This window comes from Sphingorhabdus sp. 109 (assembly GCF_902506555.1).
Classification (GTDB): domain Bacteria; phylum Pseudomonadota; class Alphaproteobacteria; order Sphingomonadales; family Sphingomonadaceae; genus Parasphingorhabdus.
Genome location: NZ_LR732707.1, coordinates 2,588,194 through 2,642,044, shown reverse-complemented (window position 1 = coordinate 2,642,044; position 53,851 = coordinate 2,588,194). Strand labels below are relative to the sequence as shown.

Here is a 53,851-nt window from a genome sequence, read left to right as displayed (position 1 = left end):
TGCCGACTTGGTCAGCTCATTATATCGTCGATCCGGGATTTCGTTCGGCAATTGCAGACTATCTCGAACGCGAGCGGCAGGCGGTTGCTGCCGATATCGAATTTCTGGCCGAAATGGGGCCATTCAAGAAAACCGGCTAGCGTCAGGCTGCGCGGCGCGAGCATTCCTGCAGCCAACTGCGCGCTTCCCGCTGCGCTTCGGCAATTTCCCGCGCTGTCATATCAAGCGAGATTTCTGCGCGACAGATCTTGCTTTCGTCATGGCCGGACAATGCCGCCAGGTTGAACCATTTGTGCGCTTCGATCAAATCGACCTCGACGCCATCCGAACCGGTGGAATAGATCACCCCCAGATCAAAATATGCGTTGCTGCTACCATGCGATGCCTCGGCGAGGCGGCTTTCTATCAGAAAGGCCGCGCTTTTCATGCTGTTGCCCATATCGTCAGTCCCTGTTCCTGTTGCCGCATTTCCTGGCGACAGGCCAACTTTCACCGCAATGTCCTAAAGAAATGGTTAACGCGAATCGCAACAATCCGGTTTTACTGCGTCAAAAGCCCGCGAAATCAGCGAGTTTTACCGATTTATTTGGTTAACCGGACGGCGCTGCAAGCCTAGGAAACAGGGATATTGTCGATCAACCGCGTCCTGCCGATATGGGCGGCGGCGAAAAGACGGGCGGGTTTGCTAAAAATATCGAGAATTGTCAGCCGATTGGCATCGCGAAGCTCGAAATAATCTATTTTGTGAAAGCCGGAAGCGCGTATTCTGGCCTTCGCACCCTCCAATATATCGGCGATATTGCCGCCCGCCGCGATCGCATTGGCCGCTTCCCGCATGGCATCGGGCAGGGCCACCGCATTGGCTCTCTGCTCTTCGGTCAGATAGGCGTTGCGCGAGGACAGGGCCAGCCCGTCGGGATCACGGACGGTCGGCACGCCGACAATATCATGGGTGAAATCCAGATCGCGCGCCATCCGGCGGATCACGGCAAGCTGTTGATAGTCTTTCTCTCCGAAATAAGCGGCATCGGGGCGGACCTGGTTGAACAGTTTTGCCACCACAGTGGCGACACCGTCAAAATGGCCCGGACGCGCTGCACCGCATAAACCATCGCTGATACCGCCGACACTGACATGGGTGGCATAACCGTCCGGATAGACCTGATCGGCCGTGGGCGCCCACAGCAGCTTTACCCCCGCAGCCTCCAGCAGAGCCGCATCGGCGGCTTCCTGACGCGGATAGGCGTCCAGATCTTCGCCCTCGCCGAACTGGGTCGGATTGACGAAGATTGACGCGACCACCGTGTCACATTGCTCCATCGCCGTTTCCACCAGCCGCATATGCCCGGCGTGCAGAGCGCCCATGGTCGGGACCAGCCCGATCCTGGTTCCGGTTTTGCGAAACGCCGCCAAAGCGTCCCGCAGCGGGTCAAGCTGTCGAACAATTTGCATGGAAATTTCTTTGCGTTTAGATTTTTCAGTCAGGCTCGTGTAGGCTATGGGACGGTAATTCATCGTTCGCAAGGGCCAACAACAGGGGGTATGGATCAGACCGTGACCAGCAGTGCGTATCATATTGTCTTCGCCAACGAAAAGGGCGGGACCGGGAAGTCGACCACCGCAGTCCATGTCGCCGTTGCCCTGGCCTATCAGGGACATAAGGTCGGGATCATCGATCTCGATCCGCGTCAGCGAACATCCTATCGCTATCTGGAAAATCGGGACGCGACGATGCAGCGCCTGAACATCGATATCCCGCGCCCCTTTTATGAGGTGTTCGAGGAGGACAATCTGGCCCGCCTCGAGCAGATGATCGCACAAATGGCGGAAAATGTCGATTTTCTCCTGTTCGACACGCCGGGTCGCGATGACAAGTTCGCCCGTTTCGTAGCGACAAGAGCCAATACGCTGGTCACCCCGATCAACGACAGCTTTGTCGATTTTGACCTGATCGGACAGGTCGATCCGGAAACCTACAAGGTCCGCAAGCTCAGCTTTTATGCGGAACTGATCTGGGATGCACGCAAGGCGCGGGCCAAGGCGGACGGCACGACAATCGACTGGGTATTGCTGCGCAACCGGACGCAATATGTCGAAGCGCATAATATGAAAAGAATCGTCGCGGCACTCGGCGAATTGTCGCAGAGAGTCGGCTTTCGCATCATTCCCGGCCTCAGCGAGCGGGTGATCTACCGCGAGCTTTTTCCGGCCGGCCTGACCATGCTCGACAAGAAATATCTCGGCCGGCTTGCCACCAGTCATCTGGCCGCGCGCCAGGAATTGCGCGAACTCATCAAGCATCTGGCACTGCCGCAGACCGCGGATCAGATCGCCGCCGACACAGCGGCAACCCGTTCGAAACCCAAGCTGGTGGCCTGACGGATGACGCCGTTGCTGATCTTTGGCGGCGCGATTCTGGCCTGGCTGGTGCTTTCGGGCAAAGCCAAGACGATGACCGCCAACCAATGGCTGGCGCTCGTGGTCGCGTTGCTGGGCGCGAATTTCCTGCGCGGCGGCAGCTGGATCATGGGCGGCGCGATGCTCGCCGGTGCGGCGTTTCTGAGCGGCTGGCGGATCTTGATCCCGGCACGTGATGCGGAAGAGCCGAAGCGCAAGCCGCGCAATTTCGAGCTGGACCGGGCGCGGTCTCTACTGGGCGTCAGCGATGAGGCGGGCTTTGTCGAGATCAAAGCAGCCTGGAAAGAACGGCTGGCCGAACATCATCCCGACAATGGCGGGGACGAGCAGCTGGCCAAGATGATCAACCGGGCGCGCGACATATTATTGGAAGAATTGGAAGCATCTTCGCGCCGGTAGCCCACCCGTCACATTTTGTCACTATCGCTGGATTTTCAGGAAACTGCGCCTTAGAAACAAAGGCCAGTCCAACCAATCAAGGCGATGACCATGACCGCTCCGACATCCCATCAATTCCATCCCACTTCCCTGCGCGAATATGATATTCGCGGCATTATCGGCGAGACGCTGGGAGCGGAGGATGCCTATGCGATAGGCCGGGGTTTCGGAACCCTGATCGCGCGCGATGGCGGGACGGCGGTGGCAACCGGATTTGATGGTCGCGACAGTTCGCCGATGTTGGAAGAGGCTCTTGTCCGCGGCCTCAATGATGCCGGAATCAATGCCATTTCTGTCGGAATGGGCCCCACTCCGATGCTTTATTATGCCGAATCTGTACTGAAAACGGTCCAGGGCGGCATAATGATTACCGGAAGTCACAATCCGGCCAATTATAACGGCTTTAAAATGGTGTTTCAGGGCCGCCCCTTTTTCGGCGCCGACATTCTGGGACTGGGCACGATGGCAGCCAGCGGAGACTGGGACAGCGGAACGGGTACGTTGGAGCGGATCGATATCGAGGACGAATATGTCGAACGCCTGCTGAAGAATTTCACCGGCGGTGCGTTCAAGGTCGGATGGGATTGCGGTAACGGCGCTGCCGGACCGGTGATCGAGAAGCTGACGAAACTGCTCGGCGATCGCGGCGCCGGCGAGCATCATCTGCTCTTCACCGATGTCGACGGGTCCTTCCCCAACCATCATCCCGATCCGACCGAGGAAAAGAATCTCGCCGACCTGAAGGCACTGGTTGCGGAGAAAGGCCTCGACTTTGGCGTGGCCTTTGACGGCGACGGCGACCGCATTGGCGCGATCGACGGCGAGGGTCGGGTGATCTGGGGCGACCAGTTGCTGCAAATCTATGCCGAGGATGTGCTGAAGAGCGAACCCGGCGCGACGATCATTGCGGACGTCAAGGCCTCGCAGGCACTCTATGACCGGATCTCGGAATGCGGTGGCAAGCCATTGATGTGGAAAACCGGCCACAGCCTGATCAAGTCGAAGATGAAGGAAACCGGTTCGCCTCTAGCCGGCGAAATGAGCGGCCATGTTTTTTTCAAGCATGATTATTACGGTTTCGACGACGCGCCTTATGCCGCGATCCGGCTGATTCAGGCGGCAACCAACATCGGCAAGAGCGTGACGCAACTGCGCAGCGATATGGTGGATATGATCAACACGCCGGAAATGCGCTTTCAGGTCGACGAGAGTCGCAAGTTCGCGGTGATCGACGAAATTTTGGAGCGGCTTTCGGCCAGCCGCGCCGATGTCAACGACACCGACGGCGCGCGGGTCAATACCGACGACGGCTGGTGGCTGCTGCGGGCAAGCAATACCCAGGATGTGCTGGTCGCCCGGGCCGAAGCCAAATCACAGGACGGGCTCGACCGGTTGATGGCACAGATTGACGAACAGCTGGCCTTGTCGGGGCTGGAGCGCGGGGAAAGCGTCGGACACTGACTTCCGTTTGCTCCCTCGCGTGATTGTCACCGGCCTGCGGCTATCAGATGAAAGTCGAAAGGCTGCCATTTGTCGCGGGACCAATGGAACTGATCACGGATATGGCCGAACAGACAAGAGCGGCGAAACCGACGGCGATTTCCTGACGAAATGTGAAGCGGGGCATGTTTTGTTCCTTCCGGTGGGCGGGATTTATGCGATCAGGGCAGCGCTACTCTGAACCGCAGGACCAACGCTGGCGGAAACCAGGACAGCAGCGGAGAAAAGAGCGGCAACGGCGGCGACGACGTGGTTCTGGATATTTACGTTCAACATTTTTCATTCCTTTTCTTAAATTCAGGCCTTCGAAACGGGTTGTTAGCGAAGATGCCAACAGCTTTGCACGGGGCGTGCCAGTTTCAAAATATTGAAATATTTCAAGATCTTAGATCAATGAATCCCGAAAGGAAAACTTGATAGATACCGAGTAGTGGGGAATATTCCCAATATTTGGTTTGGCATTGCTGCCCAATCGACCGGAATCAAGCTCACCAACCGCCACAGACGAGACTGTGCCGCAAGAAGGTGGTTCGCGAACTCTCCCCGGCAGCCGTTTCTTATCGAAATGCACTATGGCCAGGCTCGACCCGATCGTTCAGGACAGTCTGAAAAAGGGATGGGGATTAGGGCATAATGGACCCGTATATTTATGTGGCGACTGTCAGCGCCTTGGCTTTGCTCGCTTATTATTTCACTTTGCTGATGGCCGGCCTGGCGCGCGGCCGGTTCAAGATCGTGCCGCCATCGCATAGCGGCCCCCCCGAATATGAGCGCCATGTCCGCGCACATCAGAACACGCTGGAACATCTGGTGCTGTTTCTGCCCGGCCTGTGGCTGTTCGCTTATGTCGTCAGCCCCTATTGGGCGGCGGCTATCGGATTGATCTGGCCGTTCATGCGAGTCGGCTATGCGCTGGGCTATCACAGGGCGCCGGAAAAACGGTTGCTGTGGCTCTACGCCAGCATGCCGCCCATCTATATATTCGTACTTGGCACCTTGATCGGTGGCATCGTTCAGCTTGTGAGAGGGTGAATTTAAACATGACCAAAATATATGATCTGGTAATTCGCGGCGGCACCATCGCCGACGGCAGCGGCGGTGATCTCTTTAACGGCGATATCGCGGTCAGCGACGGCAGGATCGCGGCAATCGGGCAGGTGCCCGGAACCGGTCGCGAAGAAATCGACGCGACGGGCAAAATCGTCACCCCCGGCTTTATCGATGTCCACACCCATTATGACGGCCAGTGCATCTGGGCGGAAGAACTCAGCCCGTCGTCTTCACACGGCGTAACCACGGCGATCATGGGCAATTGCGGCGTCGGTTTCGCGCCGTGCCGCAAGGACGATCACGACATGCTGATCAATGTGATGGAGGGCGTCGAGGATATTCCCGGCGTGGTCATGGCCGACGGCCTGCCGTGGAGCTGGGAGACTTTTCCTGAATATCTCGACGTGGTCGAGAAGGGCAAGCGCGATATCGATATTGCGGCCTATCTGCCGCATTCCCCCTTGCGCGTATATGCCATGGGCGCGCGCGGTGCGTCCCGCGAACCGGCCAATGATGATGATCTGGCGATGATGCGCAAATTGGCGCGGGAAGCGATGGAAGCCGGAGCGATCGGCTTTGCCACCTCGCGGCTGTCGATTCACAAGACCGCCGACGGCGGCTCCATTCCGACATTTGAAGCGGACGTCGCCGAGCTGGAAGCGATCTGCGGCGGCATGAAGGATGCCGGCACGGGAACCTTTCAGGTCGTGCTCGATGCCTTTGTCGGCTGGGACAAGGAATATCAGGTGATCGAGCGGGTGGTGGAAAGCTCCGGCCGGCCGGCGACGTTCACGCTCGCCTCGGGCAATGACGGCCCGCCGCGCTGGCGCAAGGTTCTCGATATGATTGAGGCGACCAACGCGAATGGCGGCAAAGCCACCGCCCAGATCATGCCGCGCCCGATCGGGCTGATCGCCGGGCTGGAGCTGACCGTCCATCCGTTCATTCTCTGCCCGAGCTGGGCGAAGATTGCCGACCTGTCCATAGAGGAGCAGGTTGCGGCGATGCACGATCCGGACTTGCGCGAGGCGCTGCTGAGCGAAGAATTCGAGCCCGGCCATCCGTTCAACGCACTGGCCCGCGACTGGAACTGGCTGTTCCCGCTCGACAATCCGCCGGATTATGCGCCGCCAAAAGAGATGAGCATGGCCGGGCAGGCGGCGGCCAAGGGCTGCACGCCGCAGGAGATCGCCTATGACCGGCTGCTCGATACCGACGGCAAGGGCCTGTTCCTCGCCGCTTTGGGCAATTATGAAAATGGTACGCTGGCCAGCGCCCATGAAATGCTCAGCCACCCGTACTGCATCCCCGGCCTTGGCGACGGTGGTGCCCATTATGGCGCGATTTGTGACGCCAGCTACTCGACCTATTTGCTGACCCAATATGTCCGCAATCCGGGAGCCGAGAGCTTTGAACTGGCGGAAGCCATCCATATGCTGTCGCACAAGGCCGCCAAAGCGGTCGGACTGGACCAGCGCGGCCTGCTCAAGCTTGGCGCAAAGGCGGATATCAATGTGATCGACCTCGACAAGCTGCAATTGCATCTGCCGGAGATCGTCCGCGATCTGCCGGCCGGCGGGCAACGCCTGCACCAGCGCGCCACCGGCTATGATGCGACCATCGTATCCGGCGAGATCATCCGGCGCTTCGACCAGTCGACAGGCGCGCGGCCGGGGCGGCTGATACGGGGCGCGTGACAAAAAGCCCGGCCGGCTGATAATGAGTCGGAATGACAGACGCAATTCCCGAACCCACGCGCTCCGCCTGGGAAGATTTTCCGGAACCACTGGCCGAAAGGCTGGTGCAGCTCCGCCAGTTGGTGCTGGAGGTCGCACGCGAGAATCCGGCTATCGGTCCGCTGGAAGAGACGGTCAAATGGGGAGAGCCGGCATTTCTGACGGCGGCGAGCGGGTCGGGCACCACCGTGCGGATCCATCGGCACAAGAAATCCCCGGACACATATGCGCTCTATGTGCATTGCCAGACCGATCTGGTCGAACGCTACCGGCAGCTATATGATGACGAACTGACCTTTGACGGCAATCGCGCTGTGCTGTTTGACAGCAAAGAAGAACCGCCCGTCGAGGCCGTCAAACATTGTATCGCCATGGCGCTGACCTACCATCTGCAGAAGCGTAGCTAGCTCATCCATGCTCCACATTGTCCACCATCCCGATTATGTCGCGCCACGCCCGGCAAACGGCAGCTTTGTCTTTGACAAATATCGGCTGGTGATGGAGGCGATCCGGAACCATGCGCCGCTGCACCAGGCCCATCAGCCCGTGCTGATGGAGCGAAAGTGGATAGAGGCGGTGCATGACCCGGACTATGTCGAGCAGGTGCTGAGCGCCACTGTTCCACGTGAAATAGAACGGCGGATCGGCTTCCCGGTGTCCGCGGAGATTGCCAGCCGTGTGCAATATACGTCGGGCGGCACCTGGCTGGCCGCGCGGCTGGCCCTCCAACATGGCTATGCAGCGAACAGCGCCGGTGGCAGCCATCATGCGCTGGCCGACACCGGCGCCGGCTATTGCGTGTTCAACGATCTGGCGATCGCCGCCAACCGGCTGCTGGCGGAGGGCGACGCGCGCCGGATATTGATTGTCGATCTTGATGTGCACCAAGGCGACGGCACCGCCGTATTGCTGGCCGGGCGCGAGGATGTGTTCACCCTGTCGATCCATAATGAACGCAATTTCCCGACCAGAAAGGCCCGCTCCAGCCGCGATATTGCGCTGCCCGATGCGGTGGAAGACGAGGCCTATCTGGCGATACTGGATGGCGCGCTCGATGACATTCTCGGGTGCTTTAACCCGGACATGCTGCTCTATCAGGCAGGGGTCGACCCGCATGCCGATGACCGGCTCGGCCGGCTGGCGCTCACCGATTCCGGACTCGAACAGCGCGACCGGATGGTCATCCGCAAGGCCCGTGACCGCGGCATTGCCGTCGCCAGTGCGCTAGGGGGCGGCTATGGCCATGACCATCATGCGGTGGCGCTGCGCCATGCGCGGTCGATGATGACGATGGCGGACGAAGCGGCGCGCCGCGCGACTATTCGCTAACTTTTTCCGGCTCCACCTGACCCTGCTGCATGTCGGAGAAGATGCTCCAGATCGCGATGAACAGAGCGGCTACCAAGGGGCCGATGACAATGCCGTTGATCCCGAACAGCTGCAGACCGCCAAGCGTCGAGATCAACACGACATAGTCGGGCATCCGCGTGTCGCGGCCGACAAGGATCGGGCGGACGAGATTGTCGACCATGCTGATCACGAACACGCCGCAAAGCACCAGAACGACGGCCTGCCAGACATCACCGGTGATGAACAGATAAAGGGCGACCGGGACCCAGACAAAGCCCGTGCCGATGGCCGGAATCAGCGAGAATATCCCCATCAATACCGCCCATAACAAGGCGCCGCGGATGTCGAGTGCCCAGAAGACGAGGCCGCCGAGGCTGCCCTGGATGATCGCGATGATCAGGCTGCCCTTGATCGTCGCGCGGATGACCACGAGGAATTTTTCCATCAGAATGCGCCGCTTTTCCTCTCCGAGCGGCACCATCTGTTCGATCCGGTCGCTCAGCGCGCGGCCGTCGCGCAGCAGGAAGAAGGTTAGATAGAGCATGACGCCAAGGGCGAGCATGAACTGGAAGGCGCCTTGGCCGACGCTGAGCAGCTGGGTTACCAGAAATTCGAGAATGGCGGATATCGACTGTTCGATTTCCGCCCTTATGCTGGCGAAATCGCCATAGCCATAAGCGGCGAGCTGGTTCTGCACCCATTGCGGCAGACTATTTTCAAAGGCCGCAAAAACAGCGCCGAAATCGATTTCCCCTTCTTGGATCCGCAGATAGATGGTGGCCGCTTCCTGCGCCAGCGCCATGCCGAGCAAAATCGTAGGGACGATGACCAGCAGGAGAATCAGAATCAGCGTGATCGCGGCAACCAGATTGGTCCGGTCGGGCAGGTAGCCCAGCAGCCGTTCGTAGACCGGCCGGAACAGGACCGCGACGACCACGCCCCAGACGACAGCGCCGAAAAAAGGCTCGATCAACACCGCGAAGGCCAGCGAGATGATGACCAGCAGCGTGATCATGAAACCCCATTCGACGCGATTGTTCGATATTGTCCGGTTATCCATCTTAGGCGCTCTTGTTGGGTCTGGCGTGGCGACCGCGTTGAAATTTTTCCAACCGGCAGATACGGCAATATTGCAGACCGGGCAAGGATCGGGCGCGATCCCGGCAATATTCTCCGGCAGAAACGGACATCTGTTCAAAGCCCCTGAAAGCTGCAACAGTGGACGTCCGGATTGTGCAGAGGGTGGAGAAACGATGACGTCAATTCCCTTTCAAAAAGGACTGGTCGAGACCGGCAACGGGATTTACGCTTATCTGCAGCCCGATGGCGGCTGGGGCTGGTCCAATGCCGGACTGATCAGCGACGGCGGCGAATCCCTGCTCGTCGATACGCTGTTCGATGCCAGCCTGACCCGCGAAATGCTGGGCGTCATGGCTGATGCCGCCGGGGTTGGCGCCGACGATATCGGCGTGATCGTCAACACCCATGCCAATGGCGACCATACCCACGGCAATGGCTGCTGCGCCCGAGCCGAAGTGATCGCGTCGGAAGCCAGCGCACGCGAAATGGCGGAATTGCCGGCCAGCGCGCTGGCCGCGATCATGGAACAGGCCCGGGCCATGGGACCGGCAGGACAATATCTGGTCGATATTTTCGGCCGTTTCGATTTCTCCGATGTGGCGGAAAAAGCACCGACGCAGACATTCACCGGTCGGCACAGCCTGAAGGTCGGCGACAAGCCGGTCGATCTGATCGAAGTCGGCCCGGCGCATACCGCCGGTGACATATTGGTCCATGTTCCGGACGACAGGACCGTCTTTACCGGCGACATATTGTTCATCGAGGGGACACCGATCATGTGGGCGGGACCGGTATCCAACTGGATCGCCGCCTGCGACACGATCATCGATCTCAAGGCCGAGACCATTGTGCCCGGCCACGGTCCGATCACCGATGTCCATGGCGTGCGGCGGGTGCAGGACTATTTGCGCTATATCGATCAGGAAGCGCGCAAGCGGTTTGACGCCGGCCTGTCGGTCCGCGACGCGGCGCATGATATTCGGCTCGGCGACTTTTCCAGTTGGGGAGACAGCGAGCGGATCGCGGTCAATGTCGCGACGCTCTACCGGGAATATAGCGGCGATATGACCCCGCCGGACGTCGTCCAGCTGTTCGGACTGATGGCGGAGTTGAAACAACAGGAATGAAGCGCCATTCAGATGCAATGGCCCGTGACAACATTCCCTCGATCCTGAGCGACTGGTTCGCCACGCGCGGCTGGCGCGTGCGGCCGCACCAGCTGGCAATGCTCCAGGCGGCCCGGGCGGGACGTCATGCCCTGCTGACGGCGCCGACGGGTGCGGGCAAGACTCTGGCGGGTTTCTTGCCGACACTGGTGGAACTGGTTGAAGGCGAGACAGCGACATCCATTCGCCCCGAGCCCGTCGCAGGATCGATGGCGCACGGCCCGGTGATTCGACAGGCTCAACACGAACGGCACGACCTCCACACGCTCTATATCTCGCCGCTCAAGGCGCTCGCCGTCGATGTGCAGCGCAACCTGCTGACGCCGATCGCGGAAATGGGCCTGCCGATCACGGTCGAGACTCGCAGTGGCGATACGCCGGCCAATCGCAAGGCGCGGCAACGGGTAAAGCCGCCGCAGATTTTGCTGACCACACCGGAATCGCTCAACCTGCTGCTCAGCCAGCCGGAAAGCCTTGCCCTGTTCGCGGGTCTCCGGCGCGTTGTAATCGACGAGGTGCACGCCTTTGCCACCGGCAAGCGCGGTGACCTGCTCGCGCTCTCGCTGGCGCGGCTGCAAAAAATCGCCCCGGAGATGCAGCGGGTCGCCCTGTCCGCGACGGTGGCCGAGCCGGACGATTTCCGCGCCTGGCTCGCGCCTAATGGCGATATCGATACCGTCACCCATGTGCTGGGCGCGGAGGGCGCGCCGGCCGACGTATCGATCATGCTGCCCGAGACACCCGAGGGCGATCTGGTGCGGGTGCCCTGGGCCGGTCATGCCGGGACTTATGCGATACCGCAGGTTATGGAGCAGATACGCAAGAACCGGATGACCCTGATCTTCTGCAACACGCGGTTTCTCGCCGAGTTCACGTTCCAGCAGCTGTGGAACATCAACGACGAGACGCTCGCCATCGGCGTCCATCACGGCAGCCTGTCGAAGGAAGCCCGGCGCAAGGTCGAAAACGCCATGGCGTCAGGGAAGATGCGAGCGCTGGTCTGCACCGCCTCGCTCGACCTCGGGGTCGACTGGGGCGATATTGATTGCGTGATCCAGATGGGCGCACCCAAGGGCTCCTCGCGCCTGCTGCAGCGGATCGGCCGCGCCAACCACCGTCTGGATGTCTCGTCCAAGGCCCTGCTCGTACCGGGCAACCGCTTTGAATATCTCGAGGCGCAGGCGGCGCTTGATGCCGTCAATGAAGGCCGCCGCGACGGCGAGCCGTTTCGCGCCGGCGGTCTCGACGTGCTCGCCCAGCACGTTATGAGCTGCGCCTGCGCCGGTCCGTTTCAGGAGGATGATCTGCTCGACGAGGTGCAAAGCGCATTGCCTTATAGCGCCCTGTCGAAAGAACAGTTCGAGCGGGTGCTGAACTTCACCCGCGACGGCGGCTATGCGCTCAAGGCCTATGACAGATTCAAGCGGCTGCGGCGTGACGCAAAAGGTGTGTGGAGCCTTACCCATCCGAAATTCGCCGCCCAGCACCGGCTGAATGCGGGGATCATCGTCGACGCGGCGATGATGAATGTCCGCTTCAAGAACGGTCGCAATCTCGGCAAGGTCGAGGAAGGCTTTGCCGCCATGCTATCGGTCGGCGACACGTTCTTCTTCGCCGGACTGAGCCTCGAGCTGATCAAGATGGATGCCAGCGATGTTATCGTCCGCGCGGCCAAAAAAGCCGCAATGATCCCCAGCTATGGCGGCGCGCGGCTGCCGCTGACCACCCATTTGTCCGACCGGGTTCGGGGCTTTCTGACCGACCGCGCCGGCTGGGCCCGCTTCCCCGATGATGTGCGCGAATGGCTGGAGATGCAGGACCATCGCTCGGTCATGCCCGAGCCGGGGCAATTGCTGGTCGAGACCTTTCCGCACAAGAAGCTGCATTATATGGTCTGCTACAGTTTCGAGGGCTGGAATGCGCACCAGTCACTCGGCATGCTGCTGACCCGGCGGATGGAGGATCGCGGCCTCAAGCCGGTCGGCTTTGTCGCCAATGATTACGCACTGGCCTGTTATAGCGTCGAACCGGTGACCAATCCCCGTCCCCTTTTCAGCGCCGACATATTGGAAGGGGAATTTTTCGACTGGGTCGAGAATTCGCATCTGCTCAAGCGCGCCTTTCGCGAGGTCGCGGTGATCAGCGGACTGGTCGAGCGTCAGCATCCCGGCAAGCGCAAGACCGGCAAGCAGGTCACCTTCTCGACCGACCTGATTTTCGACGTGCTCCGCAAATATGAGCCGGATCATCTTTTGATGCAGGCGGCCTGGGCAGACGCGAGGGCGCGGATGACCGATGTCGGGAGACTGGGCGACCTGCTCGACCGGGCGGCGGAGTCGATCATCCATGTCGAACTGGAGCGGGTCAGTCCGCTGGCGGTGCCGGTGCTGGTTATGATCGGGCGCGAACATGTTGCGCAGGGGGCAACCGACGACGCGTTGCTGATCGAGGCGGAATCGCTGATCAGCGAGGCGATGACGCTGGACTAGAACGGGCTGGCCACTGGCCGGGATTTGGCGCCTGGCCGTTTTTGTCCTAAAGTGGCGAAATGGCTTGTCCGACGATGCTGTTGCCCGTCTGTGCGTCGCTTCTCGCGGCTCAGCCGCTTGTGCCGCTTCAGGGCGAACCGCAAACCGAAGCCCGCATCGCCGACACGCTGCCGGAGGAATTTCTCCAGTCCGATCCGGAACAGATAGCGATCGCCAGCGACCGGCTCGACCGGATGACGGTTGCGGTGCGCATCGCTGACAGCGGCCCCTATCGGTTCATCATCGATACGGCTTCGCAGCGCACCATATTGTCGAAGGAAATCGCCGGCGCGCTGGCCCTCGATGTGGAAGACCAGGTCCGGATAATCGCTCTGGCCGGAACCACCATCGTCGAGACCGTTTATGTGCCCAGCCTGACTCTGGGAAAACGCAGCTATGACAGTCTGGTTTCGCCGACATTCCGGAAGGCCAATATCGGCGCCGATGGTGTGCTCGGACTCGACAGTCTGCAGGGACAACGGATATTGTTCGACTTTCTCGGCAAGAATATTTCGGTCGAAGATACAACAAAGAAGCTGAAAAGCCGCTCCCTCCGCGAAATCGTGGTCACGGCACGGCGGCGGTCCGGCCAGCTGATTTTTACCAATGCCACGATAGCCGGGGTCAAAACCAGCGTGATCATCGACACGGGCGGCGAGCTTTCGATCGGCAACAAGGCGCTGCAGCGGCGGTTGCGCATCCCATCTTCCGCGCTCGTCAAAACCAGTCTGGTTGATGTCACCGGCCGCTCGATCGAAGCCGATTACGGCATTGCCGAGGAATTGCTGATCGGGCGCGCGCGTTTCGGTATCATCCCGATTGCCTTTGCCGATATTGCCCCGTTCAAGGCGCTGAAACTGGAAAAGAAGCCAGCGCTCTTCCTCGGCATGGACGCGCTGCGCAAATTCGACCGGGTGGCAATCGATTTCGCCAACCGGAAAATCTATTTCCTGATCCCGAAAGATGGCTGAGAATCTTCTTTGTCGAAGCAAAATATAGATTATGCTATAACCGCCCCAACCGGGTCATCAGGCACTAAGCTGTCACTGCCCGGCACACACAGATTGGAGAGACGATGCCAGCCCTATTTACCAGCATGACCCCCGCGATTCTGGCTTCGGCGCTGACGATGGCCTATCCCCTTCCGCTCGGTCAGTCGGTGAAGCCGGGCAGCCTGGGCAGTCCGGAAGGCGAAATTGTCGATATCGAACAGGATCGGGCCGAGCGGATGACCGTTCCGGTCAGTATCGAAGGCAAGGGACCTTTTTCCTTCGTCATCGATACCGGTGCCGAACGAAGTGTGATCTCCCGCAAAATTGCCGACAGCCTTGCGCTCGAGGGGGAAAAACCGGCCGAGCTGATGAGTATTGCCGGCACGACAACGGTTGATATGGTCTATGTGCCACGTTTGACCATGGGTCGTAAAAACTATGACGGCCTGATTTCTCCCGTTCTGGCGGCCCAGCATATTGGGGCCGATGGCATATTGGGGCTGGACGGCTTGCAGGACCAGCGGATTTTGTTCGATTTTGTCGCCGATCAGATCATTGTCGAAGACGCGGATGAAGCCCGCGGCCGCGCAAGATCCCGGGAAATCGTGGTGACCGCCAAGCGCCGTTCCGGCCAGCTGATTTTCACCGATGCCAAGATCGCCGGAATCGAGGTCAACGTGATCGTCGATACCGGAGCGCAGATGTCGATCGGCAATCTGGCCTTGCGGCAACGGTTGCAGCGACGCGCCAAGGAACTCGACGATGCTGACCTACTGATATCGGTCACCGGCGCCACGCTGGGTGCGGAATTTGGCATGGTTCGCGATTTTCGCATCGGCCGCGCCCGCTTCCCGCGCCTGTCCGTGGCCTTCGCGGATTCGCCACCGTTCGAACGCTTGGGCCTCGCTGACAAGCCGGCCGTGCTGATCGGAATGGATGTGCTACGCAAATTTGACCAGGTCGCAATCGACTTTCCCAGACGGAAAATCCACTTTCTGACACCCAGAAATACGAGAGAATTTGTCGATCAGCCGCTGAACAGCAAGATCCACTTCTGACCGACAGGCTCTCCGGGACACGAACGACAGTGTCCCGTGGCGGCGAATTCGGGGTTAGAGAAATGATCGAAAAATAATTTGGATTAAACCGCCGCTGCGGTTCGTTCCCCTTGCACAGGCAAGCGCCCGCCCGGCTTGCCACGTCTTCAAGGAGCGAACCCGATATGCGTATTTTTCTCACCCTGCCGATTTTTCTTGCCGCCGCCAGCCCTGCTCCGGCGCAGACTTCCGATCTTCCGGCCGCCAGCGCTCAGGAGAATCGAAGCGCCGGAGACGACGCCCGATTCTATCTGCTCGCTGATGTGGATTATATCGAGGGCGATGCCGGGCAAGGACTGGATTACAAGACCACATTCGCCACCACCGGTATCGCAATGACCACAGGCCGGTTCAGCGCGTCCGCGTCGCTACCCTATATCTCCTCCACAGCTCCGCAGGAGGTTATCGTCAATCAGGGCGGGCTGTTCGGCACGCCGCTACTGGCGTCAGACGGCTCGCAGACAGGGCAGGTAAAGCGGGAAGGCATCGGCGACCTGTCCCTCAATGCGGCCTATCAACTGCCCGTCTCAGGCGTGAACGCCACGGTCGGCGCTTCGGTCAAACTGCCCACCGCATCGCGGGAGAAAGGGCTTGGCACCGGCAAGGTCGACTATGGAGTGTCCGGCCAGCTCTCCAGAAAAATGGGCGCGGTCGTGCCATTTGTCGGTGCTGGCTATACGATTGTCGGCGAGCCGGATGATTTCGAAACCCGCAACCGGCTATCGGGCACGGCGGGGAGTCATGTGCTGCTCGGCAAGAGCAGCGCCCTGACCGCTTCCTATTCCTATGAGCAGTCCGCCTCCACCAGCATCGGCGACAGCCAGAGCCTCAACATGGGATTCGGAACCAGTTTGAGCCGCTCGGTCCGGATCGGTGTCGACGGCGCCGTCGGCCTGTCAGACGCCGCGCCGGATACAAGGGTCGGCCTCAAGTTGCGCGTCGGAATCTGATCGGGGCGCATTGCGTTTCCGGATTTTTGTGCGAGCCTCGCAAGCCGCTTTAAACCGTCACATCCAAAGCAAAAACCGGTTCCTCGTCCCCGCTCTTCCACTGCGGATATTTTTGCATCGTGGTGGCAAATAAGGGCGAAGCGAGATGGTTCCCGAGCCATTTCTGCAGGGCGGGCAGGGGCAGCGCGTCGAACCAGCTGCGGTCATTATTGGCGAACTGGCGGACGAACGGGAAGATCGCGTGGTCGGCCAGCGTGGGCTTTGCGCCCATCAGCTGCCCTGACGGTTGAATCAGACCATCGAGTTTTTCAAGAAAGATCAGACCGCCCGCGCGATGCTCGAGCGGGTCGACATTTTCGTAGCGGGTGGGATATTTGTAGCGGTCGAGATGGTGTTTGAACGGGCCGTCGGCTTCCGCAATCAGCTCGGTTCCGGCAGCGGTGCCCTGCAACCAGTCTTGCGGGTCGTTGCGGTCCAGCGCCCAGCGCATGATCGCCAGGCTTTCGTCGATGACCTGTCCGTCGGGCAGCACCAGCACCGGCACCGTCGCCTTGGGCGAGGCGGCGATCATTTCTTCCGGTTTGTCACGCAGCACCACTTCGCGCAGGCGGACCGGGGTTTCGCTGACCAGCAGCGCCATGCGCGCGCGCATCGCATAGGGGCAGCGCCGAAAGCTGTAGAGGACCGGCAATTCGGTCATTCGGTCCCGAGATGCTGCCGGCCCTCGGCCGCGGCTTTTTCGACCTGGCGCTGGCGTTCGCGATAGCGGGCGCGTTGTTCGTCGGTCCGCTGGTCGATGCAATGGGGGCAGGCTTCACCGGGAATATAGTCGGGCGAAGCGCGGTCGGCGGCGTTCAGCGGCATCCGGCAGGCATAGCACTGGCCATAATCGGTTTCGCGCAGGCCGTGGCCGACAGCGACACGCTGGTCGAACAGGAAACAGTCGCCCTGCCACATGCTTTCGGTTTCGGGCACATGTTCGAGATATTTCAATATGCCGCCCTTGAGATGCTGGACATCGTCAAAGCCCTGCGCCTTGACATAGGCCGTCGCCTTTTCGCAGCGGATGCCGCCGGTGCAGAACATCGCGATCCTCGGTGCCTTGTCCGGATCCTGCCGCAGCTTTTCCGAAAAATCGTCGAACCAGGCCGGGAAGTCGCGGAAGCTTTCCGTGTTCGGGTTGATCGCCCCGTCAAAGCTGCCAATCGCCACCTCATAGGCGTTGCGCGTGTCAATCACGATCGTGTCGGGGTCGGCGATCAGGTCGTTCCAGTCAGCCGGGTCGACATAGGCGCCTTTCTCGGTCGCGGCATCGACGCCCTCGACACCCATCGAGACGATTTCCTTCTTGAGCCGGACCTTCATCCGCAGGAAGGGCATCGCACTGGCCTCGGAATATTTGACCTCGAGATCGGCAAAGCGGGGCAGCTGGCGCAGGCCCTCTATTACCGCGTCAATCGCGTCGGGCGCACCGGCAATCGTGCCGTTGATGCCCTCATGCGCCAACAGGATCGTGCCCTTGAGGCCATGCTGCTCGCACAGGGCCAGCACTTGCAGACGCAGAGCTGAAGGATCGTCGACCACGGCAAAATGATAGAGTGCGGCGACTTTTACGGGCGTTTGAGATTCGGTCATGAGGGCGCATATAGTGCGGTCGAGCCAGAAATTCCAACCCGGTGGCTTGCATCGCGCCCATGTTCATCGCATAGCGGCTCCATGGTTCCCCTTCTGTTCGCCCAACACCGCTTTGATATCGTGGCGCCGGCCGCGCTATACTGGCCAGCCCGGAACGCGCTGCTGGTGGCAGACCTCCATCTGGAAAAGGCGAGTTTCTTTGCGCGGCAGGGCCAGATGCTGCCGCCCTATGACAGCCAGGCGACGCTGGTCGAACTGGCCGCTCTGGTGAGCAAAACCGGCGCGACGCGGGTCTTCTGCCTGGGTGACAATTATCATGATGGCGAGGGCGAGGCGCGGCTGGAACCGGAGGCGGCGCGGCAGCTCTCGGCGATGACCGCCGCGCTCGACTGGATCTGGATCACCGGCAATCATGACCGCGATGTTTCCGGGCTATGGGGTGGCACAGTGGTCGACGAATGGACCGGCGAGGGTCTGGCCTTGCGCCACGAAGCCACGCCGGAAAGCGCGCTGCCCGAAATATCCGGTCATTATCATCCGAAAATCCGGATCGCCACGCGCGGCCGCCATCTGACGCGGCGCTGTTTTGTCAGGGGGCGCCAGCATCTGATCATGCCCGCGTTCGGGGCGCTGACCGGCGGCATGGCGGCGCAGGATCCGGTGATCGAGGCCTGCGTCGGCGGACCGGCGGAAGCGATTATCGGCCTGAAGGACAAGCCGGTCTGCTTCCCGCTACCGTTCCGCGACAGGACAATAGAGACAGTCGATGGCAGCCAGCTTGCATTGCCTCTGGCCACCACGGGTCGCTGACTGCTAACGGCGCATTCATGGATCGATTCAAACCCTATCGCGATCAACTGGACGCTCTCGACATGGGGGGTCGCAAACGGCGGCTTCTGATTCCCGCCGGCAAGGATTTTTCCTCCAATGATTATCTCGGCCTGTCGCGCAGCCCCTATCTGAAGGAAGTGGCGCAGGCCGCGATCGCCAGTGGCATGGCGCACGGATCGGGCGGATCACGATTGCTCGGCGGCAACCATCCCGAACATGAAGCGCTCGAAGCCTTTGCTGCCAGCCATTATGGCGCGGAGGCCAGCCTGTTCTTCGGCTCCGGCTTCGCCGCCAACAGCGCTTTATTCGCTACCTTGCCGCAGACCGGCGACCTGGTGCTCTATGACGCGCTGGTCCATGCCAGCGTCCATGACGGGATGAAGCTGGGCCGCGCCGCGTTTCAGCCCTTTGCCCATGGTGACTGCAATGCGCTCGAACAGGCTATCCGGAGCTGGCGCCAATCCGGTGGCACGGGAACCGTGTGGATCGCGGTGGAGAGCCTCTACAGCATGGATGGCGACCGGGCACCGCTCAGTGATCTCGCACAGATCGCCAATACCCATGATGCGATGCTCGTGATCGACGAAGCCCATGCGGTGGGCGTTTTCGGTGAAGGCGGCAGCGGTCTGGCCGGCCCCATAGGCCGGCAGGAGAATGCGATCCTGTTGCGCACCTGCGGCAAGGCGCTCGGCGGCGAAGGCGGGATTTTGACCATGCCGAAAATCCTGCGCGAATTTTTCATCAACCGCGCCCGGCCCTTCATCTTTTCCACCGCGCCCAGCCCTCTAACCGCGCATCTGGCGCAGCAGGCGATCGTCCATGTTGCAGACAATCCTGCGCTGCAGACCGCTCTGGCGGACCATATCGCGCTCGCCCGGAGCTGCTTTGCCGGCCTGTCGCTCGGCGAGCATCAGGACAGCCAGATATTTCCGGTCATTCTCGGCGACGACCGGCTCGCTGTCAGCGTCGCCACCCGGTTGCAGGACCAGGGATATGACGTCCGCGCCATTCGCCCGCCGACGGTTCCGGCCGGAAGCGCCCGCCTGCGCATCTCGCTGACCCTCAACGTGACGCAGGAAGACATTAGAAATCTCGCAGCCGCTTTGCACGAGGCGCTGGCACAAGCAGAGGCGGCATGAGCCGGAAATATGTGATCACCGGTACCGATACCGATATCGGCAAGAGCATTTTTGCCGCGGCGCTGACCGCGGCGATGGGCGCGCATTACTGGAAACCGGTGCAGGCGGGACTTGAAGACGGCACCGACAGCGAGACGGTCGCCAAGATCGGCGGCGTTGATCCCGCCCTGATATTACCCGAACGCTACCGGCTGAAAATTCCGGCATCGCCCCATTATTCAGCGGCGCAGGAAGGCATCACTATTGGTCTGGGCGATCTGGACATCCCGCCGGTCGACGGGCCGCTGGTGATCGAGGGAGCGGGCGGCGCGCTGGTACCGGTCAATCCGGAACTGCTGTTCGCCGATGTCTTTGCCCATTGGGGCCAGCCGGTGATCATCGTCGCATCGACCCGTCTCGGCACCATCAATCACAGCCTGCTGACGATCGAGGCCCTGCGTGCCCGCAACGTGCCGATCCATGGCATTGCCTTTATCGGCGATGAAATTGTCGACAGCGAGCAGACCATCTGCCGGATTGGCGCCGTGTCGCATCTCGGCCGCCTGCCCATGCTTGATTCGCTCACGCCAGACGTGTTGCGAGACGCGTTCAACACCCATTTCAATCTGGCGGCCTTCGGATCATGAGCATCAATATCTGGCATCCCTTCACCCAGCACGGGCTCCGCGAACCGATTCCGGAAATCGCGCGGGCGGAAGGCGCCTGCCTGTACAAAAGCGACGGCACCCGGATCATTGACGCGATATCGAGCTGGTGGGTGCAGACCCACGGCCATTGCCATCCGACCATCGTCAGTGCGATCCAGAAGCAGAGCGCCCGGCTCGACCAGATGATCTTTGCCGGATGGACGCATGGTCCGGCGCGGGAACTGGCCGAAGGTCTCGCCGATTTCCTGCCGGAATCACTAGAGCATATTTTCTTCTCGGACAGCGGTTCGACCGCGGTCGAGGTGGCGCTCAAAATGGCGCTCGGCTACTGGCACAATCGTGGCGAAGCGCGCCAGAAAATCCTGGTCATGGAGCATAGCTATCATGGCGATACGATTGGTGCGATGTCGGTCGGCGCGCGCGGCGTGTTCAACCAAGCCTATGCGCCTTTGCTGTTTGATGTCGGCACGATAGCGTTCCCGGAAGCCGGAGCCGAACAGCAGACACTCGACCAACTGGAAGCCTTGTGCACGGACAGCGACAATGCGCCGGCGGCGCTGATCGTCGAACCGCTGGTCCTCGGCGCAGGCGGCATGAAGATGTACGGCCCGGCAATATTGGCGCAGATGGCGGCGATCTGCCGCGAGCATGATGTGCTGTTCATTGCCGACGAAGTGATGACCGGCTGGGGCCGCACCGGCACGGTTTTTGCCTGCGAACAGGCGGGCGTCGAGCCGGATATCTTGTGCATGGCCAAGGGCCTGACCGGAGGTGTCATCCCGCTCGCGGTTACCGCTGCCAGAGATCCCATTTTCCAGGCGCATTATTCCGAAGACCGCGCGCAGATGTTCTTCCATTCGAGCAGCTTCACCGCCAATCCGATTGCCTGCGCGGCGGCCAATGCCAATCTGGCGATATGGCGTGACGAGCCGGTGCAGGAACGGATCGACGGCATTATCGCCTCGCATCGCGCCTTTGCAGAGCGGCTGGCGCAGAAATCCAACGTCAGCGGCCTGCGCCAGTGCGGCACGATATTGGCGTTCGAGATCGACGATGGGGCGGGTGATTATATGTCCAGCCTTGGGCCGCAGCTGCTCGGCTATTTCCGGGATCGCAACATTTTACTTCGGCCATTGGGCAATACGGTTTACATCATGCCTCCTTATTCTATCGGCCGCGAGGAACTGGATTCCGTCTATGGCGTTATTGAACAAGCGATTGGCCATTTCGGCAGCACCTGATCCCCGGGTCCCGGAAAGTTTTTTGCATATGGGCGAAAAACCCGCCAAGGATAGTTCATGGAAATAATAGATTCACTGATGGTCAAGATTGCGCTGATCGGCCTGCTCGGTATCGGCGCACAGTGGATTGCCTGGCGGACCGGCCGTCCCGCCATCGCGCTGATGCTGATTGTCGGTATTATCGCCGGGCCGGTGCTCGGCATTATCGACCCCGAACGAGATTTCGGCGCGCTGCAGGAACCGATCATCAAACTGGCGGTTGCCGTCATCCTGTTTGAGGGCGGTCTCAGCCTGAACTTCCGCGAATTGCGCCAGGCGGGCGGCGCAGTGACCGCAATGGTGCTCGTCGCCGGTCCGATAGCTTGGGCGCTGGGCACCGGAGCCGCACATTATGGTGCCGGCCTGTCCTGGGAAATTTCCGCCTTGCTCGGTGGGATCATGATAGTCACCGGCCCCACCGTAATCGGCCCGATGCTCCGGACCTTGCGGGTACCGTCCCGGGTTCGCAATATCCTGAAATGGGAAGGCATTGTGAACGATCCGATCGGCGCGCTGCTGGCTGTCGGTATCTATGCCTATATCACCTATGAGGGCGCCAATGCCAATATCGCGGTCATCAGCATGGATGTGCTGGCCGCCAGTTTCATCGCCGCGCTGATTGGCGCAGGTCTCGGCTTTGCGTTGACATGGCTGTTTCCAAGAGGGTTGGTTCCCGAATATCTGAAAGCGCCCTTTCTGCTGGTCACGGTCATCGCCGGTTTTGTCATCGCCGATCTGATCAAGCACGAAACCGGTCTGATCACCGTCACGGTCATGGGCATCGTAATGGGCAACCGGCAAATCTACTCGAGCCAGGCGCTCTACCGGTTCAAGGAAGATCTGGCGGTGCTGCTGATCTCCGGCGTCTTCATCATTCTCTCGGCAACGCTGGACTGGGAAACGGTGCAGCAGTTCCGGCCGCAATTTGTCATCTTCCTGATATTGCTGCTGTTTATCGTTCGCCCGGTCTCGGTGCTGGTCGCGCTGCTGTTCAGTTCGGTGCCATGGCGCGAGCGATTGTTCATTGCCTGGATCGCGCCCCGCGGGATCGTGGCCGTCGCTATCACCGGCCTGTTTGCAATCCGTCTGGTCGATTATGGCATGCCCGGAGCGGAAGCGCTGGTCCCGCTCAGCTTCGCCGTCGTCATTGCGACAATCTTTGCCCATGGATTCTCTGCCTCATGGGTTGCCGAACGTCTGGGAATTTCAGAAGGCAAGGGTGAAGGCATATTGATAGCCGGTGCCAATCGCTGGTCGATCGCGCTGGGCAAAATGCTCAAATCGCTGGATATCCATGTCCTGATCACGGACGACAGCCGGTTCGCGCTGCGCCGGGCCCGCAGCGAGGGCCTGGAGATTCACCATGGCGATGTGCTCGACGAAGCGCATAATGACAATATCGACATGGGCGAATATCAGCATCTCATTGCCGCCACCGACAATGACAGCCAGAACCAGCTGATCACCGCCGATCTGGGCCCCGAAATGGGTTATGAACAGATCAGCCGCCTGGCCAATGACAGCCACAGCAAGAGCCGGGTCGGCCGCGGCCGCTTATTGTTCGAATCCGGAGCGGATTTCGGCACGTTGCTCGACCGGGACCTGGCAGGCTGGCGGTTCAGCAAGACCAATATTACCGAGAAATTTACCGCCGAGGATTATCGCAAGAATCTGGAAAAGGACGAGGAGCCGCTTGCGGTCTTCAAGCCGGACCGGCGACTGCTGTTCTTCGCCACCGACGCCCGGCCGGTGATCGAGGATGGCGATGTGGTGATCAGCTATGTCGCGCCAGACACGCCAGAGGAGCGCAAGGCTGACCGGGCTGCGAAAGACAGCGAGAAAAACGGCGAAAAGAGCAAGGACAAGAGCAGCGAGAGCTGATTATCCGGCTGCCGTTGGCCGCGGACCGAACAGGGCGGTGCCGACCCGGACATGGGTCGAGCCGAGCTTGACCGCCTGTTCGAAATCTCCCGACATGCCCATGCTCAACCCGACGAGTCCGGCTTCGCGGGCCAGTTTCGCCAACAGCGCGAAATAGGGGACCGGATTCTCATGGTCGGGCGGGACAGCCATCAGGCCGACAATCTCTATTCCGGCCGATGTCGCCTGGGCGAGCAATTCGGGAACAGCCTCGATATCGCAACCGCCCTTTTGCGGTTCCTCACCAATATTGACCTGCAGGAAACAGGGGATCTGACGCTCTTGCCGCTTCATTTCCTTCGCCAGTTCCTTGATCAGCGAAGGCCGGTCGAGCGAATGGATATAGTCAAAAAGAGCCACCGCTTCGGCTGCCTTGTTCGATTGCAACTGGCCGATCATATGCAGTTCAATATCCGGAAAGTCGGCTTTCAGCGCCGGCCATTTCTCCATCGCTTCCTGCACCCGGTTTTCCCCGAACAGGCGGTGGCCGGATTCCAGCAACGGCCGTATCTCTTCGCTGCCGCGGGTTTTCGACACTGCGATCAGCGCGATTTCCGACGGCTTGCGGTCTGCTATTCCGGCCGCTTTGTCGATGTTGCTGCGGATCGCTTCAAGGGGGGAGTTTGCCAAGGGTAATCTCTCTCAATCATTCTCTTTCGCCAGATGAGCGTCTATAGGCCTGCTTATGTTGCGAGACCAGCCCCGCGCCCATTTGCCCCACCAGACGGGTAGGACCCTGCCGCCGCTGTGGCTGTTCACCGACAAACGCAATGACGCAATTCTCGAACAGGCCGTAAGAAGGCTGCCGCGCGGGAGCGGGATCGTCTTTCGCCATTATCATCTGGAAACAGCGGCGCGGCGGGTCCGCTTCAATACCGTGAAAAAGCTCGCCCGGCGGCATGGTCATATACTGTTTCTAGCCGGATCACCGTCGCTGGCGCGATCGTGGGGCGCCGACGGCGTGCATCGCCGCAGCAAGCGGCGGATGCTGCCGCAAGGGCTGCTGCACAGCGCTCCGGTGCATGATGCCCGCGAGATTGCGCAAGCGAATCAGGTCGGCGCAGACCTGTATTTCCTGTCGCCGATATTCGCGACCCGCTCGCACCCCGGCCAGCGTCCCCTGAATCCGTTGCAGGCGTTGCGTCTATCCGCATTGTGCCTAGGCCCGGTGGTCTATCTGGGCGGGATGAACCGGAATCGCTATCGAACGCACAAAAGCCGGCTCACCCACGGATGGGCTGCAATTGACGCTTTGCGTTAGGCTCTAAGCGGGATTCTTCGGTCTAGAAGCGGAACTGGGTTCCGACATAGACGGCCTGGCTGTCCTGACGGCTGTCGGTCAGTGGCGCCATCCGGTCACGCTCGTTATTGATCCGGACACCGGCGGTGACTTGCAAATTGCGGGTCAGCGAATAGCTTCCGCCGACATCCAGCGTATAATCTTTCTGGCTGTCATCCAGAGCGCGCGGCGCGGCGTTGATCGGGGCCGAAGCATCAATCGACATGCGCGGGTTGAAACGGCTCTTCTTGCCATCCTCTTCCTCGCCCAGCATTCTGCCAGCACCGATTTCCGAGAGATCCGGCATATTGCCGTTCAGCTTCTTGACCGGAATCGCGAAGCTCTTCAGGCCCTTTGCAGCGCCGAGACTATAGGAAACGGGCGCGATTTTTGCTGCGCTTGCAACGCCCGATCCGGGTGCCGCAGCGAGAATATTTTCACGAATCGAAACAGCGTCCGACTTCTGGCGGACGACCACGGTAACCGAACGTTCGCCGTCACGGGTACCGCCGGAGGGAGTGAATTTGAAACTGGCGTTGCCGCGCAAGGCGTTCAGATTATATTTCGCAACGAGATCAGGGTCGGCACCGGCGACGGTAAAGGAACCGATCGAACCGAGGGTTTTCAGCGATACGATATCGCTGCCACCGGAAATAACCTTCGCCAGAGCAGGAGTCATGGCAAGGCCAGAGATTGCGAGTCCCGTCGCTAACCAACCGAAATGACTGACCTTTTTCGTCATGATGAAGCCGCTTCCCTTACTTATGGCTTTTGGTATAACAAATTCTGCTGGACTGCACGAGTCAACATCTTGTTTTTGTCCGATTTTCCCAAACTAGCATGTTTCTGTTGCAGTTCGGTTACGCTTTTGTCCGGACATTGTTGCACTGCCTAGCAGGAAAAACATGAACCGGAGATGATATTCCTGCCATTCAACCGCGGTTCAGTCCGCGCCGCACAAGAGCGAATCATGCGCTTATGCTTGCCCCTCGCGGCAAAGCATTTATAGAGAGCGCTGAAATGATATCATGTCCGGAACAAATCCTGCGAAAAGATTTCGTGCCGGCGCTAAATGCAACCAGGAGCGCTTCATGTCCCGCCTCAAATCATCCCTAGTCCTGCGGTCTGCAACCGCCAGCCTGCTGACTTTGACCATGCTTTCCGCTTGCGGCGGCAAGGAACGGCCCCAGGCCGATCTGGCGGCGTCTCAGGTCACCACCATTGGCGTGAACAGCTATTTGTGGCGCGCATCGCTCGACGCCCTGTCCTTCATGCCGCTGACCCAGACCGACAGCAATGGCGGCGTGATCCTGACCGACTGGTATGTAAACCCGCAAAATCCCGGTGAGCGGATGAAGATCAACGTCTCGATCCTCGACCAGGATTTGCGCGCCGACGCCCTGCGCGTTGCAGCGTCACGCCAGGTCGCGCAGAACGGCACCTGGGTAGACGCCCCGGTCAAGGCCGCGACCACGCAAAAGCTCGAACAGATCATCCTCACCAAGGCCCGCGATTTGCGGCGCGGTGCGATCACCAACTAAACCTTCCTGCCACATCATGGGGCCGCAATGACCGATCAGCGATTCAATCCACTGGCGGCGGACAAACGCTGGCAAGAGCGCTGGGCAAGTGCCGGCACTTTCGAAGCGGACGACGCCAGCAGCAAGCCGCGCAGCTATGTGCTCGAGATGTTTCCCTATCCCTCGGGCCGCATCCACATGGGCCATGTCCGCAACTATACGATGGGCGACGTGCTCGCCCGTTTCCGGCGCATGCAAGGCTTTGAAGTGCTCCATCCGATGGGCTGGGACGCCTTCGGCATGCCGGCGGAAAATGCCGCGATGGAAAAGAAAGTCCATCCCGGCGAATGGACCCGGGCCAATATCGCCTCGATGCGCAGCCAGCTGAAGACTTTGGGTTTCGCCTTTGACTGGAGCCGCGAACTGGCGACCTGCGAGCCGGGATATTATGGCCAGGAACAGGCGCTTTTCATCGATCTGTTCGAGGGCGGCCTGGTCTATCGCAAGGAATCGGCGGTCAACTGGGATCCGGTCGACATGACCGTGCTCGCCAACGAGCAGGTGATCGATGGCAAGGGCTGGCGGTCCGGCGCGCCGGTCGAGAAGCGCAAGCTCAGCCAGTGGTTTCTCAAAATCACCGATTTTGCTGAAAATCTGCTCACCGGACTGGGCGATCTCAAAGGCTGGCCGGAAAAAGTGCGGCTGATGCAGGAGAACTGGATCGGCAAGTCGCAGGGCCTGCAATTCCATTTTCAGCTCGCCGAAGCGCGAGACGGTATCGCCAGCGTGGAGGTGTTCTCGACCCGGCCCGACACGATTTTCGGGGCCAGCTTTGTCGCGCTGTCGGCCGACCATCCGCTGACCCAGAAACTTGCCGGCCAGAATGATGCGCTCGCGGCCTTTGCCGAAGAATGCAAAGCTGGCGGCACGACCGCTGCCGAGCTCGAGACGATGGAGAAGAAGGGCTTCGATACCGGCCTGACCGTCACCCATCCGCTCGATCCCGACTGGCAGCTGCCGGTCTATGTCGCCAATTTCGTACTGATGGATTATGGCACCGGCGCGGTATTCGGCGTGCCGGCGCATGATCAGCGCGATCTCGACTTTGCCCGCAAATATGACCTGCCGGTCAAGCGCGTTGTCTCGGACGGCGATGAAACCGCTGCAGAATATATCGGGGACGAGGCCTATACCGGTCCCGGCAAGATCGTGAACAGCGCGTTTCTCGACGGCATGACCGTGGAATCGGCGCAGCAGGCGATTATCGATCGCGCGGGGTCCGAAGGCTGGGGCAATGCCCAGACCACATGGCGGCTGCGCGACTGGGGCGTTTCGCGCCAGCGCTATTGGGGCACGCCAATCCCGATCATTCATTGCGATGCTTGCGGTCCGGTCCCGGTGCCCAAGGACCAGCTGCCGATCGTGCTGCCCGAAGATATTGATTTCGAAACGCCGGGCAATCCGCTGGAACGCCACGCGACGTGGAAACATGTCGACTGCCCGAAATGCGGCAAGGCGGCGCGGCGCGAGACCGACACGCTCGACACTTTTGTCGACAGCAGCTGGTATTTCCTGCGCTTTGCCAGCCAGCCCGACGACCGGCCCTTTGATCCCGAAGTGGTCAGCAAATGGCTGCCGGTGACGCAATATATCGGCGGCGTCGAACATGCGATCCTGCATCTGCTTTATGCCCGCTTCTGGACCCGCGCTCTGGCGAGCATCGGCAAGCTGGATTTTGCCGAGCCGTTCGAGAGCCTGTTCACCCAGGGCATGGTGACCCACGAAACCTACAAACATGGTGATGGCAGCTGGCTGTCGCCTGACGAGGTCGAGAAAAACGGTAGCGACTGGGCGGTGATCGCCGACGGGTCGCCGGTCACCACCGGCCGGGTCGAGAAAATGTCGAAGTCGAAGAAAAATGTCGTCGACCCCGATCCGATCATCGAACAATATGGCGCCGACGCGGTGCGTTTCTTCATGCTCTCCGACAGCCCGCCCGAGCGCGACCTGCCCTGGTCCGAAGCGGGTATCGAAGGCAGCTGGCGCTTTGTCCAGCGGCTGTGGCGTCTGTTCATCGCGGTGCCCGACAATGTCGATACAGGCGAAGACAAGGCGCTTCGCCGCAAGCTCCACCAGACCGTCGCCGGTGTGGCTGGCGACGTCGAGGCCCTTTCCTTCAACAAGGCGGTCGCGAAAATATTCGAACTGGTCAATCTGATCGAAAAATCACAGCCGTCCGCAGACCGGACCACGGCCATCCGTTCCCTTGCGCGGATCGTTGCGCCGATGGTCCCGCACATTGCCGAGGAAGCCTGGGCCTTGTTCGGCGAAAGCGGCCTGATCGCCGACGCGCCGTGGCCCGAGGTGGACGAGAGTCTGCTGGTCGATGACGAGGTCACGATAGCCATTCAGGTACGCGGGAAATTGCGCGATACGATCACCGTGGCCAAGGGCAGCAGCAAGGATCAGCTCGAAGAGCTTGCTCTCGCATCCGAGAAGGTGCAGCGTAGCCTGGACGGAGCGGAAATAAAGAAGGTGATTGTCGTGCCCGACCGACTGGTCAATATCGTCATATGAGTTCCGTGATCGCCCGGATCACCTTGGTCGTGGCCTTGTCGACGATGCTCGCCGGCTGCAACCTGCGGCCGCTTTATGCTGGCGGCACGAATGGCGTCGTTGCGCAGGAACTGGGCAATGTCGAAATTGAACCGATTGCCGGCAAGGCCGGATGGCTGACCCGCAACGCACTGAAGGACCAGCTCGGCGCGTTCGAGGGGCAGCAGACCAAATATCGGCTGACCGTCGCGCTGGAAGACAAAATTGCCGGTTTTGGTGTGCGCAGCGATGACCGGATCACCCGCGAGCGCAGAACCCTGCGCGCCCGCTATCAGCTGGTTCGCCTCTCCGATTCCGTAATTGTTCTCGATGCCACGGCCGGTTCCGATGCGGGCATCGATGTGGTCTCGTCGGAATATGCGACCGTAGCCGCAGAAGATACGGCACTGGAAAATCTGGCGACCCGCGTGGCCAGCCAGATAGTCACCCGGCTGTCCCTGTTTGCCCGGAAAGAGGCCAGCGCGTTGCCGCAGCCATGAAGGCAAAGCCGGAAGAGATTGTCAGGCGTTTTCATGCCGCTCCCGATCAATTCAGACTGGTCCTGCTGTGCGGCCCCAACGTTACCCGCTGTCAGGCGCTCGTCGAGGAACTGGTCAAGCCGCTGGTAGAAAGCGCGGAGCGGGTCGATCTGACGATCAGCGATATTGCCGACGGGCCCGCCCGTCTCAATGACGAAGCCAATTCCGCATCGCTGTTTGGCGACAAGCGCTTTCTCGTCTTGCGGCTCAACAGCGGCGAAGCGGTCCGCGCGACAGCGGCAATCGACAATCTTCTGGCTAGCGATACCGTCGGCGATCCGGTATTTGTCATCGCCCCCGGCATGGGTGACAAGACTGCACTGGCCAAGACCATCATCGCCGCACCCGATGCGTTGATCGCGACCTGTTACGAAACGACACCGCAACAGGCAGCGGCGACCATCCAGACCATGGCTCAGAGAGAAGGACTCAAACTGGGCCGGGACATGGCGCAGGAAATTGCTGCCCTGACCAGCAATGATCTGGTCCTGGCGCGAATGGAAGTCGAGAAGATTGCGCTTTATCTCGATGCGACACCGGACAATCCGCTTGCGCCGGACGAGGATATACTGCTGCTGCTGGGCGCCGAGAATGACGAGGAGGATATCAGCCTGCTGATCCACGCGGCGCTCAATGGCGATGCGGCCCGACTGGCGCAGGAAATTGCCGCGAGCCGGGCGCAGGGCATCAGCGAGATCGGCCTGATCCGGATCATGCTCCGTCATCTTGCCAAGCTTGCCGAGCTGCGCAGCAAGGTGGACAAGGGCGGCAATGTCGATTCCGTCGCCGGTCATCCCAGCGTCTTTTTCAAGGAACAGAAACATTTCAAGCGGCAGCTGCGCATCTGGTCCTCGGCCCATATCGCGCGGTTGATCGAGCGGATATTGCAACTCGAGATCGCGATGAAAAGCAGCGGCCAGCCCGATCAGGTACTTCTGGAGGAAGAACTGCTGCTGATCGCCCGGAAAGCGGCCAGCGGTCGCTAGGACAAAAGCGCGGCTTCACTCATAGTCGGCGGTAATCGCGATGCGGCCGCGAAACCGGCCACTGGCATCACCGCGGACCCGCAGCTGCCCGCCAAAGGCGAAGGTCAGCCGTCCGGAAGGATCGAGCCGCGCCAACGCCGGCAAATCGGTTTCCAGTTGCTCCAGTTCGGCCGTTGAACCATTGGGCGCGCTCAGCTGTATCCGCTCTGGCAAAAATATCCGCACGCTCCGGCCCGGTTCGCCGGTCAGACGCCCTTCGCCGTGCAACGCCATACCGCCCAGATTGGCGATACTGCCCTGTATATGTTTGTCACCAGACATCGGATCGATACTGACCACGCCGCCGCTCCGGCTCAGCAGGGCCATGCGGGAAAAATCGAGATTGGCGGTAATTTCGATCTGCAAGGGTATTTCCGTCTTCCCCGATGCCGTATCAGAGACGCTGTCAGTTCCGGCACTGGTGGCGCAGAGACGGCATTGCGCCTGCAACTGCGCTGGCGGAACCGCCAGAGTTACGCAGAACAATGCCATGCTCAGCAGGAATTTCACCACAATCTTCATAACCCCGCATTCTGTCCCAATATGCCTAACATCCTGTTAAGCATGAAACCGGGCGAGCCGGCTTCCCTCGCCAGTCCCTTGACCGGCTGCGGTTAAATGCCCATTTAACGCCAATGGAAAAAACAATAATGAGCGACGAGCAGTGGCGGCAACGGCTTTCTCCGGAGCAATATCACGTGCTGCGCGAAGCGGGCACCGAGCGACCCTTTACCGGCGCATTGAACACCGAATATCGGGATGGCGAGTTTTTCTGCGCCGGCTGTGGCAGCAAATTGTTTGAATCGGACAGCAAATTCGACAGCGGTTGCGGCTGGCCCAGCTTTTCCGCGCCGGCCGATGCCGAAGCGGTGACCGAGATCGAGGACAATAGCCATGGCATGCGGCGGATCGAAATACGCTGTTCCAGTTGCGACGGACATCTCGGCCATGTCTTTCCCGACGGGCCGACCGAAACCGGACTTCGCTACTGCATGAACAGCGCGGCCATGGCGTTCGAACCCAAACACGACTGACTTTTTTCTGTGCTTCCCTGTTCAGCCTACGGTAAGGCACCGGAACGCTAGAAAAATTCTGGTTTGGTATAAAATGGGTGGATCAATATGGCGCGGGCCAAAAAACGCAGCAAGAAACAGGGCCCCATAAGCAAATGGTTCTGGCGGCTGACCAAGGCTGGTCTGGTCGTCGGGCTGCTCGCCGCGATTGCCCTTGTGGTTGCGGTGCTGGTGGTCCGTTCCTCGCTCCCCGGCTTCGAGGATCTCAAATCCTCTCCCAACGGCCAGATGATCCGGGTGCTCGACGTGAATGGCAAAGAGCTTTTTTCCATGGGTCCGAGCTATGGCGAATGGCTGAAATATGCGGACATCCCGGAAGTCATGAAATCCGCCATGGTCGCGGTTGAGGACCGGCGCTACGAAAATCACCCCGGCGTTGACCCGATCGGCATCGCCCGCTCGGTGCAGGTCAGGATGCAGCGCGGCCATTGGGCGCAGGGTGGCTCGACCATCACCCAGCAGCTGGCCCGCAATGTATTTCTGAACAACAACCGGACTTTCGGCCGGAAAGGGCGGGAAATATTGCTCGCGCTGGCGATGGAACGGAAATTTTCCAAGGAACAGATTCTCGAACTCTATCTGAACAAAGTCTATTACGGTGGCGGTGCTTATGGCATCGACGCGGCGTCGCGACGCTTTTTCGCGCATAGCGCCAGAGAGCTCAACCTGGCCGAAGCGGCGATTATCGCCGGTCTGGTCAAGGCGCCGTCACGCTACTCGCCCACCGCCGATGCCAAGGCGGCGATCAGCCGCGCCACCGTGGTGCTGGAGGTGATGCAGGACGCCGGCGCGATTAGCCCATCGGAAGCCGCGCAAACCAATCCGGCGTCGGTCAAGCTGGCCCCCGAACCACGGCAGAACAGCGTCCGCTATTTCACCGACTGGGCGTTGCCGCAGCTGGACCTGCTGATCGACGAGAGCGTGGAGCCGATCGAGGTCTGGACAACGCTGGATCTTGATATGCAGCGCGTCGCCACCGCGGCCATCCAGTCCGGTGTGCCGGCCGGTGCCCAGGGCGCGCTGGTGGCGATTGACCGCGATGGCGCGGTGCGCGCGATGGTCGGCGGGACCGACTATGTGACCTCCAATTACAACCGCGCCACCCAGGCTGTTCGCCAGCCCGGTTCGGCCTGGAAAGTGTTCGTCTATATGGCGGCGCTGGAAGCGGGCTATACGCCCAATGACACGGTGACCGACGAGCCGATCACCATCGGCAACTGGACGCCGCGCAACAGCGGTGACCGCTATGCCGGGGACATTGATGTCCGCACCGCGTTTGCCTTCTCCAAAAATACCGTCGCGGCGGCGATCGGCAATGATATCGGCACTTCGTCGATCGCCAATATGGCACGGCGTTTCGGCATCACCACCCCGATCAACACCAACCCGTCGATGGTGCTCGGTACGTCGGATGTGCGGCTGCTCGACATGACTCGCGCCTTTGCCTCGATCAGCGGCAAGGGCATTGCCATCACGCCCTTCGGGATCACCAAGGTGCAGACGATGAAGGGCGACATTCTCTACCAGAGCAAATTCGACGGCAGCCGCGTGCTGGTCGACCCCTGGGTCGCCGCCGGCATCACCGACCTGATGCAGACCGCGGTTGCCACCGGCACCGGCCGGGCAGCCCAGATCGGCCGGCCGGTTGCCGGCAAGACCGGAACCACCAGCAGCAACAAGGATGGCTGGTTCCTCGGCTTCTCCAGCGGGCTGACCACCGGCGTCTGGATGGGACGAGACGATGCAAAACCGGTAGGCGGATTGCAAGGCGGCCGGGCGCCGGCCAGCGTCTTCGCGCAATTCATGAAAATGGCAGTCGCCAACCGCAAGGTCGAGAAATTCGATACCGAACTGGTGCTGCCGGAATGGCAGCTGGAACCGGACGAGGATGAATTGTTCGGCGCACCGGAAGATGGCATTTATGTCGATGAAAACGGCATGCCGATCGAGACCGGCAGCGGCTTCGAATATGATCTGGAAGATGGCGAAGCGGCTGACAGTCCGCGTCTGGACCAGGACTGGATCGACTCGGTGCTGGGTCGCGGCGAGGATCCGGGACCGCGCAAGCCGGACCCCGCACCGGTCAGGAAACCGAAGCCGCAACCACCACAGAATCCGCCCGAATCCCTGCTTCCCGAAGCCGCGCGTCAGGAACAGCAATAGCGATCCGCTTCAGCCGACCGGCGGGGACTGCCTTTCCGCGCCCACCATGTGCAGGCCACGGCCATGGTTCTTGAGCCAGCGATCGGCGCTGCGGCGATCTGATTCGAATATCCGGTCGAGCAGGGTATAGAATCGCTGGCTGTGATCCATATGGATGAGATGGGCCACTTCATGCGCCACCACCGACCGGCGGACATGCGGGGGTGCCATGACCAGCCGCCAGCTCAAGCGAATCGACTTGCGCGCCGAGCAGCTGCCCCAGCGGCGGCGCGCGTCACCGACGGCCAGTTGCGGCAATTCGGTTCCGGCCCGGTCACAATAGAATTGCAGATCGTCGGCATATATCATGCGGGCCTGGGCCTTGAGCCAGCGCAAAATTCGGGCCTCGACATGTTCCGCCGGTCCGCCCAGCCGGATTTCAGCGTCGACGATCTGCGGAGCCCGGGGAAAATCCGGTGACCATCTGATGACATGGGGTTCGCCCAGAAACGCGATCTGGCTACCGTTCTCGACCGGAACTGCGGGAATGGCTTCAGCAAAGCAGGCGCTGAGCCAGTCGGATTTTGACCGTGCAAAGCGAATCGCCAGCCGTTCCGATGCACCGGGCGGCAGGGTCAGGCGGACAACACCCTTGACCGTATCGGCCGATACGAAGATCGACCGGGCCTGCTTTGACCGCCGCAGCTGGAGCGGATAGCTGACCCCTCCGAGGTTGATGACGAGCGATTCGGGCGGCGATGGATTAGAAAGGCGCATCGAGAATATGTTGCTCGAGCGGCCCGGCCTTGCTCTCGGGGATGACCTTGCCCCGGATCGACTGTCCCGCCGCGTGAATCGTTTCTCGATCACCGGAGACCAGATAATGCCATTGCGGCAAAGGGAGCCCTTTGGCCCGCAATTTATAGGCACAGCTGTCGGGCAACCAGTCAAATTCTTCCAGTTTGTTGCGGGTCAGCCGGACGCAATCGGGTACGTGAAACTTGCGATGGCGATAATCGCTGCACTGGGCGCTCTGGAGATCGAGCAGCTTGCAGGCGATATTGGTCATATATATCTGGCCGTCATCCTCATCCTCGGCCTTCAGCAAACAACATTTGCCGCAGCCGTCACACAGGGCCTCCCACTGGCCGCGATCCAGCTTTTCGAGCGGCGCTTCCCAGAACGGCCGATCGGCGCCTAGCGCACCCATCGGGCTATTTCGTCCGCAACCTGCTGCGGCGTACCGTCAAAGGGCAGCAGCGCCAGCGGCTCTCCATCGGGGCCGAACAGATAGGCCTGGCGACTGTGATCGACGAGATATTCACTGGAACTCTCGTCATCGCGGATATCATAAAGAATCAGATATTTTTTCGCGACTGTCGCAATATCCTCGGGGGTGCCGGTGAGACCGATGAGCCGGGGATGAAATGCGGATACATATTGTTTGAGGACGGCCGGCGTATCGCGGCCGGGGTCGACAGAGATGAAAATAGGCTGGATTTTCTCGGCCAGCGCCGGATCCTTCTTTTCGGCCTGTTTCAATCCCAGCATGATATTGGCAAGATCGACCGGGCAGACATCAGGGCAATAGCTATAGCCGAAATAGATGATCCGATACTGGCCCTTGAACTCCTCTTCCGACGTTATACCGCCGTCCTGGTTGGTCAGCGTGAAGGACCCGCCAATATCGGCTCCGGCAAGCGGCGGCTCTGCGCCCTCGCGCCCGCCTCCGTCAGACGCAGGGTTGCAGGCGGCCAGAAGTGTCAGTAATCCTGTGGCGAGGATCATTTTTGCGACATTGTTGATATTGTTCATTACGGGGCCAGACATGGTCTGCTAGGGACGCAATTTCAACAGATAATTGATCGACAGCAATTGCAGTGGACCGGTACCAACAGGCGGCGGTCAGTAAAACGGGGCTTATCATGTTCAGAAAAATATCATTGGTCACTCGCTCGTGCGCCGCTTTGGTCAGAATTGCGCAACTGGCACTGATGACCGTGGCCGCATTCTCGATTGCCGCTCCGGCCGCCGCCCAGTTTTCGGACAGCTATAATTTTCTCAAAGCAGTGAAAGACAGGGATGGCGAGGAGGCGACAAAATTCCTTAGCCAGCCGGGATCCGTTATCGTCAACACCCGCGATCGCTCATCCGGAGAAACGGCTCTGCACATCGTTGTGGCCCGTCGCGACAATGTCTGGGTGGGTTTCCTGCTGCAGAAAGGCGCCAATCCCAATATTGCCGACAAAGAGGGGGTCACGCCGCTGATGCTGGCCACCCAGTTGCGCTTCGTCGACGGGGTCCGGACCCTGCTGGCCAAGAGGGCGAAAGTGGATGAGCCGAACCGGCAAGGAGAAACTGCGCTTATCCGGGCGGTCCAGCTTCGTGATAGTGAACTGGTTCGTCTGCTTCTCGCCAATGGGGCCGACCCGGACCACACCGATTCACTCGCCGGAAAATCGGCTCGCGATTATGCCAGTCAGGATCGCCGCAGCGCCGCCATATTGGCCGAAATTGAAAAAGCGGATGCGAACAGGAAGCCGGAAACAGAAGGCCGGTTCTTCGGACCGGAAGGCTAGCCGGCGCTCAATAGCCGCCCGGTTCGTGCTGACTGCGGACCGGACTGATCCAGCCATCGGCGACCGCTGAGCGCTGCATCGCGCGGCGGGCCAACCGCATCGTTTCGGTCTTGCGGCGCGCCGGTGCCAGAGCCTTGGTCGCCGCTGGCCGCACCATTTCCGCATCATAGGCATCGGCAATGATCAATCCCGTGCGGTCGGGCAGAAAATCGGGCCCCTCGACCGGCGTGGCATCAAAACCGGCCGGCAAGGCCCAGTAGAACCGGTCACAATAATCCAGATATTCGGTCCATTTGCTATCACCCAGAAGATCGCTCCTCGCCACCTTGATCTCGACAATGACAATCTGTCCCTTGGCATCAATACCCATCAGGTCCGCACGGCGCCGGTTTCGCAGACTGACTTCCGGCAGCACCATGATATCATGCCGCAGGAACATCCGGGCGACGCCGCGGGCAACCGCCTGCGCGCCGGTCAACGGGTCACTCGGCACCAGCAAGCCGGAAGAATCATCCATGGACGTCATCGGATCTGGTTAGAACATAAAAAGAACAAAATAAAGGCCCCGTGCGGGAGCCTTTATGAATTCGCAGTCTGCCGGAATGTCTATTGATAGAAAATATGATTATCTATCGTGGCCAGCCGCTTGAGGCGCCAACCCGGCGAAACATATCGGGCGTGAAAGAACAAAGCGCCTTCGACCGAGCTCTCCCAGCCGTCGTTCATAGCGATTTTCGCGATTGCCACAGCGTTGCGCCATTGACGATGTCCCTTGTTGATGCGGGGCATCTTGCCACCGCGAACAAAGGAAAACTGGCTGCGCTGATAAACCACACCACAGATCGTATCCGGGAAGCGGGGCGAAGCGACACGTGCCAAGACAACACGGGCTACGGCCAGCTGTCCTTTCAGCGATTCGCTTTTGGATTCGAAATAGACGGTACCGGCAAGGCAGTGCATTTCCTCATCCAGCGTGCCGGCCACCGATTGCTGGCGGACGAGCTGGCGCAACGTCTGTGCGCCGTCATTGACGAATTCGCTGGTCGCCTGATCACCGGCTTCCACTTCGCCATTGGCAATCTTGTCCGACTCTATGACATCCTGGGGAATTTCGGCGACAATTTCCTGCTGTTCGCCAAAGATAATAGCCTGATCGGATTCATCTTCTTCCAGCAGGGCCGGATCAACGAATATTTCGGATTCAGGAATTTCATCATTTGCTTCCAGAGCAAAAGACGCATCTGTCACGGACAATGCCACGACAACAGTAAGTGCGAGCGATAACACGCTCGTGGCACGAAAAATTTTTTTCATAAACCTGTTTTGTTATGCGGTGAGACCAGAGCCAATCAGGACAAAACCCGTCCGGACTGCCGAAAATGGACCCAAAAACATTAAACCACGGTCCATTTCTGTTCTCCCCGTCTGCGTGTTTACCGCCTGTCATTTCGACAAACGAGCGGCAACCTGCGCATCAAAGTTGAGCGCCAAATATGGTTTTGAGAGATAAAGTCAAGTTTACTGCCCCAATTGGACGATGAGCCGTTCCCCATCCGGGATATCCAGTTCAATTAACCACATATCGGGATCAAAGCGGAATCTCTGTGCAATATATTCCGATAATTCCTTATTATTATCAGTATCTTGCGGCCATATGCGCTGCCAATTCGGTGCACCATTCAGGCTTGGCATATTCTCCAGCAGCCTAGGGTTTTCGCCCTTTTCCACGCATTGGATCAGGATGGAGCCGGAAATCCGGTCCCCTTTTTTCAGCACCGCACCGAAACCGCCTTGCTGGCTAGCCAGCCTGAGAAGCGTCTGGACCTTCATTTCCGCGGAAAGCCGCGGTTCAATCATCCTTCTTGTACCCGGGCAGAGATGCCAGCGGGATGTGCGAGCGCATGAAGGTACCGGTACCGCGGGCAATTTCGTCGCCTTCGCTGTCGATCAGCCGCGCATCCGCGACGAACACCCGCCGCTTCCCGCTGACCCAACGGCCTTCAGCCGTAACAGGGCCGCTCTTGAGCGGCTTGGTGAACAGCAGGTTGAAGGCGGTCGTCAGGATGAACCGGTCGGACACAAGGCTGTTGGCCGCATAAAAGGCAGCATCATCGAGCATTTTGAAATAGGATGTGCCGTGGACCGCCCCGGCCGCATGATAATAGCGTTCATCCACCGCAAACAATATGCGCGCGGTACCGGCTTCCGGGATTTCCAGACGGGATTGGAACAACTGGTTGATCGGCGCTTGCGCATAAAGGCGTTCCAGAGCCCGGAAATGTTCCTGTGCACCGCCTTGTGGGTCGTCTGCGAGGGTATCGTTACGCGCCAAGGATCAGGCCGCCCGCTGCTCGCGCTGTTTGCTCAAAAGCGCATAAAGCGCATCCTGTCCCGATGCGCCGCGCAGCTTTGCAACCATATTGTCATCGCGGAGAAAACGGGATGCGGCGGCCAGCGCCTTGAGATGCTCGGCACCGCTTTTTTCCGGCGACAGCAGCGCGAAGACCAGATCGACCGGCTTGCCATCATGCGCGTCGAACGGCATCGGTTCAGCGAGTCTGAGAAAAATGCCGATGCAATGATCGAGACCGTGCAATTTCGCATGCGGTATCGCGACCGACCGACCGAATCCGGTCGATCCGAGGGCCTCGCGCGCCTCCAGACCGGTCAGGATAGCATCCGCATCAAGCCGATAGCATTCCTGTCCGACACGGGCGATGGTGCGGAGGATATCATTCTTGTCGCCAATATCCTGACAATCCCGCACAGCGGCGAGCTCCAGTCTAACGGGCAAATCAGTCATGAATCTTTCCTTCTGTCCCGGCAACACGCAGCCAATTTGGCAGACTTCGCATGAATCGCGAGGTCGGTGTGCGCTGGACCGGTCGCCTCACAGACCAGCTATCTGCCGGCCAGAGGCGATTCGGCTCGTTCAGCTATGTGGTTCCACCCAACCGATTGTGCCATCGGAGCGGCGATAAACCATATTATGGGCGCCAGTGCCAGAGTTTTTGAACAAAAGCGCGCTGGTATTGCGCAAATCCATCATCATAACCGCGTTGGATACGCTGGCTTCCGGAATATCGGTGCTGGTTTCGGCGATGATCGCGGGCGATTCGCCATTCACTTCGCTTTCTTCCTCATCCTCGAACGATTCAAACACGCGATAGGCCGCTTCTTCCTGCTTTGCCGCATATTGGGCCTGAACATGATGATCATTCAGCCGGCGCATATAGCGACGCAACTGTTTTTCGATCTTGTCGGCGGCCTGATCGAATGCCTGGTGAGCATCGCCGGCCTCGGCGTCCGACTTCAGGGTCAGGCCCTGCATCACATGGGTCACGATATCGCATTTGAAATGGGAATGGGGGGCTTTGCTTACAGTAACATTCGCGGAAATGGCCTTGGGGAAATATTTGTCGGCAATCGCGTTCATCCGGTCCTCGCCATGGGTTTGCAACGCATCGCCGGTGTCGACCTGATGTCCTGAAACACGAACTTCCATATTCACTCTCCTTTTGCTTCCGAACCGCTACGCAATAGCGGTACAGCTAGACCTCTAACCAAAGAGGGTTTTCCAGACCCTCGACAAAAACCTTGTGCCGCGCCAGTTCTTCATCGCTGGCGTAATGTTCGCGTGCGACCATGAACTGTTTGCGCTCTCCCCGCTGTGATGCGGGTCGCATATCCCGTACGGAATCATGCTTTTTCTCTTCTTCGGCCAGACCCAGGCCGATCTGCCGCCCGCCGGTCAGCTCGATATAGAGCTGGGTGAGCAATTCCGCATCGAGCAGGGCGCCGTGTTTCACCCGGTGGCTTCGATCGATGCCGTAGCGCGAACACAGGGCATCGAGCGACAATTTGGCACCGGGATGCTTGGATTTGGCGATCGCCAATGTGTCGATCATGCGGAACTGGGAAATCGGCTTGTAGCCGCACAGGACCAGCTCGGCGTTGAGAAATTTGAAATCGAACTGCGCATTATGCGCCACCAGATTCGAATCCTGCAGGAAATCCAGCAATTCCGCGGCGCCTTCGGAGAACAGCTTCTTGTCGGACAGGAAGATATCCGAAAGCCCGTGCACTTCCTCGGCGGCTTTCGGCATCGGTCGCTGGGGATTGTAATAGCAATGAAAGCTTTGCCCGGTTTCGACCCGGTTGATCATTTCGATACAACCGATTTCTACCATCCGGTCACCATTTTGAGGATCAAAGCCAGTAGTTTCGGTGTCGAAAATTATCTCTCGCATAAGGCCAATATCGGACCGAACTTCGGGTTACGCAAGAGCCGCTTTCAGTTTTTGAACAAGTTTACCAACCTGCTCACGGGTTTCTGCCAGCGGCAGCGATGTATCGATAACGGAATCGGCCTTTTCCCGCTTTTCCGCGTCCGGCAATTGCAATGCCTTGATATGGGCAAACCGCTCTTCCGTCATGCCGGGCCGGGCCAGAACGCGATCGCGCTGATGCTCTTCGCCGGCGGAAACGACGACGATATGATCGACACCCTCTGCGCCCGATTTCTCAAACAGCAACGGAATATCAAACAGGATCAGCGGCCGGTGCCGGTTCTCCTCAAGGAAGGCGATACGCATCTCGCCCACGGCCGGATGAATCAGCTTTTCTAGCTTTTGCATCGCGCCCGGATCACCGAGCACCGCCGCGCCCAGCTTCTGCCGGTCGACGCCTTGGCTGTTCGTGGTGCCAGGAAACAGCGCTTCGATCTCTTCGACCAGCGCGCCATCCGGGCCTTGCAGTTCGTGCACGGCAGCATCGGCGTCGAACAATGGCACGCCCTCTTCGACGAACATTTTAGCCACCGTGGATTTGCCCATGCCGATCGAGCCAGTGAGTCCGATAATGAAAGGCCGGGTCCGGTTGGTCATGCGATCAGCCGCTTTCTTAATTCTTCGTCATCTTCCATTGGCGGCGTCGCGCCGAAGAACAGTTCGAAGGCGAGCGCGGCCTGGCCGATCAGCATATCGAGGCCATCGACCACCGCCAGGTCCCGCTTCCTGGCCGCGCGCAGCAGACCGGTGTTCAGCGGCGCGTAGACCAGATCATAGACCAGCGCATCGGCCGGCAGCGGACCGAGATCCAGTTCGAGCGGCGGCTTGCCGGTCATACCGAGCGGGCTTGCGTTGATCAGCAGATCGGCTGCAGGCAATTGCGCGTCCATCGGTATCACCCCGCCCTTGGCCGAGGCCTGCATCAGCAAGCCGGTGGCTTTCAGACCGTTGCGCGCCACAATGGTTATTTCACCGATGCCGGCCTGTTTCAGCGCGAACAACACGGCCCGCGCCGCACCGCCGGCACCGATGACCACGGCATGTTTGCCCGACCAGTCAGTGTCGGCAATCGGTGCCAAAAATCCTGCCGCGTCGGTATTGGTCCCCATCAGACTGCCGTCATCCTGCCGGACTATGGTGTTCATCGCGCCTATCTTGTCCCGCACACCACCCGGATCGGCAACCAGATCGAGCATGGCGATCTTGTGCGGCAAGGTCACATTGCATCCCCGCCAGGCCGGATCGGCGCGACGCTGTTCGATATAGCCGGGCAGTTCGTCGGCCGTGACATGGCAGGCCCGATAATCCGCCTTGATATCCAGCCGGTCGAGCCAGAATTTGTGGATCAGCGGCGACTTGCTCTGGGCGATCGGGTCCCCGATCACCTCGGCATAAGGCATTTCTTTAGTCATGACGGTAAGATACCCCGGATGCGAAGATAGTCCAGCAGATGCAGAAGCGGCAGGCCCATGATCGTGAACTGGCTTCCGTTGATGGCGGAGAAAAGCTGGGCGCCCCTGCCCTCGATTTCATAGCAGCCGACACAATGGCGGATTTTGCCCCACTCCGTTTCCACATATTGCGCAATGAATGCATCGCTCAACGGGCGAACGGTCAGCGTCGCGATATCGACATGCCGCCAGACCGGCTTGCCCTGTTCGGCGATCACGGCGGCGCTGAAAAGCTTGTGCTTTCTGCCGGACAGCAATTTCAGATGGGCTATTGCGTCGGCCTGATCGACCGGCTTGTCGAGCATGCTGCCGTCGTCGAGCGCCAGCACCTGATCGCCGCCGAGCACCAGACCCGTACCGCTCCGCTGTGACAGCCGGACCGCTTTGGCCTCGGCCAGCGCGTCTGCCAGATTGCGTGCAGTTACGCCCTCGCTCTTCAGTCCGTCCTTGAGCGATTCCTCGTCGACATTCGGCGCAATGGCCTCGACCGTGACACCGGCGGCGGCCAGCATGGCTTGTCTCGCTTGGCTGCGGGACGCCAGTATCAGCGGCCTGTCATTCATCCGGAACGGCCTTCTGATCTTCTCCGGCGGCAACGTGACGCTCGTTGTAGAGATTGATGATCGCCGCAGCCGATTCCTCGATGGAACGACGCGTCACATCAATCATTGGCCAGCCGTTGTCGGCAAACATCCGGCGCGCATATTGGGTCTCCGCCTTGACCTTTTCTTCATTGACATAATCGGTTTCCGGCGCCTGGTTCAGTGATAGCAGGCGGTTGCGGCGGACCTGCACCAGCCGCGATGCACCGGTGATCAGGCCCACGACCAGCGGGTTTTTCAAGTGGAACAGAGAATCGGGCGGTGGTGATTCCGGCACGATCGGAATATTGGCGGTCTTGTAGCCGCGATTGGCGAGATAGATTGATGTCGGAGTTTTTGATGTCCGCGATACCCCTGCGAGCACGATATCGGCCTCTTCCCAATTTTCCCAGCCGACACCGTCATCATGGGCAATGGTGAACTGTATCGCTTCCACCCGGGCAAAATAGGCGGCATCGAGAATATGCTGCCGTCCCGGCCGCGCCTTGGCTTCCTGGCCCAGCATATTGGACAGGGCATCGGTGACGGCATCAAGCGCGGGCACCGAGGGCAGACCCAGATGGCGGCATTCCCGTTCCAGCTTGGCGCGGATATCACGGTTGACGATGGTGAAAATCACCAGCCCCGGATTATCGGCAACCTCGGCCAATATCCGGTTGAGATGCTTCTCGGAGCGGACCATAGGCCAGAAATGCTTGATAATCTCGACACCATCAAACTGGGCCAGCGCCGCTTTGGCGATATTTTCCAGGGTTTCGCCGGTGGAATCCGACAACAGATGGAGATGGAGACGATTCATGACCTAAGCTTTGTGATTTCACGGGGGATAAAGCAAGGGATGAAAATGTGGATAACCGGTCGCACAATATTCTTCCCCGACGTCCGCAATTTCATCCACAGCGGATCAACATCGATCGATTCAATCAACAGTCTGTGGATAACGGGGATGAGATTTCGGAATCGGTCAAATTTTCATTAACCGGCGCCTGTCAATCTGTTTGTAATTGCGGCGCTCGCGGGTTACCGCCTTTTCCACGCTCTATCATCAACAACAATCTAATATAATATATAAGATAATATAATGGATAACCGTCTCGTTATGCCGAATGGAAATGAATCACAGAAAATTCTCCTGCAGACATTGCTCGGCAGGAAAAGTGATCAAACGCCGGTCTGGCTGATGCGCCAGGCGGGCCGTTATCTGCCGGAATACCGGGAGTTGCGAGCCAAAAAGGGCGGATTTCTCGAACTTTGCTATGATGCCGAGGCTGCAGCCGAGGTCACCTTGCAGCCGATCAGGCGCTTTGGTTTTGACGGAGCGATCCTGTTTTCCGACATTTTGATCGTACCCCATGCGATGGGCCAGAAGCTCTGGTTTGAGACGGGGGAAGGACCCCGGCTGGCCCCCAAGCTGCTGGATGCTGCTTTGGGCTCTCTGGAGGCTGCTCCGGAGCATTTTGAGGCTATCTATGCCACAGTCCGGTCCGTCGCATCGCAACTCGATGGTAAAACAACCTTCATGGGCTTTGCCGGAAGTCCGTGGACGATCGCGACCTATATGGTCAATGGCCAGGGCAGCAAGGACCAGGCAGCCACGCGCCGTTTTGCCTATCGGGACGAAGCGGCCTTCGGCGAGTTGATCGCCGCCATTGTCGACAATACGGTGACTTATCTGCTCGGCCAGATCGAGGCCGGCGTTGATGCGGTGCAATTGTTCGACAGCTGGGCCGGATCCCTGTCGCCGGCGCAATTTGAAAAATGGGTGATCGCACCCAATGCCGAAATCATAGCACGGCTGAAAGCGGTGCATCCCGGTGTGCCGATCATCGGCTTTCCGAAAGGCGCGGGCGCCAAATTGCTCGCTTATGCCCGCGAAACCGGCGCCGATGCGATTGGTCTCGATGAAACCGTGGACCCCGTCTGGGCGCATGAAAATTTGCCTGCGTCGCTGCCGCTGCAGGGCAATCTGGATCCGTTGGCGCTGATTGCCGGTGGCGAAGCGCTGGAAAATTCTGTCCGCCATATCCTGCAGGTTTTCGAGGACAGGCCGCATATTTTCAATCTCGGCCACGGCATTTTACCGGATACGCCCATTGAACATGTTGAAAAGCTGCTTACACTTGTGAGGCAATGAATGAAATTCTGTCCATGCTCTATCTCTGGCTGAAATCGGCCCATCTTATCTTCGTGATTTTCTGGATGGCGGGGCTGTTCATGATGCCGCGTTTCTTCGTCTATCATCAGGAATCCGCCGTTGGCTCGGACGAGGATGCCAAATGGATCGAACGCGAGGGCAAGCTGCGGAAGATCATTCTCAATCCGTCTTTGATCATTGTCTGGGCGGTCGGACTGGCGCTTGCCTATAATATCGGCGCGTTCAGCCAGGGCTGGTTCCACGCCAAATTGCTCGTGGTGCTGGCGCTGACCGGCTATCATGGCTGGATGATGGCCTATCTGAAAAAGCTGGCCAGAGGCGAGCGGACAATGAGCGACAAGGGGCTGCGGCTGATCAACGAAGTGCCGGGCATTACCGCAGCCATCATCGTGATATTGGTAATTGTCAAACCCTTCTGACCAGCGCTTGTTGACACTCAAATGACAAAGGCGTATTTAGACGCCAAAGCCCGTCCGGGCGTATTTTCATGTGAATCGAAGACAGCAAGCAGCTGCGCACATGCGGAATTGAGAAATTACCTCCTGACATATCTGGATAAACCTCCATGCATTTAAAAGAACTAAAAGAAAAATCGCCCGCTGACCTCGTCTCGATGGCTGAGGAGCTGGGCGTCGAGGGGGCCTCCACCCTGCGCAAACAGGATCTGATGTTCGCGATCCTCAAGGAACTGGCGGACAATGACGAACAGATCATGGGTGTCGGCACGATCGAGGTATTGACCGACGGATTTGGCTTCCTGCGTTCGCCGGATGCCAATTATCTGGCCGGTCCCGATGACATTTATGTTTCTCCCAACCAAGTCCGCAAATTCGGCCTGCGCACCGGCGATACCGTCGAGGGAGAAATTCGGGCACCGCGCGATGGCGAACGCTATTTTGCGCTGACCAAATTGACCGCAATCAATTTCGATGATCCCGACGCCGTCCGCCACCGGGTCAATTTCGATAATCTGACGCCGCTCTATCCGGACGAGAAGCTCAAGCTCGACAGTCTCGATCCGACCGAGAAGGACAAGTCCGCCCGGGTGATCGATATCATTTCGCCGCAGGGCAAGGGCCAGCGCGCCTTGATCGTGGCGCCGCCGCGGACCGGTAAAACCGTGCTGCTTCAGAATATCGCCAAGGCGATCACCGATAATCATCCGGAAGTCTATCTGCTGGTTTTGCTGATCGACGAACGGCCGGAAGAAGTCACCGACATGCAGCGTTCGGTAAAGGGCGAAGTGATCAGCTCGACCTTTGACGAACCCGCGACCCGGCACGTACAGGTGGCCGAAATGGTGATCGAGAAAGCCAAGCGCCTGGTCGAACACAAGCATGATGTTGTCATCCTGCTTGACTCCATTACCCGTCTGGGCCGCGCCTATAACACCGTTGTTCCGAGTTCCGGCAAGGTGCTGACCGGTGGTGTCGACGCCAACGCCCTGCAGCGTCCGAAACGCTTTTTTGGTGCTGCGCGGAATATCGAGGAAGGCGGTTCGCTGTCGATCATCGCGACCGCATTGATCGATACCGGCAGCCGGATGGACGAAGTCATCTTCGAGGAATTCAAGGGCACCGGCAACTCGGAAATCGTGCTCGACCGCAAGGTGGCAGACAAGCGTATCTTCCCGGCGCTCGATGTCGGCAAGTCCGGTACGCGTAAGGAAGAGCTGCTGGTCGAGGACGAGAAGCTCAAGAAAATGTGGGTGTTGCGCCGTATTCTCATGCAGATGGGCACGATCGACGCGATGGAATTCCTGCTCGACAAGATGAAGGACAGCAAGTCGAACGACGATTTCTTCGACAGCATGAACCAGTAGCAGCGAACGGTTCGCCTGGTGATTCTGGAACATGCCCTGTTGCAGGTTCGCCCCGGGCAATCGGATGCTTTCGAAGGTGCGATGGCGAAAGCGAGACCGATCATCGCGCGCCAGCCGGGGTGCCAATCGGTCGAGGTTCGACCGGAACAAGGGAACCCGGATCGATATTTGTTGTTGGTGACATGGGACCGGATAGAATCGCATCGCGACGGATTTCGCCGGTCCGAAGATTATCAGCTGTGGCGTGGCCTGTTGCACGCCTTTTATAGCCCGATGCCCGAAATAGCTTATTACGGAGCCAGTATTTTCGATGATTGACCTGATTTCCATCTTTTCCGCGGCCGCCTCGGATCTCGGTTCGCCGGCAGATATCTGGCAGGCGATTCTCACCGATTTTTCGAAGATCGGCACGCCCGAAGCGTTGGCAGCATTTGGCCAGGTGATCCTGATCGATCTGGTTTTTGCAGCCGACAACGCGATTGTCGTGGGTGCTCTGGCTGGCGGTCTGCCAGCGGACCAGCGTCGCAAGGTCATTTTGATCGGTATCGGTGCAGCGCTTGTGCTGCGTATTTTGTTCGCGCTGATCGTGGTGCAGCTGCTGCAAATTGTTGGTCTGGTGCTGGCTGGCGGCTTGCTTTTGCTATGGGTCGCATGGAATTTTTACCGCGAGATTTTCCACGAGGGAGAATCCGCCGGTTCGCCGGAAATCGAGGGCGATGAGCATAGCGGGGTCAAATCAACCAAGACCTTCTGGGCGGCCGCCTGGGCGGTCATGGCCGCCGACGTTTCGATGAGCCTCGACAATGTGCTGGGCGTTGCTGGCGCTGCCCGCGACCATCCCGGAATTCTGGTCATCGGTCTGATTTTGTCCGTTGCGCTGATGGGTCTGGCGGCCAATGTCATCGCCAAATATATCGAACGTTACAAATGGATTGCCTATCTGGGACTAGCGGTGATCGTCTATGTCGCCGGCAAGATGATCTATTCCGGCTTGGTCGGTGACGAGCAGACGATTGGTGTTTTGACGTTGTTCGGGTGATTGTTGAGCGAGCCGGAAAATTTTCTTAGGATCGATCGGTGTCAGACCAGATGATCCCGATCGCCATTATCAACTCCCGCAGCGAAACCATGGTTATGGCATCGTTGCTGGATTAAGCCGGGATATTGGTTCACATCGGCGGATATCATCATGCATCGGTGTCGATTTGTCCGCTCGCGCTGGGTGGGCTCCGGTTGACGGAGCCAGCGTTTCAACATGCTCCGGTCAGTGCAGTCATTCTCGATTACTCCCGGATTTGGCGAGTTCAGATTCAGCTATGGTTTGCGACGTGCGGTGGCCAAGTTCTTGTTGCTGTGGATCGCTATCATCGCTTTGCCGGTTATTCCCGGAATGATTTTCGATCCGCAATTCTGGAGTCCAAGCCTTGCATTCATCCCGCTTTCTGTTCTCGGTGTTCCGGTGAATCCGCAAGACTGCAGTGAATATTTTCTGGCCAAGACTGCAGAATCCTAACCCTTCATTTTCTCCAGCATCTTGCCCATTTCTTTCCAGACCTTGTTGATCGCTTTCAATGGCCGGACCATCACCTTGAAATCCTGAATCTTGCCGTCGTCATTCCAGCTGATGATATCGACGCCGTTGACCTGGATCCCGTCCAGCTCGAGCTCGAATTCCAGCATCGCCATATTCTGCGAATCATCGACAATTTCGCGGACGTAGCGGAAGCTGTCATTGGCCAGCACTACATTGGCAGCGCTGAGATAGGCAACCACCAACGGTTTGCCCGCTTGCGGCGTATGGACAACCGGAGAATGGAACACTGCATCATCGGCAATCTGGTCGCGCAGTCCGGTACCGTTTTTCTTCTCGAAATGGTCGTGCCAGACTTTCAGATTGGCGCGTGCGCTCATGCCAGATGCTCGGCGAAAAAGGCTTCGGTCCGGCTATCGGCCAATTTGGCGGCTGCTTCGTCGCGGCGAGCGCCGAACTCGGCGGCAAAGCCGTGATCAAGGCCTTCATAATCGTGCAACGTCACTTTCGGATGGTCATCCAGCCCGGCGTGCATCGCGGCCTGCGCATCGGCGGGGACAAAGCCGTCGGCGGTGGGAATATGCAGCATGACTTCATGGGCTATCGCATGCTTTTCGCCAAGCAGACCGTCGATACCCACACCATAATAGCCGACAGAGGCCCTGATATCGGTCCGGCAGGCGGTCATGAAGGCGAGGCGGCCGCCGAGGCAATAGCCGACACAGCCGACCTTGTGGCTGCCAATGCTGTTCTGGGCGAAATGGATTACCGCTTCGATGTCGCGTATCCCTTGATCCTGATCAAATTTGTTCATCAGATCTAGTGCCGTCTGGAATTGTTCCGGTACATCGGCGTCGAGATCGGTATCTTTGTTGACCCGCCAGAACAGATCGGGGGCAATGGCGAGATAGCCTTTGCTGGCCAAGTCATCGCATTTCGCCCTGATCCCCTTGTTGACGCCGAAAATTTCCTGAATGACGATGATTGCAGCGCTGATCTCGCCCTGAGGTCGCGCCATATAGCATGGAAATTCAGCGTCTCCGCTCAGTGTCTTGATTTGTTCCATCGCGCCCATCGTTACAGCTCCTTTGCATCATCACTTGATTCTTTGACTACATTATCCCCATATCAGCTTCAGACAAGGTGGAACATCAACCTGTGGAGTGAGGGGGGAACTCGCTGCGACGGTCAAACAGAGGAAGTCATAATGAAAGTTACCGTTGAACTGGACTGCACGCCGGAAGAGGCACGTCGCCTGATCGGTCTGCCGGATGTGGCGAAACTGAACGAAAGCTATGTCCAGGAAATGTCGAAATTTCTCCAAGGCGCCAATTCTGTCGAGCAATTGCAGAATTTCACCAAAATCATTGCGCCAATGGGCGAGGCAGGCCTTAAGATGTTTTCCTCTTTCCTGACCGGCGCGATGGGGGCTTCGTCTGGCGGTGGAAAGTCGTCCTCATCGACCAAGAAAAAGTCTGATTAGCCGCGATTTTCCGTCATAATGACTGCTGACGATACTATTTTCGCCTTGTCCAGCGGACAACCGCCGGCGGCGATCGGAATCCTGCGCATCAGTGGGCCCAAGGCCGGGCAGGCGCTCGAATCGCTGACCGGCTTTTTACCAGAACCGCGTGTCGCTTTTCTTTCAAATATAACCGATCCGGTTGGTGGAGAGCTGCTGGATTCAGCTCTGTGTCTCTGGTTTCCCGGCCCGAATAGCGCAACCGGCGAGAATCTGGCTGAGATTCACTGCCATGGTGGACGGGCGGTTATTTGGGCGATTGAACAGGCATTGGAACAGATGGACGGTCTGCGCCGGGCCGAGCCGGGAGAGTTTACCCGCCGGGCCTTCACGTCGGGAAAAATGGATCTGGCCGAAGCCGAGGGTCTGTCCGATCTGCTGTTCGCCGAAACCGAATTGCAGCGCAAGGCCGCGGTGCGCAGCGCCGGGGGCGCCTTGTCGCGAAAGGTTGATGGCTGGCAGCAGATGATATTGCAACTCTCGGCCCGGGTCGAAGCCGAGCTGGATTTTTCCGACGAGGATGACGTTGCTCCGGCGCAAATGGCGCAAATTCAAAACGCTGCCCGCTTGCTGGTCGAGGAGATGCAGATCCTTCTGCAACGTCCGCGGGCCGAGAAATTGCGCGACGGCATAAGGGTCGTGCTCGGCGGTCCGCCCAACAGCGGTAAGTCGACTTTGCTGAATGCGCTGGTCGAGCGGGATGCTGCGATCGTTTCGGATATTGCCGGCACTACGCGCGATGTGATCGAGGTGCCGATTGCGCTCGGCGGGATTCCCTTTCTCTTCATTGATACCGCCGGTGTTCGCGAAATGGGTGCGAAGGCCATCGAGCAGATTGGCATCGACCGGGCGCGGCAACAATTTGCCGAGGCGGATATCATCTTGTGGCTGGGAGAAGAGGGGGAGGGACCGGATCGCGACAATCTGATCGAGATCAGCTCACGCTGCGATCATCCCGATTATACGCCGAAGGCCGCTGCGGCATTTACCCTGTCGCCGGTCAGCGGTCAGGGAATGGACCTGCTCGTCGACCATCTCGTAGACAGGGCCCAGCATATATTACCGGATGCCGATCAGGTCAGCGTCAATGCGCGCCAGGCGGATCGCCTGTCTGCCGCTTGCCAGAGTCTGGCTGCAATGGAAGGCGAACAGGATTATCTGATTGTTGCCGAGCATCTGCGCGTGGCTCGCAAGGCGCTCGACGAAATCACCGGCAAGGCCAGCACCGAGCATATGCTCGACGGACTGTTCGGAAAATTCTGTATCGGCAAGTGATCGTTTCACGTGGAACAGCAGGGCGTGAACGGTAGGTTTTGACCTGCAATCCGGCTTCCGCTATGGGCCGCGCTATGACGCAGACATTTGACATCATAGTTGTGGGCGGTGGCCATGCCGGTTGCGAAGCAGCCGCGGTGGCGGCGCGCATGGGTGTGTCGACGGCGCTGGTCAGCTTTACCAGAGACAGTATTGGAGCCATGTCCTGCAATCCTGCGATCGGCGGGCTGGGCAAGGGCCATCTCGTGCGCGAAGTCGATGCCTTTGACGGGCTGATCGGCCGCGCCGCCGATGCCGCCGCGATCCATTACCGCATGCTCAACCTGTCCAAGGGCACGGCGGTGCAGGGGCCAAGAATCCAGGCGGACCGGAAACTTTACAAGGCCGCGATTCACCGCATGCTCGACGCGCAAGACCATCTGACTATTATCGAGGGCGAGGTCGCCAGTCTGCTCATGTCGGAATCGCAGGTGACAGGCATCCGCATGGCCGACGGTTCAACGATCAAGGCTCAAGCCGTGATTCTGGCAACCGGAACCTTCCTCAACGGCAAATTGTTCCGCGGCGAAGAAACGCTCGAAGGCGGACGGACAGGGGAGGCTGCATCGGTTTCCCTCGGACAGCAAATTCGTGATGCCGGTCTGCCGATCGCGCGTTTGAAAACCGGAACGCCGCCGCGGCTTGATGGCCGGACGATAAACTGGGCTGCTCTGCCGGAACAGCCTTCGGATGACGACCAGTGGACTATGTCGCCGCTGTCAAATGGGCGAACGGTTCCCCAGACATTTTGCGCCGTCAGCCGCACCACAGCCGAAACACACGAAATTATTCGGGGGTCACTCAATCGTTCGCCTCTGTTCAGCGGCGCGATCGATGCGCAGGGTCCGCGCTATTGCCCCTCGATTGAGGACAAGATTCACCGTTTTGCCGACCGGGATTCGCATCAGGTTTTTCTGGAGCCGGAAGGGCTGGACAGCGATCTCGTCTATCCCAATGGCATCAGCACTTCGCTTCCGGCCGATGTCCAGCTGGCGTTTGTGCGGACGATGGAGGGTCTGGAGAAGGCTGACATATTGGTACCGGGCTATGCTGTTGAATATGATCATATCGATCCGCGGGCGCTCGATCGCTCGCTGAAAGTCCGTAGCCTCGACGGTCTATATTGTGCCGGACAGATCAATGGCACCACCGGCTATGAAGAAGCGGCAGCCCAGGGGTTGATCGCAGGACTGGGCGCAGCATGCGCAGTGCTGGGGAAGGATGTTCCTGTATTGGATCGTGGCACGAGCTATATGGCGGTAATGATCGACGATCTGGTGCTGCAAGGCGTTACCGAACCCTATCGGATGCTGACTGCGCGTGCGGAATACCGGTTGCGGTTGCGCGCCGATAATGCATCGACTCGGTTGACTCCGATCGCAATGGAAGCAGGCTGTGTTGCCAGCCAGCGTTCGGACTGGTTTGGAAAACGCCAGCAGGTGCGCATTACCATCATGAACGCGCTGTCAAACATATATTCAAGCGAGGATTTGGTGAAAACGGGTGTTGAGGTCCGTCGTGACGGAACCCGTCAAAGTCTCTTCCAGTGGCTCCGTTTCCCCAATATCAGCATTGCAGGATTGGAAGAATTGGAAGCATGTTTGACAGGTTGTGATCCTGCGCTGATGCTCGAGATTGAAGAGGATGCACGCTATGCGCCCTATCTTGAACGACAGGAATCGGAACTGCGTGATCTACGAGCCAATGAGCAGATCCATTTGGGGGACGATCTCGACTATGCAGCTATCGCCGGTCTGTCCAATGAAATGGTCGAGCGGTTGACCACGGCCAAACCCGAAACCCTGGCCGCAGCATCCCGTATCCGCGGTATTACCCCGGCGGCGCTCGCGGCGATTCTGGTTCATGCCAGACGCCGGGATGGCCGGAATATCGCGGCATGACGGAAGAAGAAGCGCAGGCCTGGCTGCGCAGTGAATATGATGTTTCACGTGAAACATGGCAAAAGCTTGAAATATTCATTGCAACGCTGCGCGAAGAAATGCAGCGCCAGAACCTGATTTCCAAAACGAGCGCAGACAGTCTCTGGTCTCGCCATATTGTCGATAGCGCGCAATTGTTACGCTATGCCCCGGTGCCGAAAACCGGCAAAGTCTGGCTGGATCTGGGCACGGGTGCCGGTTTTCCCGGTATCGTGATTGCAATCCTGTCACCCTATCAGGTGCACATGGTGGAATCGCGCAAGCGGCGGGTTGAATTTCTGAACGAGGTTATCGACAAAACCGATATCTCGGATCATGCTACGGTGATCGGTGATCGGCTAGAGAATGTCGAAACATTCCCGGTCGATGTCATAAGTGCGCGTGCTTTTGCACCTTTGGAACGACTCATCGCACTTTCACACCGTTTTTCCACAAAAAATACGGTTTGGCTCTTACCTAAGGGCAAAAATGCGGTAAGGGAGTTGAAGGGCCTGTCGCCAAAACGGCAAAAAATGTTTCACGTGGAACATAGTTTGACCGATCCGGACGCCGGTATATTGGTGGGAAAGGGCTAGAAACCTATTATCCGGGGCAGAACTGCAAATGGTTCGTATCGCAATAGCCAATCAAAAAGGCGGAGTGGGCAAGACCACAACAGCAATCAACATGGCTACGGCCCTAGCCGCCAGCGGCTGGAAGGTCCTGCTGATAGATCT

General features: G+C 59.1%; 62 protein-coding genes (2 of these 62 running past the window's edge). 36 read left to right on the top strand and 26 right to left on the bottom strand.

From position 1 onward, the window contains the following. A protein-coding gene (locus BOSE62_RS12415; RefSeq protein WP_159646692.1) for a GNAT family N-acetyltransferase crosses the window boundary here: on the top strand, positions 1-140 show its 3' end. 1,015 nt of this gene lie to the left of the window's left edge; the window shows 140 of its 1,155 coding nt (coding positions 1,016-1,155); its start codon lies beyond the left edge, outside the window; the stop codon is at positions 138-140. A 2-nt stretch (positions 141-142) separates the two neighbouring features. Here the strand turns inward: BOSE62_RS12415 and BOSE62_RS12410 are convergent, their stop codons facing one another. Continuing rightward, positions 143-439, bottom strand: coding sequence for an SEL1-like repeat protein (locus BOSE62_RS12410; protein ID WP_159646690.1), 297 nt, complete (start codon positions 437-439; stop codon positions 143-145). Positions 440-612: 173 nt separating this feature from the next. After that, complete coding sequence (gene panC / locus BOSE62_RS12405) at positions 613-1,452, bottom strand: pantoate--beta-alanine ligase (RefSeq protein WP_159646688.1); 840 nt, start codon at positions 1,450-1,452, stop codon at positions 613-615. Positions 1,453-1,542: 90 nt separating this feature from the next. Here panC and BOSE62_RS12400 point away from each other — a divergent pair, with 90 nt between their 5' ends. The 3 genes from BOSE62_RS12400 to pgmG all read left to right on the top strand — a co-directional run bounded on the left by BOSE62_RS12400 (position 1,543) and on the right by pgmG (position 4,317). Then, a complete protein-coding gene (locus BOSE62_RS12400) occupies positions 1,543-2,379 on the top strand; it encodes a division plane positioning ATPase MipZ (protein ID WP_159646686.1) in 837 nt (278 codons plus the stop codon). A 3-nt stretch (positions 2,380-2,382) separates the two neighbouring features. After that, positions 2,383-2,817 carry a J domain-containing protein gene (locus BOSE62_RS12395; protein ID WP_159646684.1) on the top strand — a complete coding sequence of 145 codons (435 nt, stop codon included), beginning with the start codon at positions 2,383-2,385 and terminating at the stop codon, positions 2,815-2,817. Positions 2,818-2,907: 90 nt separating this feature from the next. Continuing rightward, positions 2,908-4,317 (top strand): phosphoglucomutase/phosphomannomutase PgmG, encoded by a 1,410-nt coding sequence (pgmG, locus tag BOSE62_RS12390; RefSeq protein WP_159646682.1) that lies wholly within the window; start codon positions 2,908-2,910, stop codon positions 4,315-4,317. 43 nt (positions 4,318-4,360) lie between these two features. On the opposite strand, the gene BOSE62_RS17540 is transcribed toward pgmG, so the two are convergent. Both BOSE62_RS17540 and BOSE62_RS17535 read right to left on the bottom strand, forming a co-directional pair. Continuing rightward, on the bottom strand, positions 4,361-4,483 hold the full coding sequence (locus tag BOSE62_RS17540; RefSeq protein ID WP_268893907.1) for a hypothetical protein: 123 nt from the start codon (positions 4,481-4,483) through the stop codon (positions 4,361-4,363). A gap of 26 nt (positions 4,484-4,509) precedes the next feature. Next, positions 4,510-4,632, bottom strand: a complete 123-nt coding sequence (locus tag BOSE62_RS17535) for a hypothetical protein (protein ID WP_268893906.1) — start codon at positions 4,630-4,632, stop codon at positions 4,510-4,512. 357 nt (positions 4,633-4,989) lie between these two features. On the opposite strand from BOSE62_RS17535, the gene BOSE62_RS12385 reads away from it, so the two are divergent. From BOSE62_RS12385 to BOSE62_RS12370, 4 genes are read left to right on the top strand one after another with little or no spacing between them, the layout of a single operon-like run. Further along, entirely contained in the window at positions 4,990-5,388 is a 399-nt protein-coding gene (locus BOSE62_RS12385) for an MAPEG family protein (protein ID WP_159646680.1), read from the top strand. 8 nt (positions 5,389-5,396) lie between these two features. After that, positions 5,397-7,103: an N-acyl-D-amino-acid deacylase family protein gene (locus BOSE62_RS12380; protein WP_159646678.1), complete on the top strand. Its 1,707-nt coding sequence runs from the start codon at positions 5,397-5,399 to the stop codon at positions 7,101-7,103. Between the two features lie 32 nt (positions 7,104-7,135). Continuing rightward, a complete protein-coding gene (locus tag BOSE62_RS12375; RefSeq protein ID WP_159646676.1) occupies positions 7,136-7,549 on the top strand; it encodes a DUF1801 domain-containing protein in 414 nt (137 codons plus the stop codon). A gap of 7 nt (positions 7,550-7,556) precedes the next feature. Beyond that, a complete protein-coding gene (locus tag BOSE62_RS12370) occupies positions 7,557-8,471 on the top strand; it encodes a histone deacetylase family protein (RefSeq protein WP_159646674.1) in 915 nt (304 codons plus the stop codon). On the opposite strand, the gene BOSE62_RS12365 is transcribed toward BOSE62_RS12370, so the two are convergent. Beyond that, a complete protein-coding gene (locus BOSE62_RS12365; RefSeq protein WP_159646672.1) occupies positions 8,461-9,552 on the bottom strand; it encodes an AI-2E family transporter in 1,092 nt (363 codons plus the stop codon). The two genes, BOSE62_RS12370 and BOSE62_RS12365, sit on opposite strands and share 11 nt — an antisense overlap. Before the next feature lie 37 nt (positions 9,553-9,589). Between BOSE62_RS12365 and BOSE62_RS12360 the strand changes: the two genes are divergently transcribed. The 5 genes from BOSE62_RS12360 to BOSE62_RS12340 all read left to right on the top strand — a co-directional run bounded on the left by BOSE62_RS12360 (position 9,590) and on the right by BOSE62_RS12340 (position 16,305). Beyond that, positions 9,590-10,699, top strand: coding sequence for an MBL fold metallo-hydrolase (locus BOSE62_RS12360; protein ID WP_236554009.1), 1,110 nt, complete (start codon positions 9,590-9,592; stop codon positions 10,697-10,699). A 17-nt stretch (positions 10,700-10,716) separates the two neighbouring features. Then, positions 10,717-13,227 (top strand): ligase-associated DNA damage response DEXH box helicase, encoded by a 2,511-nt coding sequence (locus BOSE62_RS12355; protein WP_159648035.1) that lies wholly within the window; start codon positions 10,717-10,719, stop codon positions 13,225-13,227. Positions 13,228-13,286: 59 nt separating this feature from the next. Then, complete coding sequence (locus BOSE62_RS12350) at positions 13,287-14,237, top strand: retroviral-like aspartic protease family protein (protein ID WP_159646670.1); 951 nt, start codon at positions 13,287-13,289, stop codon at positions 14,235-14,237. Between the two features lie 104 nt (positions 14,238-14,341). Then, positions 14,342-15,316: a retroviral-like aspartic protease family protein gene (locus BOSE62_RS12345; protein WP_159646668.1), complete on the top strand. Its 975-nt coding sequence runs from the start codon at positions 14,342-14,344 to the stop codon at positions 15,314-15,316. 164 nt (positions 15,317-15,480) lie between these two features. After that, positions 15,481-16,305 carry a hypothetical protein gene (locus BOSE62_RS12340; protein ID WP_159646666.1) on the top strand — a complete coding sequence of 275 codons (825 nt, stop codon included), beginning with the start codon at positions 15,481-15,483 and terminating at the stop codon, positions 16,303-16,305. A 49-nt stretch (positions 16,306-16,354) separates the two neighbouring features. Here the strand turns inward: BOSE62_RS12340 and BOSE62_RS12335 are convergent, their stop codons facing one another. Continuing rightward, complete coding sequence (locus tag BOSE62_RS12335) at positions 16,355-17,005, bottom strand: glutathione S-transferase (RefSeq protein ID WP_159646664.1); 651 nt, start codon at positions 17,003-17,005, stop codon at positions 16,355-16,357. Continuing rightward, a complete protein-coding gene (trhO, locus tag BOSE62_RS12330; RefSeq protein WP_159646662.1) occupies positions 17,002-17,940 on the bottom strand; it encodes an oxygen-dependent tRNA uridine(34) hydroxylase TrhO in 939 nt (312 codons plus the stop codon). The genes BOSE62_RS12335 and trhO overlap by 4 nt, the downstream gene beginning before the upstream one ends. Positions 17,941-18,021: 81 nt before the next feature. On the opposite strand from trhO, the gene pdeM reads away from it, so the two are divergent. Genes pdeM through BOSE62_RS12305 form a run of 5 tightly spaced genes read left to right on the top strand, consistent with a single transcriptional unit; the run spans position 18,022 to position 23,718 of the window. Next, the gene (pdeM, locus tag BOSE62_RS12325; protein ID WP_159646660.1) at positions 18,022-18,750 is read left to right on the top strand and encodes a ligase-associated DNA damage response endonuclease PdeM; all 729 of its coding nucleotides are present in this window, start codon (positions 18,022-18,024) and stop codon (positions 18,748-18,750) included. Positions 18,751-18,767: 17 nt separating this feature from the next. Next, positions 18,768-19,910: an 8-amino-7-oxononanoate synthase gene (locus BOSE62_RS12320; protein ID WP_159646638.1), complete on the top strand. Its 1,143-nt coding sequence runs from the start codon at positions 18,768-18,770 to the stop codon at positions 19,908-19,910. After that, the gene (gene bioD / locus BOSE62_RS12315; protein WP_159646636.1) at positions 19,907-20,536 is read left to right on the top strand and encodes a dethiobiotin synthase; all 630 of its coding nucleotides are present in this window, start codon (positions 19,907-19,909) and stop codon (positions 20,534-20,536) included. Before BOSE62_RS12320 ends, bioD begins: the two co-directional genes overlap by 4 nt. Next, entirely contained in the window at positions 20,533-21,798 is a 1,266-nt protein-coding gene (locus BOSE62_RS12310; protein WP_159646634.1) for an adenosylmethionine--8-amino-7-oxononanoate transaminase, read from the top strand. Before bioD ends, BOSE62_RS12310 begins: the two co-directional genes overlap by 4 nt. A gap of 57 nt (positions 21,799-21,855) precedes the next feature. Beyond that, positions 21,856-23,718 carry a cation:proton antiporter gene (locus tag BOSE62_RS12305; RefSeq protein ID WP_201295677.1) on the top strand — a complete coding sequence of 621 codons (1,863 nt, stop codon included), beginning with the start codon at positions 21,856-21,858 and terminating at the stop codon, positions 23,716-23,718. Here BOSE62_RS12305 and BOSE62_RS12300 read toward each other — a convergent pair whose 3' ends face one another. Beyond that, positions 23,719-24,387, bottom strand: coding sequence for a YggS family pyridoxal phosphate-dependent enzyme (locus BOSE62_RS12300; protein WP_159646632.1), 669 nt, complete (start codon positions 24,385-24,387; stop codon positions 23,719-23,721). It lies immediately after the preceding gene. A 55-nt stretch (positions 24,388-24,442) separates the two neighbouring features. On the opposite strand from BOSE62_RS12300, the gene BOSE62_RS12295 reads away from it, so the two are divergent. After that, on the top strand, positions 24,443-25,018 hold the full coding sequence (locus tag BOSE62_RS12295) for a thiamine phosphate synthase (protein WP_159646630.1): 576 nt from the start codon (positions 24,443-24,445) through the stop codon (positions 25,016-25,018). A 22-nt stretch (positions 25,019-25,040) separates the two neighbouring features. On the opposite strand, the gene BOSE62_RS12290 is transcribed toward BOSE62_RS12295, so the two are convergent. Further along, complete coding sequence (locus tag BOSE62_RS12290; protein WP_159646629.1) at positions 25,041-25,715, bottom strand: hypothetical protein; 675 nt, start codon at positions 25,713-25,715, stop codon at positions 25,041-25,043. 475 nt (positions 25,716-26,190) lie between these two features. Here BOSE62_RS12290 and BOSE62_RS12285 point away from each other — a divergent pair, with 475 nt between their 5' ends. Genes BOSE62_RS12285 through holA form a run of 4 tightly spaced genes read left to right on the top strand, consistent with a single transcriptional unit; the run spans position 26,191 to position 30,676 of the window. Continuing rightward, positions 26,191-26,577, top strand: coding sequence for a DUF3576 domain-containing protein (locus tag BOSE62_RS12285; protein WP_236554190.1), 387 nt, complete (start codon positions 26,191-26,193; stop codon positions 26,575-26,577). A gap of 27 nt (positions 26,578-26,604) precedes the next feature. Continuing rightward, positions 26,605-29,133, top strand: a complete 2,529-nt coding sequence (leuS, locus tag BOSE62_RS12280; RefSeq protein ID WP_159646625.1) for a leucine--tRNA ligase — start codon at positions 26,605-26,607, stop codon at positions 29,131-29,133. Next, the gene (gene lptE / locus BOSE62_RS12275) at positions 29,130-29,651 is read left to right on the top strand and encodes an LPS assembly lipoprotein LptE (protein WP_201295676.1); all 522 of its coding nucleotides are present in this window, start codon (positions 29,130-29,132) and stop codon (positions 29,649-29,651) included. The genes leuS and lptE overlap by 4 nt, the downstream gene beginning before the upstream one ends. Beyond that, positions 29,648-30,676 (top strand): DNA polymerase III subunit delta, encoded by a 1,029-nt coding sequence (gene holA / locus BOSE62_RS12270; RefSeq protein WP_159646623.1) that lies wholly within the window; start codon positions 29,648-29,650, stop codon positions 30,674-30,676. The genes lptE and holA overlap by 4 nt, the downstream gene beginning before the upstream one ends. Before the next feature lie 15 nt (positions 30,677-30,691). Here holA and BOSE62_RS12265 read toward each other — a convergent pair whose 3' ends face one another. Continuing rightward, entirely contained in the window at positions 30,692-31,237 is a 546-nt protein-coding gene (locus BOSE62_RS12265; protein WP_159646621.1) for a DUF4402 domain-containing protein, read from the bottom strand. Between the two features lie 113 nt (positions 31,238-31,350). Between BOSE62_RS12265 and msrB the strand changes: the two genes are divergently transcribed. Both msrB and BOSE62_RS12255 read left to right on the top strand, forming a co-directional pair. After that, on the top strand, positions 31,351-31,749 hold the full coding sequence (msrB, locus tag BOSE62_RS12260; protein ID WP_159646619.1) for a peptide-methionine (R)-S-oxide reductase MsrB: 399 nt from the start codon (positions 31,351-31,353) through the stop codon (positions 31,747-31,749). Positions 31,750-31,836: 87 nt separating this feature from the next. Beyond that, positions 31,837-33,951: a transglycosylase domain-containing protein gene (locus BOSE62_RS12255; protein ID WP_159646617.1), complete on the top strand. Its 2,115-nt coding sequence runs from the start codon at positions 31,837-31,839 to the stop codon at positions 33,949-33,951. A 9-nt stretch (positions 33,952-33,960) separates the two neighbouring features. On the opposite strand, the gene BOSE62_RS12250 is transcribed toward BOSE62_RS12255, so the two are convergent. From BOSE62_RS12250 to BOSE62_RS12240, 3 genes are read right to left on the bottom strand one after another with little or no spacing between them, the layout of a single operon-like run. Next, positions 33,961-34,707, bottom strand: a complete 747-nt coding sequence (locus tag BOSE62_RS12250) for a M48 family metallopeptidase (RefSeq protein WP_159646616.1) — start codon at positions 34,705-34,707, stop codon at positions 33,961-33,963. Then, on the bottom strand, positions 34,694-35,140 hold the full coding sequence (locus BOSE62_RS12245; protein ID WP_159646614.1) for a YcgN family cysteine cluster protein: 447 nt from the start codon (positions 35,138-35,140) through the stop codon (positions 34,694-34,696). Before BOSE62_RS12245 ends, BOSE62_RS12250 begins: the two co-directional genes overlap by 14 nt. Then, a complete protein-coding gene (locus tag BOSE62_RS12240; RefSeq protein ID WP_159646612.1) occupies positions 35,128-35,760 on the bottom strand; it encodes an SCO family protein in 633 nt (210 codons plus the stop codon). The genes BOSE62_RS12245 and BOSE62_RS12240 overlap by 13 nt, the downstream gene beginning before the upstream one ends. Positions 35,761-35,855: 95 nt before the next feature. Between BOSE62_RS12240 and BOSE62_RS12235 the strand changes: the two genes are divergently transcribed. Next, on the top strand, positions 35,856-36,509 hold the full coding sequence (locus BOSE62_RS12235; RefSeq protein WP_159646611.1) for an ankyrin repeat domain-containing protein: 654 nt from the start codon (positions 35,856-35,858) through the stop codon (positions 36,507-36,509). 7 nt (positions 36,510-36,516) lie between these two features. On the opposite strand, the gene BOSE62_RS12230 is transcribed toward BOSE62_RS12235, so the two are convergent. The 11 genes from BOSE62_RS12230 to BOSE62_RS12180 all read right to left on the bottom strand — a co-directional run bounded on the left by BOSE62_RS12230 (position 36,517) and on the right by BOSE62_RS12180 (position 43,650). Further along, positions 36,517-37,026, bottom strand: a complete 510-nt coding sequence (locus BOSE62_RS12230; RefSeq protein WP_159646609.1) for an MmcB family DNA repair protein — start codon at positions 37,024-37,026, stop codon at positions 36,517-36,519. Positions 37,027-37,115: 89 nt separating this feature from the next. Then, the gene (locus BOSE62_RS12225; RefSeq protein WP_236554005.1) at positions 37,116-37,757 is read right to left on the bottom strand and encodes a cell wall hydrolase; all 642 of its coding nucleotides are present in this window, start codon (positions 37,755-37,757) and stop codon (positions 37,116-37,118) included. A 270-nt stretch (positions 37,758-38,027) separates the two neighbouring features. Beyond that, a complete protein-coding gene (locus BOSE62_RS12220; RefSeq protein ID WP_159646605.1) occupies positions 38,028-38,339 on the bottom strand; it encodes a DUF1491 family protein in 312 nt (103 codons plus the stop codon). 19 nt (positions 38,340-38,358) lie between these two features. After that, positions 38,359-38,841, bottom strand: coding sequence for a PaaI family thioesterase (locus BOSE62_RS12215; protein WP_159646603.1), 483 nt, complete (start codon positions 38,839-38,841; stop codon positions 38,359-38,361). Between the two features lie 3 nt (positions 38,842-38,844). Then, complete coding sequence (locus BOSE62_RS12210) at positions 38,845-39,312, bottom strand: PTS sugar transporter subunit IIA (RefSeq protein ID WP_159646601.1); 468 nt, start codon at positions 39,310-39,312, stop codon at positions 38,845-38,847. A gap of 129 nt (positions 39,313-39,441) precedes the next feature. Next, positions 39,442-40,014, bottom strand: a complete 573-nt coding sequence (gene hpf, locus BOSE62_RS12205) for a ribosome hibernation-promoting factor, HPF/YfiA family (RefSeq protein ID WP_159646599.1) — start codon at positions 40,012-40,014, stop codon at positions 39,442-39,444. Between the two features lie 46 nt (positions 40,015-40,060). Next, the gene (gene dnaQ / locus BOSE62_RS12200) at positions 40,061-40,759 is read right to left on the bottom strand and encodes a DNA polymerase III subunit epsilon (RefSeq protein WP_159646597.1); all 699 of its coding nucleotides are present in this window, start codon (positions 40,757-40,759) and stop codon (positions 40,061-40,063) included. Positions 40,760-40,786: 27 nt separating this feature from the next. After that, positions 40,787-41,395: a dephospho-CoA kinase gene (coaE, locus tag BOSE62_RS12195; protein WP_159646595.1), complete on the bottom strand. Its 609-nt coding sequence runs from the start codon at positions 41,393-41,395 to the stop codon at positions 40,787-40,789. Further along, positions 41,392-42,210, bottom strand: a complete 819-nt coding sequence (gene aroE, locus BOSE62_RS12190) for a shikimate dehydrogenase (RefSeq protein WP_159646593.1) — start codon at positions 42,208-42,210, stop codon at positions 41,392-41,394. The genes coaE and aroE overlap by 4 nt, the downstream gene beginning before the upstream one ends. Further along, a complete protein-coding gene (locus BOSE62_RS12185) occupies positions 42,207-42,812 on the bottom strand; it encodes a Maf family protein (RefSeq protein ID WP_159646591.1) in 606 nt (201 codons plus the stop codon). The genes aroE and BOSE62_RS12185 overlap by 4 nt, the downstream gene beginning before the upstream one ends. Next, positions 42,805-43,650: a pyruvate, water dikinase regulatory protein gene (locus BOSE62_RS12180; protein ID WP_159646589.1), complete on the bottom strand. Its 846-nt coding sequence runs from the start codon at positions 43,648-43,650 to the stop codon at positions 42,805-42,807. Before BOSE62_RS12180 ends, BOSE62_RS12185 begins: the two co-directional genes overlap by 8 nt. A gap of 300 nt (positions 43,651-43,950) precedes the next feature. Here BOSE62_RS12180 and hemE point away from each other — a divergent pair, with 300 nt between their 5' ends. The 5 genes from hemE to BOSE62_RS12155 all read left to right on the top strand — a co-directional run bounded on the left by hemE (position 43,951) and on the right by BOSE62_RS12155 (position 47,867). Then, positions 43,951-44,985 (top strand): uroporphyrinogen decarboxylase, encoded by a 1,035-nt coding sequence (gene hemE, locus BOSE62_RS12175; protein ID WP_268893905.1) that lies wholly within the window; start codon positions 43,951-43,953, stop codon positions 44,983-44,985. Next, positions 44,982-45,425 (top strand): CopD family protein, encoded by a 444-nt coding sequence (locus BOSE62_RS12170; protein ID WP_159646585.1) that lies wholly within the window; start codon positions 44,982-44,984, stop codon positions 45,423-45,425. Before hemE ends, BOSE62_RS12170 begins: the two co-directional genes overlap by 4 nt. A 146-nt stretch (positions 45,426-45,571) precedes the next feature. Then, positions 45,572-46,828 (top strand): transcription termination factor Rho, encoded by a 1,257-nt coding sequence (gene rho / locus BOSE62_RS12165; RefSeq protein WP_159646583.1) that lies wholly within the window; start codon positions 45,572-45,574, stop codon positions 46,826-46,828. Between the two features lie 18 nt (positions 46,829-46,846). Further along, positions 46,847-47,146, top strand: a complete 300-nt coding sequence (locus BOSE62_RS12160) for an antibiotic biosynthesis monooxygenase family protein (RefSeq protein ID WP_159646581.1) — start codon at positions 46,847-46,849, stop codon at positions 47,144-47,146. Beyond that, the gene (locus BOSE62_RS12155) at positions 47,139-47,867 is read left to right on the top strand and encodes a YjbE family putative metal transport protein (protein ID WP_159646579.1); all 729 of its coding nucleotides are present in this window, start codon (positions 47,139-47,141) and stop codon (positions 47,865-47,867) included. The genes BOSE62_RS12160 and BOSE62_RS12155 overlap by 8 nt, the downstream gene beginning before the upstream one ends. 470 nt (positions 47,868-48,337) lie before the next feature. Here the strand turns inward: BOSE62_RS12155 and BOSE62_RS12150 are convergent, their stop codons facing one another. Both BOSE62_RS12150 and BOSE62_RS12145 read right to left on the bottom strand, forming a co-directional pair. Next, positions 48,338-48,739, bottom strand: coding sequence for a nuclear transport factor 2 family protein (locus BOSE62_RS12150; protein WP_159646577.1), 402 nt, complete (start codon positions 48,737-48,739; stop codon positions 48,338-48,340). After that, positions 48,736-49,434, bottom strand: a complete 699-nt coding sequence (locus BOSE62_RS12145; protein ID WP_159646575.1) for a dienelactone hydrolase family protein — start codon at positions 49,432-49,434, stop codon at positions 48,736-48,738. The genes BOSE62_RS12150 and BOSE62_RS12145 overlap by 4 nt, the downstream gene beginning before the upstream one ends. A gap of 132 nt (positions 49,435-49,566) precedes the next feature. Between BOSE62_RS12145 and BOSE62_RS12140 the strand changes: the two genes are divergently transcribed. The 5 genes from BOSE62_RS12140 to BOSE62_RS12120 all read left to right on the top strand — a co-directional run. Next, entirely contained in the window at positions 49,567-49,842 is a 276-nt protein-coding gene (locus tag BOSE62_RS12140; RefSeq protein WP_159646573.1) for a DUF6489 family protein, read from the top strand. Between the two features lie 18 nt (positions 49,843-49,860). Then, positions 49,861-51,156: a tRNA uridine-5-carboxymethylaminomethyl(34) synthesis GTPase MnmE gene (gene mnmE, locus BOSE62_RS12135; protein WP_159646571.1), complete on the top strand. Its 1,296-nt coding sequence runs from the start codon at positions 49,861-49,863 to the stop codon at positions 51,154-51,156. Positions 51,157-51,230: 74 nt separating this feature from the next. Beyond that, a complete protein-coding gene (gene mnmG / locus BOSE62_RS12130; protein WP_159646569.1) occupies positions 51,231-53,096 on the top strand; it encodes a tRNA uridine-5-carboxymethylaminomethyl(34) synthesis enzyme MnmG in 1,866 nt (621 codons plus the stop codon). Beyond that, positions 53,093-53,710 carry a 16S rRNA (guanine(527)-N(7))-methyltransferase RsmG gene (gene rsmG, locus BOSE62_RS12125; protein ID WP_159646567.1) on the top strand — a complete coding sequence of 206 codons (618 nt, stop codon included), beginning with the start codon at positions 53,093-53,095 and terminating at the stop codon, positions 53,708-53,710. The genes mnmG and rsmG overlap by 4 nt, the downstream gene beginning before the upstream one ends. A gap of 28 nt (positions 53,711-53,738) precedes the next feature. Beyond that, on the top strand, positions 53,739-53,851 hold the beginning of the coding sequence (locus BOSE62_RS12120) for a ParA family protein (protein ID WP_159646565.1). 670 nt of this gene lie beyond the right edge of the window; 113 of the gene's 783 nt are visible here — the first part of the coding sequence; its start codon is at positions 53,739-53,741; its stop codon lies beyond the right edge, outside the window.

Excerpts from the sequence above, each read along its gene's own strand:
- BOSE62_RS12410 (WP_159646690.1), bottom strand. The coding sequence starts at position 439 with ATGGGCAACAGCATGAAAAGCGCGGCCTTTCTGATAGAAAGCCGCCTC.
- panC (WP_159646688.1), bottom strand. The coding sequence starts at position 1,452 with ATGCAAATTGTTCGACAGCTTGACCCGCTGCGGGACGCTTTGGCGGCG.
- BOSE62_RS12400 (WP_159646686.1), top strand. The coding sequence starts at position 1,543 with ATGGATCAGACCGTGACCAGCAGTGCGTATCATATTGTCTTCGCCAAC.
- BOSE62_RS12395 (WP_159646684.1), top strand. The coding sequence starts at position 2,383 with ATGACGCCGTTGCTGATCTTTGGCGGCGCGATTCTGGCCTGGCTGGTG.
- pgmG (WP_159646682.1), top strand. The coding sequence starts at position 2,908 with ATGACCGCTCCGACATCCCATCAATTCCATCCCACTTCCCTGCGCGAA.
- BOSE62_RS17540 (WP_268893907.1), bottom strand. The coding sequence starts at position 4,483 with ATGCCCCGCTTCACATTTCGTCAGGAAATCGCCGTCGGTTTCGCCGCT.
- BOSE62_RS17535 (WP_268893906.1), bottom strand. The coding sequence starts at position 4,632 with ATGTTGAACGTAAATATCCAGAACCACGTCGTCGCCGCCGTTGCCGCT.
- BOSE62_RS12385 (WP_159646680.1), top strand. The coding sequence starts at position 4,990 with ATGGACCCGTATATTTATGTGGCGACTGTCAGCGCCTTGGCTTTGCTC.
- BOSE62_RS12380 (WP_159646678.1), top strand. The coding sequence starts at position 5,397 with ATGACCAAAATATATGATCTGGTAATTCGCGGCGGCACCATCGCCGAC.
- BOSE62_RS12375 (WP_159646676.1), top strand. The coding sequence starts at position 7,136 with ATGACAGACGCAATTCCCGAACCCACGCGCTCCGCCTGGGAAGATTTT.
- BOSE62_RS12370 (WP_159646674.1), top strand. The coding sequence starts at position 7,557 with ATGCTCCACATTGTCCACCATCCCGATTATGTCGCGCCACGCCCGGCA.
- BOSE62_RS12365 (WP_159646672.1), bottom strand. The coding sequence starts at position 9,552 with ATGGATAACCGGACAATATCGAACAATCGCGTCGAATGGGGTTTCATG.
- BOSE62_RS12355 (WP_159648035.1), top strand. The coding sequence starts at position 10,717 with ATGGCCCGTGACAACATTCCCTCGATCCTGAGCGACTGGTTCGCCACG.
- BOSE62_RS12350 (WP_159646670.1), top strand. The coding sequence starts at position 13,287 with ATGGCTTGTCCGACGATGCTGTTGCCCGTCTGTGCGTCGCTTCTCGCG.
- BOSE62_RS12345 (WP_159646668.1), top strand. The coding sequence starts at position 14,342 with ATGCCAGCCCTATTTACCAGCATGACCCCCGCGATTCTGGCTTCGGCG.
- BOSE62_RS12340 (WP_159646666.1), top strand. The coding sequence starts at position 15,481 with ATGCGTATTTTTCTCACCCTGCCGATTTTTCTTGCCGCCGCCAGCCCT.
- BOSE62_RS12335 (WP_159646664.1), bottom strand. The coding sequence starts at position 17,005 with ATGACCGAATTGCCGGTCCTCTACAGCTTTCGGCGCTGCCCCTATGCG.
- trhO (WP_159646662.1), bottom strand. The coding sequence starts at position 17,940 with ATGACCGAATCTCAAACGCCCGTAAAAGTCGCCGCACTCTATCATTTT.
- pdeM (WP_159646660.1), top strand. The coding sequence starts at position 18,022 with ATGGTTCCCCTTCTGTTCGCCCAACACCGCTTTGATATCGTGGCGCCG.
- BOSE62_RS12320 (WP_159646638.1), top strand. The coding sequence starts at position 18,768 with ATGGATCGATTCAAACCCTATCGCGATCAACTGGACGCTCTCGACATG.
- bioD (WP_159646636.1), top strand. The coding sequence starts at position 19,907 with ATGAGCCGGAAATATGTGATCACCGGTACCGATACCGATATCGGCAAG.
- BOSE62_RS12310 (WP_159646634.1), top strand. The coding sequence starts at position 20,533 with ATGAGCATCAATATCTGGCATCCCTTCACCCAGCACGGGCTCCGCGAA.
- BOSE62_RS12305 (WP_201295677.1), top strand. The coding sequence starts at position 21,856 with ATGGAAATAATAGATTCACTGATGGTCAAGATTGCGCTGATCGGCCTG.
- BOSE62_RS12295 (WP_159646630.1), top strand. The coding sequence starts at position 24,443 with ATGTTGCGAGACCAGCCCCGCGCCCATTTGCCCCACCAGACGGGTAGG.
- BOSE62_RS12290 (WP_159646629.1), bottom strand. The coding sequence starts at position 25,715 with ATGACTCCTGCTCTGGCGAAGGTTATTTCCGGTGGCAGCGATATCGTA.
- BOSE62_RS12285 (WP_236554190.1), top strand. The coding sequence starts at position 26,191 with ATGCTTTCCGCTTGCGGCGGCAAGGAACGGCCCCAGGCCGATCTGGCG.
- leuS (WP_159646625.1), top strand. The coding sequence starts at position 26,605 with ATGACCGATCAGCGATTCAATCCACTGGCGGCGGACAAACGCTGGCAA.
- lptE (WP_201295676.1), top strand. The coding sequence starts at position 29,130 with ATGAGTTCCGTGATCGCCCGGATCACCTTGGTCGTGGCCTTGTCGACG.
- holA (WP_159646623.1), top strand. The coding sequence starts at position 29,648 with ATGAAGGCAAAGCCGGAAGAGATTGTCAGGCGTTTTCATGCCGCTCCC.
- BOSE62_RS12265 (WP_159646621.1), bottom strand. The coding sequence starts at position 31,237 with ATGAAGATTGTGGTGAAATTCCTGCTGAGCATGGCATTGTTCTGCGTA.
- msrB (WP_159646619.1), top strand. The coding sequence starts at position 31,351 with ATGGAAAAAACAATAATGAGCGACGAGCAGTGGCGGCAACGGCTTTCT.
- BOSE62_RS12255 (WP_159646617.1), top strand. The coding sequence starts at position 31,837 with ATGGCGCGGGCCAAAAAACGCAGCAAGAAACAGGGCCCCATAAGCAAA.
- BOSE62_RS12250 (WP_159646616.1), bottom strand. The coding sequence starts at position 34,707 with ATGCGCCTTTCTAATCCATCGCCGCCCGAATCGCTCGTCATCAACCTC.
- BOSE62_RS12245 (WP_159646614.1), bottom strand. The coding sequence starts at position 35,140 with ATGGGTGCGCTAGGCGCCGATCGGCCGTTCTGGGAAGCGCCGCTCGAA.
- BOSE62_RS12240 (WP_159646612.1), bottom strand. The coding sequence starts at position 35,760 with ATGTCTGGCCCCGTAATGAACAATATCAACAATGTCGCAAAAATGATC.
- BOSE62_RS12235 (WP_159646611.1), top strand. The coding sequence starts at position 35,856 with ATGTTCAGAAAAATATCATTGGTCACTCGCTCGTGCGCCGCTTTGGTC.
- BOSE62_RS12230 (WP_159646609.1), bottom strand. The coding sequence starts at position 37,026 with ATGGATGATTCTTCCGGCTTGCTGGTGCCGAGTGACCCGTTGACCGGC.
- BOSE62_RS12220 (WP_159646605.1), bottom strand. The coding sequence starts at position 38,339 with ATGAAGGTCCAGACGCTTCTCAGGCTGGCTAGCCAGCAAGGCGGTTTC.
- BOSE62_RS12210 (WP_159646601.1), bottom strand. The coding sequence starts at position 39,312 with ATGACTGATTTGCCCGTTAGACTGGAGCTCGCCGCTGTGCGGGATTGT.
- hpf (WP_159646599.1), bottom strand. The coding sequence starts at position 40,014 with ATGGAAGTTCGTGTTTCAGGACATCAGGTCGACACCGGCGATGCGTTG.
- dnaQ (WP_159646597.1), bottom strand. The coding sequence starts at position 40,759 with ATGCGAGAGATAATTTTCGACACCGAAACTACTGGCTTTGATCCTCAA.
- coaE (WP_159646595.1), bottom strand. The coding sequence starts at position 41,395 with ATGACCAACCGGACCCGGCCTTTCATTATCGGACTCACTGGCTCGATC.
- aroE (WP_159646593.1), bottom strand. The coding sequence starts at position 42,210 with ATGACTAAAGAAATGCCTTATGCCGAGGTGATCGGGGACCCGATCGCC.
- BOSE62_RS12185 (WP_159646591.1), bottom strand. The coding sequence starts at position 42,812 with ATGAATGACAGGCCGCTGATACTGGCGTCCCGCAGCCAAGCGAGACAA.
- BOSE62_RS12180 (WP_159646589.1), bottom strand. The coding sequence starts at position 43,650 with ATGAATCGTCTCCATCTCCATCTGTTGTCGGATTCCACCGGCGAAACC.
- hemE (WP_268893905.1), top strand. The coding sequence starts at position 43,951 with ATGCCGAATGGAAATGAATCACAGAAAATTCTCCTGCAGACATTGCTC.
- BOSE62_RS12170 (WP_159646585.1), top strand. The coding sequence starts at position 44,982 with ATGAATGAAATTCTGTCCATGCTCTATCTCTGGCTGAAATCGGCCCAT.
- rho (WP_159646583.1), top strand. The coding sequence starts at position 45,572 with ATGCATTTAAAAGAACTAAAAGAAAAATCGCCCGCTGACCTCGTCTCG.
- BOSE62_RS12155 (WP_159646579.1), top strand. The coding sequence starts at position 47,139 with ATGATTGACCTGATTTCCATCTTTTCCGCGGCCGCCTCGGATCTCGGT.
- BOSE62_RS12150 (WP_159646577.1), bottom strand. The coding sequence starts at position 48,739 with ATGAGCGCACGCGCCAATCTGAAAGTCTGGCACGACCATTTCGAGAAG.
- BOSE62_RS12145 (WP_159646575.1), bottom strand. The coding sequence starts at position 49,434 with ATGGGCGCGATGGAACAAATCAAGACACTGAGCGGAGACGCTGAATTT.
- BOSE62_RS12140 (WP_159646573.1), top strand. The coding sequence starts at position 49,567 with ATGAAAGTTACCGTTGAACTGGACTGCACGCCGGAAGAGGCACGTCGC.
- mnmE (WP_159646571.1), top strand. The coding sequence starts at position 49,861 with ATGACTGCTGACGATACTATTTTCGCCTTGTCCAGCGGACAACCGCCG.
- mnmG (WP_159646569.1), top strand. The coding sequence starts at position 51,231 with ATGACGCAGACATTTGACATCATAGTTGTGGGCGGTGGCCATGCCGGT.
- rsmG (WP_159646567.1), top strand. The coding sequence starts at position 53,093 with ATGACGGAAGAAGAAGCGCAGGCCTGGCTGCGCAGTGAATATGATGTT.